We start from the raw sequence: 55,976 nt of genomic DNA, 5'->3' as shown, positions 1-55,976 counted from the left end.
GGGCGACTTGCTGGCCAAAGATATCATCAGCGGCGTAGGGACCCACGTTGGGCGTATTCTCGCCATTATGGTGAATTTATTTAACCCGCAAAAAATTCTGATTGGCTCGCCGTTTAATCAGGCGGCTGACATTCTGTTTCCTGCCATTAGCGCCTGTATTCGCCAGCAAGCTTTACCGGCGTACAGCAAGCACATCGCCGTCGAAAGCACCCAATTCCTCAATCGTGGCACTATGACCGGTGCCGCGCTGGTCAAAGACGCGCTCTATAACGGATCGCTGCTGATCAGACTGTTACAGGGTTAACAATTTCACACTGTTAAGCCAAAAATTGCGCTAACGCAAGCCGCCTTTTCGGGCTATCACGTACACTTCTACGGCTCTGAATTATCACCCCGATGTCCAAATTCACGACAAAGCTGTGGAGTCATCATGCTTAAGCGTTTCTTTATAACCGGTACGGATACAGCGGTAGGTAAAACCGTGGTGTCGCGCGCGCTGCTGCAAGCGCTTGCCGCTCAAGGCAAAAGCGTGGCGGGCTACAAACCTGTCGCCAAAGGCAGCAAGGAAACGCCAGAAGGACTGCGCAATAAAGATGCGCTGGTACTGCAAAGTGTTTCTACCCCTGAATTGCCATACAGCGCTATTAATCCTATCGCCCTGAGCGAAGAGGAAAGTAGCGTCGCACACAGTTGCCCGATTAATTACACGCTGCTGTCAAAAGGCCTGGCTTCGCTCAGCGACAGTGTGGATCACGTCGTTGTCGAAGGCACGGGTGGCTGGCGTAACCTGATGAACGATTTACGTCCACTCTCTGAATGGGTCGTGCAGGAACAGCTGCCGGTGGTGATGGTGGTGGGCATCCAGGAAGGCTGCATTAACCACGCCTTGCTGACAGCACAGGCTATCGCCAACGATGGCTTGCCGTTGATTGGCTGGGTGGCGAATCGCATTAACCCAGGCCTGGCGCACTATGCTGAAATCATTGATGTGTTGAGCAAAAAAATCCCTGCGCCCTTAGTGGGCGAGCTGCCTTATCTGCCGCGCGCAGAACAGCGAGAATTGGGCCAGTATGTCGATTTAACCCTGTTCGGCAACATGCTGACGGTAGATGGAGTCCTGGCGTAAGGTTCGCGACAGCACCGACGCCACCACGCAGGAAATCAGCAAACCGGGCAATAAGGCATATTGCCCGGTCATTTCACAAATCATCAGTGTCGACATAATGGGCGCATGCGTCGTGGCGGCCAGCAGTGTCGCCATACCAGTTAACCCCAGTAAGATGGCCATTTCATTGCCGTCCGGCAGCCATATTCCCCACATTCTGGCGAACAGCATGCCCACCGCCATTCCGACGAACAACGTAGGGGTGAACACCCCACCCGGTGCGCCAGAACCGCTACTTGCCAGCACGGCCAGCAATTTGCAGATAAAGACACCGCCAATGAGGGCAAACACCGGCGGTGCGAGAAGATAGTTTTGCACCACGCTGTAGCCATTTCCCCACACAGCAGGCGTGAGGAGGGAAAGCAGGCCGACAATCAACCCGCCCAACGCGAGTTGTAAGGGCGGCGTGAGTTTCAGGCGTAAAAAAAGTTGATGGGTGAACCCCATCAGCCAGACAAACAGCGGGCCGCAAAGCCCGGCAACCAGACCGGTGGCTAACATTAATCCATACGTTGCTGCACCGTGTGGCGCGGCGACGTGAACGGTATAAAGCAGCGCAGGGCCACCGCTGAGCAGGTTCGTCATCAGCAATGCAATCACCGCAGAAACCACAACCGGGCCGAGTGAGGCCAGCATCAGCGTGCCAAAGAGAATTTCAGCGATGAATAAGCTGCCCGCCAGTGGTGCATGATACGCGCTCGCCATCCCGGCAGCGGCCCCGCAGGCAATCCACAATTTCCATTCAGCTTTTGGTGTGAAACGCTGCGCAAAGAAAGAAGCTGCCAGCGTTGCCAGTAAAATCATGGCACCTTCACGCCCAATCGCGCTGCCGCTGACGACCACTAACAGCGAGGCCAGCGACTTGATAAGACTTGCGCCGTAATCGAACTTGCCGTCCTCCGTTTCCAGCGCTTCCATATAGTCAGTGGGCGCGTGAGGGCGCTGACGAGTGTATCGCTGCCATCCCCACAACAATAATCCGGCCGCTAAACCGCCTAATGCAGGTGTCAGCAAACGCCGCCACGCAGGCAAATTCGCCGCGGCATTCACCAGGCTGCCGCTGTCATTGCTGAGCAAAACCCATTCCAGTAAGTACATGGTGTGACGAAACAGCGCCACAGCGAGCGAGGCGAGGATGCCGACTAGCGTCGCAATCAGTAAACGGCGGAACATCGCCTGAATATCAGGGTAAGCGTGAAGACGGTGCATTAGATTCACACGATGGATATAAGATACTGAATTATACACAACTCATTGAGTTTGATTGTGAAAACTCAGTAGCTCCTTATCAATTGGAGGTGTTGTGCGCCAAGATCCCATAGTTATTTTTGGTGAACGTCGACCTGAATTTTACCTGCATTATCGAGACGTTTTTTAATGTAAGTGCTCACAGGGCTTTGATTGGCCTGAACTTCGTGAACATACTCAGCATTAAGTTGACTGTACTTTTCTTCCAAAGCCAATGTAGCTTCGTCATCGTACATTTCGCCACGACGGACTTTTCCTGCCAGATTAGTCGCGGTAGCAACATAAAGACGAGCCTGTGAGCTGCTGTAGAGGAAATCATCAGCACGCACATTTTTGGTCAGACACGATGCCATTTCTGGAAATTTTGAAAACTGCGATTCACACGATTGCTGAATGCTTGCAATTGATGAGGCAAAGCTAGTAAGAGGCAATAAAATCAGAGGGATAGTTAAAAGGCGCATTATGGACTCCAGTATTTTTAACAAGTTTAATGGAGCCGCGTGGAGAATAAAAGTGAGGTAGGGGTAATCAATTTTTATAAAAAATCCCCCAGATGGTAACACCGTTAGTTTAAGACCGAGATATCCGGGGCGACCACCGGGTTTGGCGTCCCTCCGGGAACCAAATCCCGGTGTTTCCCCTAATTCATTGGCTTAAGTGAACGGCGTTACCCCAGATGGGGGATTCGTTCGTCAATCCGCAGAATAAATATTCAACGCCCGACGCGTACGGCCGGAGCTGAGATAATCCGCGATATAGTCCTGTGAAATTTCACCGTTGTAGCGCCCATCCTCATCGACAATCGGCATCCAGCTGGTGTTGCTTTCATACAGTTTGGACAAGACCACGCGCAGGTTATCTTCCGCTTTACCGGTGACACGGAACGGGTGAAGCAAGTCGGCACAGCTTCCGCTGGCATTTCGTGCTTCACGGCGCTTAACGAAGCCCAGCGGTTTACCGTCGTTATCGACAACAGTGATGGCGCGAATATCGTTGTCGTCCATGGTGGCGAAAGCTTCCGGCAGGGCGGTGTCTCGCTTCACCGTAATCGTCGGCTGTTGATCGGTGACGTCACCAGCGGAAACCAGCAGCAGGCGTTTCAGGGTTCTGTCCTGGCCCACAAAGGAACCGACAAATTCATTGGCAGGTTTCGCCAGCAGCTCATCCGGGCTGGCGCATTGCACAATTCGGCCCTGGCGGAACACGGCGATACGGTCGCCTAGTTTGAGCGCTTCGTCGATATCGTGGCTGACCAGCATCACCGTTTTTTTCAGTTGACGCTGCATATCGAGAAACTGGTTCTGGATAACTTCACGGTTGATCGGGTCGACCGCACCGAAAGGTTCATCCATCAGCAGAACCGGAGGATCAGCCGCCAGCGCACGGATCACCCCGATACGCTGTTGCTGACCGCCGGACATCTCTTTCGGGTAACGATTGAGGAATTTTTTCGGGTCCATCGCGACCATATCCATCAACTCTTCGGCGCGCGCTTTGTAGCGAGCTTTATCCCAGCCCAACATGCGTGGCACCACGGTGATGTTCTCTTCGATGGTCATATTCGGGAACAGGCCAATCTGCTGGATGACATAACCAATGTTGCGACGCAGAGAGACGGTGTCCATCTCGCTGGTGTCCTGGCCGTTAATCAGGATTTTCCCGCTGCTTGCCGGGATCAGCCGGTTTATCATTTTCAGGGTAGTGGTTTTGCCACAGCCGGAAGGGCCGAGCAGAACGCACATTTCGCCTTCCGGCACGTTCAGGTTCACGTTGTCGACGGCGTTAAAACTCTGGCCGTTCTTCTGGGTAAATTGTTTGGTCAGATTTTCTAACTTTATCATTATCGAATCCCCTTTGGTGTCAGGACAATCTGCAGACGGTGCAGCAACCAGTCGAGCACAATAGCCAGCAGGCAAATCATCAGCGCCCCGGCAATCAACATACGAATATCACTGCCGCCAATCCCGTTGAGCAGCAGTAAGCCAAGCCCACCGGCACCAATCACGGCGGCAATCGCCATTACGCCGATGTTCATGACCACTGCGGTACGAATACCGCCGAAAATCACCGGCAGCGCCATCGGAATTTCCACCCAGCGCAAACGCTGCCAGAAGGTCATGCCAATCCCGCGTCCTGCTTCACGCAGGCCCGGCGGCAGGTTGTCCAGCGCGGTGTGGGTGTTACGCACAATTGGCAGCAGCGAGTAGAGGAATACCGCAGTAATGGCGGGCAGGGCGCCAATACCCTGGCCGATCAGCGAAAACAGCGGGATCATCAGGCCGAATAGCGCAATGGATGGCACGGTCAGCAGGATGGTGGTCAGCCCAAGGATCGGCGTTGCCAGCCATTTGTGGCGCACAATCAAAATGCCAAGTGGCACGCCAATCACAATCGCCAGCCCGACAGCCAGCAGAACCAGCCACAGATGTTGCCAGGTCAGGCTCGCCAGATAGTCCCAGTTATCAATCATGTAATGCAGGGTTTCCATGGTTTCTCCTTAGACCAGACCTTTGCTGCGCAAGAAATCATGCGCCACCTTTTGCGGTGTTTCATGGTCGATATCGACACGTTTATTCAGCTCGGTGATCACCTCGTTATTCAGCAGCCCGGAAAGCGTATTCAGCGCCTCTTCCAGCCCTGGGTGAGCTTCCAGCGTGTCTTTACGCACGACAGGGGTGACGGCATAGCTTGGGAAGAAACCTTTGTCGTCTTTGAGCACTTTCAGATCGAACCCTTTTACGCGCCCGTCGGTGGTGTAAATCAGACCCGCGTCAACGAAGCCATCACGTACGGCGTTGTACACCAGACCCGGGTCCATTTGACGAATCTGCGGGCGGTCAAGCTCCATGTTGTAGGCCTGCTGCAACGGCTTCATGCCGTCACTACGCCCGGCGAACTCCAGATCCAGCCCAAGCAGCCAGTTGTGCTTTGGATCGGTCTGACGGATATGCTCAATCTTCGCCACCATTTCGGACATGGTGTTGATGTTCTCTTCTTCAGCACGTTTACGCTGCATGGCGAAGGCGTAGGTGTTATTCATTTCAGCCGGTTTCAGCCACACCAGGCCATGTCTGGCCTCAAGACGTTTCACCGTGTCGTAGGACTCCTCCGGTGACATACGCTTGTTAATGTGGTTGAAGATAATGAGCGCGGTGCCGGTGTACTCCCACGTCATGTCTATCTGCTTGTTAATCATCGCATTGTGAGAAATCACCGTTGCAATATTGGTTTGCGGCTGCACCTGAAAGCCTTTCTTGCGCAGGTACTGCACGGTCATGGCGGAAAGAATATGCTGTTCGGTAAAACTCTTGGTCGCCAGAATCATCGGTGCCGCTTTGGCCTGAGTGGCCATCAGCGCCAGTGCAGCGGCGGCGACAAACAGACGCGTCAGTCGTCTCATGGGGTGCTCCTTATTGTTGTTATTCAGCGGTGTGCGGGCTGAGTATGCGTCCAAGCCCGGCCAGCAGCGTGTCGAGGATCAGGGCAAACAGGGCCGTGGCTGCGGCGCCAAGGATAAGCGTCGGGAAATCATTGAGGTAAATCCCCGGGAAAATCAGCTCACCGTAGCTGCTGGCACCAATCAAAAACGCGAGTGGCGCGGTCCCGACATTAATGGCGGTCGCGATACGAATCCCCGAAAGCATTACCGGCCAGGCATTAGGCAGTTCAACTTGCCAGAGGCGTTGCCTTTTGGTCATACCGATGCCGTTCGCGGCTTCAATCAGTGAACCGGGAACAGAGCACAATCCTGAATAGGTATTTCGCACGATGGGTAACAGCGAGGCGAGGAACAGCGCCACGATAGCGGGTTTGTCACCAATCCCGACCACCACCATCGCCAGAGCCAGCACCGCCAGCGGCGGCAAGGTATTGCCGATGTTGAAGATTTGCATCACGTATTCCGCCACACCGCGAGCGGCAGGGCGACTGAGTAAAATCCCGCTTGGGATCCCGACCAGTAAGGCAAAAAACATGGATGAGAACACCAGAATCAGGTGCTGTTGGCCGAGATAGAGTAAATCGACCTGGCGGGCTTTAAGGGTCTCAAGGCCAATACCCCACGTGAGCAGTGCGAGGACAGCGACAATCGCTACCACGAACAGCAGCGCGCGCGTCAGTAAAGTGTTGTGCATTGCAGTGTGTCTCCCTGTTTGCATGCGTTATCGCAATCACCTGAAGGCGTTGCTTGTTGTTATGCCATGTTCCGGCAGGGTCACTGAGCTATAGCAAGCGGTTGGGAAGGATTCCAGAAAAGGGCGGAATTAAAGCGGGGCGTCATGAAATGTAAACAAGGTGTTACGCCTTATGACGTAACGGCTTAGCCCGCAAAATCAGGAATAGTCTTAAAACGGAATTGTAAAAGTGACATTGTCACAAAGTGGGGTTTTGCAGGTTATTGAAATTTAAGTTAAGACACCTGCCTTTCGGCAGGTGAGGCTTAGCGGTAGAGTTTCTTTTCGGCAACGGGGATGAGCAACCCGGTTTGCCAGAAGGCCAGCGTTTGTTGGGCTAACTGGCCCAGCGCACGGTAGAAAGGATGGTCGGCGTTATCGATAAACGTTTGCAGAAAACGGCCAGACCACGGCAGCAGATGCCACGCCAGCAGCTGTTGCCATGCTTCATCACGGCCATTTTCTATCAGCCAGGCGCTGAGCATCAGCAACGTGCCAAAGTTGTCTTCCGGTTCATTTTGCTGAGCGTCGAAAGCGATGTTGTTTTCGCGCATCCACTGACGCAGGGCAAGCGTAGAGTCGCCAAACAGGACGCTTTCTTTATCGAGCCACACGGAACCCCATGGCGGCGCTGGCAAAGCATAGGGGCCAACAAACAGACGCTGCCAGGCCTCTGCAAGAGGTTCTTCAGTCTCGCCCTTAAAATCCTCAATCAGTTCTGCGTTGAACGGGACAGATTCCGGCCATTGCTGCGCCCAACTGCCGTCGCGGAAAGCGTTAACCAACGGAGCCGCCTGTTCGCTTTGCGGATCGAAATAAAACAGGGCACCGAGCACGCGGCCGCTCATGGCGATGGCTTCAACGAAACGGGATTGATTCATAACTCTTTTCCTTGCTGCGGCGCGGGAGAGCCCGCGCCGGGGTGATTCACTTCATTAACGATATACGACGATTGAACAAGCGGCGTTACACCTTCTCAATTTCAACCAGATTAGTATGTTGCGGATTGCCTTTTGCCAGCGGCGACGGGCGATGCGTTGTCAGCGTATTGATACAAGAGCCGTGATCAATGCGGTCACCGTTCATATTGGCATCATGCCATGCGCCCTGGCCCATGGCGCTAACGCCGGGCATGATACGCGGCGTCACTTTCGCCTCAATGCGCAGTTCGCCGCGTCCGTTGAAGACGCGAACCATATCGCCGTTGCTGATACCACGTTTTGCCGCATCAAGTGGGTTCAGCCACACTTCCTGACGACAGGCGGCTTGCAGCACATCAATGTTGCCATAGCTGGAATGGGTACGCGCTTTATAGTGGAAGCCGAACATTTGCAACGGGAACTGGCTGCGCTGCGGAGCGTCCCAGCCATCGAATGTCGAAGCGTATACCGGCAGTGGGCTGATGGTGTCGTCTTGTTCAATCTGCCAACTGGCGGCAATGTTTGCGAGCTGCGCTGAATAAATTTCAATTTTGCCGGACGGCGTTTTCAGCGGGTTCGCCTCAGGATCGTTACGGAATGCCTTATAGGCAACAAAATGCCCGTTTGGATCTTTACGCTTGTAAATCCCCATCGCTTTCAGTGCTTCATAAGAAGGAAGCTGGGCGTCTTTCGCCTGCATTTTCGCGTACAGATATTGCAGCCATTCTGCCTGTGTGCGGCCTTCGGTAAACTGCTGGTGCACGCCATCGCCAAGGCGTTTTGCCACTTCACTCAAAATCCAGTAAATAGGTTTGCGCTCGAACTTCGGTGCCGTGGCGGGCTGGCTGAAAATCAGATACCCCATGTTGCCCGCGTAATCGTTCGGGATGATATCTTCCTGCTCAACGGTCATCAGATCCGGCAGCAGAAGGTCGGCATATTTTGCCGAACTGGTCATGAAGTTTTCGATGACCACAATCATTTCGCACTTCGATTCATCCTGCAGAATGTCGTGGGTGCGGTTAATGTCCGAATGCTGGTTGATGATGGTGTTGCCTGCGTAGTTCCAGATGAACTTAACCGGCACCTCCAGCTTATCTTTACCGCGCACGCCGTCGCGGGTGGCTGTCATTTCTGCGCCACGCTCAATGGCATCTGTCCAGGTGAAACAAGAAATGGCTGTTTTGACCGGGTTTTCCAGAATCGGCATGCGCTCGATGGTCATGGTGTAAGTCGATTCACGAGCGCCGCTGTTGCCGCCATTAATGCCGACGTTGCCGGTTAAAATAGGCAGCATCGCGATAGCGCGGGAAGTCAGCTCACCGTTGGCCTGACGCTGCGGTCCCCAGCCCTGGCAAATATAAGCCGGTTTCGCGGTACCGATTTCACGCGCCAGCTTGATGATTTTTTCAGCCGGAATGCCGGTAATACGTGATGCCCATTCCGGAGTTTTTGCCGTAGCATCGTCACCCTGGCCCAGAATATAGGCTTTATAGTGACCATTGGCTGGCGCGCCTTCCGGCAGCGTTTTCTCGTCGTAGCCTATGCAGTATTTATCGAGGAAGGGCTGATCGACCAGGTTTTCGTTGATCAGCACCCAGGCAATACCCGCCACCAACGCAGCATCTGTGCCCGGGCGAATCGGTACCCATTCATCTTCGCGGCCAGCTGCGGTATCGGTGTATCGAGGGTCAATCACAATCATGCGGGCATTAGAACGCTCGCGTGCCTGCTCAAGATAATAGGTGATACCGCCGCCACTCATGCGAGTTTCCGCCGGGTTGTTGCCGAACATCACCACCAGCTTGCTGTTTTCAATGTCAGAGGTGCTGTTACCGTCGTTCGAGCCATAGGTATACGGCATGGCGCAGGAAATTTGCGCCGTACTGTAGGTGCCGTACTGCTGGAGGGAACCGCCGTAGCAGTTCATCAGACGAGCGACCAAAGAGGCATAAGGAGAAGAGCGGGTGATATTGCCGCCGACAATTCCGGAGGTGTAATGGATATAAACCGCTTCGTTACCGTATTCACTGACCACTTTTTTCAGACTGGCGGTCAGAATATCCAGCGCTTCAGGCCAACTGATGCGTTCAAATTTCCCTTCGCCGCGTTTGCCCACGCGTTTCATTGGATAATTCAGGCGCTCAGGGTGATTGATTCGGCGGCGGATAGAGCGACCACGTAAACAGGCGCGGACCTGGTGGTTGCCATAAATATCGTCGCCCGTGTTATCGGTTTCAACCCAATACACTTCTTCATCACGGACATGTAAACGCAGGGCACAACGGCTACCACAGTTGACCGAACAGGCACCCCAGACAACTTTATCATCCGGTTGAGTCGCCTGCTGTACGGCGGCGGCAGCGCTTTTCAGGGTAAAAGGTAAAGAAAGACTGCTGGCGGCAACAGCTAAGGAACCGATAGCAGAAGATTTAATCAGGGTACGGCGGCTGATCCCGCCGGGGTGTTCATGCTGCTGATGCTCAGACATTGTTCACTCCATCGTGTTGTAATTATCGGCCAGAAACATCAGCCTGAATGATGATGGGTGAATGTTACTTACTTGGGGGTAGGAAGATATTATCCCTGGTCAAGCCAGAGAGAATATCTTCCTTACGTCACTTACTCGGCAGGTGCGTCGTTGCCGTTGCGGGTGTAGAGAATTTTAAACGTGTCGTTGGCGCAGTGGCCCACAACCTGAGCATCAGGTTTATCAGCCTGATCGTTTGGCACGATATCCAGCGTGAATCCGGATTCCGGCACGCCGTTATTCACAATCTTCTGCTGTATGTCATCTTTCACGCGCTCGCAGGACTCCGGCGCGGCAAGGGCAGGCATCGCACTTGCAAACAAAATGGCAACCAGCCAGTGAGTCTTTTTCATCTGCATCTCCTTATCGCTATCGTGAGATAAAAGCATAGCACTCGTAGTGTCAGTCTTTGTTGATGAGGCTAACTTTCTGAAAGTTCTCATTACTTTGGTGGACAAAAAAACGAAAAGCCCTGGCTATGACTGCTTCGGGCAACGTTGATGAGAAAGGTTAATAAGGTGATGCGTCAAGATGAATCTGGGCCAGATAACCTGTGTTTCTGTACGAAAATACTTCCCCGTGAACGCTTAAATAGACCTGGCCGTCCTTCACGGTAACTTTCGCATTCTCATCTGAGGTAATCATGAACGGTGTTTCATCATCAATATGATCCATAAAATCTTGCTCACTTTTTTTTGCATCATGCAAATAATACCGATAGGAAAACGATGTCATCGCACCAGCACTGGCTTCTGTAATGTACAAGACGGCCAAATTATTCACCTTTTCCTTCTTGTATAGTGATTGCTCTATAGGAAAGTTAAGAGAATGAAAAATCCACCCGAACATCATTAACGCAAAAAACATTGGCACTAGAGCATAGCGCTTCTTAAAAACCCGCTCTTTTTGCATAATTGATCCCGCATTTAATCCAGAATTGATCGTTGGGGTCGTCACCGTAAGGGGGCGGTCCATACCACATTCCGCCGATTCCCCTGAGATTTCCCGATCTGGATTGAGCCCATCCGGCAGCGCGCAATAAAACAGGTTCAGTAATGCCAGCCGCTGTACCGACTGCGCCATAGTGAAAATTGCCAAAATTTTCATATTGCCGGCCAACCCGTGTTTTATAGTCCCAAGGACCATGCAATCTTACCTGCTGATAAAACCACTCATATGTTAGAGCTGATGGCCCATGATGGAATTTAGACATCATCATATTACTGACGATGTTTACGCCTGGCGGGGCGAAAGAGGAAATATCAAACGGCGGGTGAGGTGAAGCCGCTAACGTTGGGTATCTCACGCCTGCGCTCTCTCTTTCCAGCTATCGGTAAACATGATGTTTCCGTCGCAGTGCTTCCAGGTAATTCGCTCATAGCGAAGTTCTATGCACTCAAGGTGGTTATGCTTCTCTTTTGTTGAATCTTTGGTGTCATGCATTACGGGTGAAACGCCCACAATCTTCACACCTTCAAGCAACATGTTGAAGTATTCCGCTTCCTGACCAGCGTCATTGATACGATACCATTTAAATTCGGCTGTTTTGAGAGTCTGGCCTGTGGCAACAGCTTTGTAGAGGTATGGGCTAGAGCTATCAAATTCTTTCTGAATAAGTACGGCAGAGTGTTTTCGCGTTCCGGTAAGTTTCCCGGTCATTCCATCTGTAGGAATACTCAAGTTATGGGAAAAACCGGTGACTTCAATACTGCCTTCGCGATCCTGAACATCCACAGATCCTTTGATGTCCGCGCCGCCATCGTCCTTTAACCACAGATAAGCTGGAATAGCCATTTCATTTGATCCTTCAAGTTTGAGATGTGCGAAAAAGCACTGGCACTATAAGCGTAAGAATGTTTCGATACCATAAAAATACATATATATCATGGTGATAAGTTTGTATGTTCTATTTTTCTGGCAAATGAAGTACGAGCGGGGAAAATTGATGTTGTTAGGTAAATCGCTGTATTTGCTAATATGATTGAGAAAATTCTCCCTACAAGGATTCGGTGTGAAGAAACTGCTGTTCGTGATGCCGCTGCTCAGCGTGCTTACAGCCTGCGATAACGCGTCAGTGCCGGTGGCGTTTACCCCGGAAATGGCCAGTTTTTCGAATGAGTTCGATTTCGATCCGCTGCGCGGTCCGGTGAAAGATTTCAGCCAGACGTTGATGAACGAAAAAGGCGAAGTGACCAAACGCGTGAGCGCGAAGCTCTCTACGGAAGGGTGTTTTGATCTCATCGAACTGCACGACCTGGAGAACAACTCCGGGGCGACGCTGGTGCTGGATGCCAACTATTATCTGGATGGCATGACTCAGGAAAAACGCATTTTGCTGCAAGGCAAATGCCAGCTGGCAGGCATGCCAGCAGCGGGGTTGACCTGGGACACGGATGATAACGGGTTTGTGGTGGCGGCTCATGGCAAAGCGCTAACGGTAGATTATCACTACGACAAAGACGGGTATCCGCTGGGCAAAACGTCGAAGGGCGATAATGAGACGCTGAAAATCATCTCGACCCCCTCAAAGGATGAACGTAAAAAGCTCGATTACACCGCGATAAGTACGCTGAATGACAAAACCATCGGCAACGTGGCGCAAACCTGCGATTACGACAGGCATGATAACCCGGTGAGTTGCAGTCTGGAGATTGTGGATGACAGTGCAACGCCGCCGGTGAAGCAGCATTACACCATCAAAAACACGATTGAGTATTACTGAGCCGTCGGCTTCAGCAGGTTCTGCGCGCCCGCTTTATGTTTGGGCAGATATTGATGCTGGAACAGGCACATGCGAATGGTGTTGCGGTATTCACCATTAATGAAAAACTCATGGATGAGTTCCCCTTCGACCTGAAAACCGAGCTTGCGATAAATATGAATCGCTTTCTCGTTTTCCTTATCCACAATCAGATACAGCTTGTACAGGTTCAGCACCGTAAAGCCGTAATCCATCGCCAGCAGCGCGGCTCTTGAGGCCAGACCTTTACCCTGATATTCCGGGGAAATAATTATCTGAAATTCTGCGCGACGATGTACATGGTTAATTTCAACCAGTTCGACCAGGCCCGCTTTTTCACCATCGCATTCAATCACAAAGCGGCGTTCGCTCTGGTCGTGGATGTGTTTGTCGTAGAGGTCAGACAGCTCAACAAACGCTTCATACGGCTCTTCGAACCAGTAGCGCATGACGCTGGCGTTATTGTCGAGTTGGTGAACAAAGCGCAGATCTTCGCGTTCGAGCGGGCGCAGCTTAATGGCATAAGCATCGGCCATGTGATTTCCTTTTGTGAGCTTCAGTGCTGATTAGTGCAGAAAAGAAAGGCGCCAGAGAGGGCGCCGTTCAGCATTACGGGGCAATAGGTCGACCGGTGTTGCGATCGAGACAGCGCAGGGTGTTGGGTTCCCAGTACGCATTCAGATTGGCGCTTTGCTCGCACTTGTCGCGCGTATCAAAAGCGACGTCTGTTTTGTCCCATTCTTTCTCTGCACGGGTGTTCACTTTCTGACGCAGGGAACGGGTATCGTTCCACTGTTCCTTGTCCATCGCAGCATTCTGTTTGCTCTGTGCGCTGTCACCAGACTCAATAACCAGTTTGCTGGTCTCGGCCGATGCGCTGGCGGTGTACACGACGGCACTCAACGCCAGCAGCGCCGTCAGACACAGGCGTTTGCTTAAAGTCACTTTCATGGCTGTTTCCTTACGGGATAAAAACGGTAAACCCACAGGAGAAGTTTACTACAACTCCTGTACAGGGAATACCCACGCAGCGGCGTAAAAACGTAACGAGGAAGCAACCAGAACGAAAAATGAAGGGCGCTCAGCTGACGTCGCCAAGCGAAGATTTGTACAAACGAACCGCTTCGTTAACATCTTTGGTTTTCACGAAGGTAATTTTCGCCCCGTTACTGTAGATGTCGTAGCCGTCCTGATTAAAACGGAACACGAGGGTATGTCCGCGAAAGCGGATCACCTTATCTTTCACGCCGATCCCCTGGCGGCGCAACACAACCGTTGCCATTCTGTCGATACCCATAATCCTGCACCTCAATGGCCGTGAGTCTGTGAGAGAAAGCGATTCTCCCTTTATTCAGATTAATTTATCCTTAAGAACTTTGCAGACACTCAGCTGAAAAAAACGTTCATGTTAAAAACAAGTTTGCTGTTCTTCGCGACCGCGCTTTGCGAAATCATCGGCTGTTATCTGCCGTGGCTGTGGCTTAAACGCGGAGCAACAGCGTGGCTATTACTGCCCGCGGGGCTTTCGCTGGCCTTATTTGTCTGGCTGTTAACGCTGCATCCCGCAGCCAGTGGGCGAGTTTATGCTGCCTATGGTGGGGTTTATGTGTTTACCGCGCTGCTATGGCTGAGATTTGTCGATGGCGTTCGATTGAGCCATTACGACTGGGCCGGAGCCGCTATCGCCCTGTGCGGCATGATGATTATTGTGGCGGGATGGGGACGTGCCTGACGTTTGTCTTCAGTACGAAGCCTGATCATCAAGTGAGAAAAATGTTTCTAAATTGTGATCGTTAAGCGCTTTCTTGTCTGGTCTCCTTGTATGGTAGTCGTCCGGGTTTATAGAGTGTGCCTCAGCGCTGCGACTGACGGCGCATTTCTCTAATAATCTGACCCGGAGTGTTTATGGCAACGAATGTGGTGGAAGAGGCGGCGTCCAGCAAACCCGCCAGAATAAAAACGATTCAGACGGTCACGCTAAGCTTGTTGTTTATTGCCGGGATCGTAAATTTTCTTGATAGATCGTCACTGAGTGTCGCCGGAGAAGCCATCCGCGGCGAGCTTGGCCTTTCGGCCACTGAGTTTGGTGTCTTACTTTCCGCGTTTTCTCTCTCTTACGGATTATCACAATTGCCTGCGGGGATTTTACTCGACCGCTTTGGCCCGCGAGTGGTGCTGGGCGCGGGGCTGATATTCTGGTCTGCGATGCAGGCGTTGACCGGCGTGGTGAACTCTTTCTCTCATTTCATTTTGTTGCGAATCGGCCTTGGGATCGGTGAGGCGCCGTTTATGCCTGCCGGTGTGAAATCGATTACCGACTGGTATGTGCAGAAAGAGCGAGGGACAGCGTTAGGTATCTTCAACTCTTCAACGGTGATTGGTCAGGCGATAGCGCCACCCGCGCTGGTGGTGATGCAGTTGGCCTGGGGCTGGCGCACCATGTTTGTGGTGATTGGCCTGGCGGGGATTCTGGTCGGCATTTGCTGGTATGTCTGGTATCGCAACCGGGCGCAATTTAGCCTCAACGAAACGGAGCGTCAGTATCTCTCCGCGCCAGTTGCCGCAAAGCCAAAACTGGCTTTCAGCGAGTGGGCGGCATTATTTAAGAAGCGCACCACCTGGGGCATGATCCTGGGTTTCTCTGGCGTGAACTATACCGGCTGGCTTTACATCGCCTGGCTGCCGGGCTACTTGCAGGCTGAGCAGGGCTTCAGCCTGGCGAAAACGGGCTGGGTGGCAGCGATTCCTTTCCTGGCGGCTGCGGTGGGCATGTGGACCAACGGTTTTATCGTCGATGCGCTAGCCCGTCGCGGGTACGATCTGGCGAAAACTCGCAAGACGGCGATTGTGCTGGGTCTGACGCTTTCGGCACTTGGCACATTGTTGGTGGTGCAATCGTCCACGCCGACACAAGCCGTGGCGTTCATTTCGATGGCGCTGTTCTGCGTGCATTTCGCCGGAACCTCGGCCTGGGGGCTGGTGCAGGTCATGGTGTCAGAAACCAAAGTGGCTTCCGTGGCGGCCATTCAGAACTTCGGCAGCTTTGTGTTTGCCTCGTTTGCGCCGATCGTGACGGGCTGGGTGGTTGATACCACGCATTCCTTCAATCTTGCGCTGATCATTGCTGCGTGCGTCACCTTTGCTGGCGCGTTGAGCTACTTCTTCATCGTTAAAGACCGCATCAACTAATTCCTTTCTCGCTTCTCCTTCGCCTGGCAGTGTTGCTGCCAGGTTATCTACGCATTTTGTGATCCACTGTGACTTTTTTGATCAATATACTTGTATGGTAGTTGCTGCTTTGCGTATATATCGCCATCAACACCAATAAGCGGGAACGAAAATGAAGATTGTTGCAGCAGAAGTGTTTGTCACCTGTCCGGGGCGTAACTTTGTCACCCTGAAAATTACGACCGATGACGGGATCGTCGGGCTTGGCGATGCCACCCTGAATGGCCGCGAGCTTTCCGTTGCGTCCTATTTGAAAGACCACCTGTGCCCACAGCTGATTGGCCGTGACGCCCATCGAATCGAAGATATCTGGCAGTTCTTCTACAAAGGCGCGTACTGGCGTCGTGGGCCGGTGACGATGTCTGCCATTTCAGCGGTCGATATGGCGTTATGGGATATCAAAGCGAAAGCCGCCGGAATGCCGCTTTATCAGTTGCTCGGCGGCGCTTCCCGTGAAGGCGTGATGGTGTACTGCCACACCACCGGCCATTCCATTGATGAAGTGCTCGACGATTACGCGCGTCACAAAGAGATGGGCTTTAAAGCGATTCGCGTGCAGTGCGGTGTGCCGGGCATGAAAACCACTTATGGCATGGCGAAAGGCAAAGGCCAGGCGTATGAACCCGCGACCAAAGGCCAGTGGCCGGAAGAGCAGTTTTGGTCCACGGAAAAATACCTCGACTTTACGCCGAAGCTGTTCGACGCGGTGCGCAATAAATTCGGTTTCAACGAGCATCTGCTGCACGACATGCACCACCGCCTGACGCCGATCGAAGCTGCGCGTTTCGGCAAAAGCATTGAGCAATACCGCATGTTCTGGATGGAAGATCCGACGCCTGCGGAAAACCAGGAATGCTTCCGCCTGATTCGCCAGCACACCGTCACGCCAATTGCGGTAGGTGAAGTCTTCAACAGCATCTGGGACTGTAAACAGCTTATCGAAGAACAGCTCATCGATTATATCCGCACCACCATTACGCACGCGGGCGGCATCACCGGCATGCGTCGTATCGCCGATTTTGCCTCACTTTATCAGGTGCGTACGGGCTCTCATGGGCCGTCTGACTTGTCACCTATTTGTCACGCCGCTGCGCTTCATTTTGACCTGTGGGTGCCGAACTTTGGCGTGCAGGAATACATGGGGTACTCCGAACAAATGCTCGAAGTCTTCCCGCACAGCTGGACGTTCGATAACGGCTACATGCATCCGGGCGATAAACCGGGGCTGGGCATCGAGTTCGACGAAAAACTGGCGGCGAAATATCCCTACGATCCGGCCTATCTTCCGGTCGCTCGCCTCGAAGACGGCACACTGTGGAACTGGTAAGGAGCGTTGAAATGAAAAGTATCGTTATTCGTCAACCGAACGAATTAGTGATTGAAGAACGCGAAGTGCCTAATCCCGCTGTGGGCGAGGTGAGAGTCAAAGTGAAGCTGGCGGGAATTTGCGGTTCCGACAGCCATATTTATCGCGGTCACAATCCGTTTGCGAAATACCCGCGTGTGATTGGTCACGAGTTTTTTGGCCTGATTGATGCCGTGGGCGAGGGTGTCAGCGCAGAGCGAATCGGCCAGCGTGTCAGCGTGGACCCGGTAATCAGCTGCGGACATTGCTATCCGTGCTCCATCGGGAAGCCGAACGTTTGTACTTCACTGGTGGTGCTGGGCGTGCATCGTGATGGCGGCTTCAGTGAATACGCCATTGTGCCTGAACGAAATGCGTGGGCCATCCCGGACAGCATTCAGGACAAACACGCGGTGATGATTGAACCCTTCACGATCGCGGCGAATGTCACCGGCCAGGTGAATCCAACAGAACAAGATGTGGCGCTGGTGTATGGCGCAGGCCCGATGGGGCTCGTCACCGTTCAGGCCCTGAAAGGGGTTTATAACGTGAAGCAGGTCATCGTGGTGGATCGCATTCCAGAGCGCCTGATGATGGCAGAACGCAGCGGTGCAGACTGGACAATCAATAACAGTGACCTCTCGCTGCCAGATGTGCTGGCGGAAAAGGGCATTAAACCCACGCTCATTGTCGACGCCGCTTGTCACCCCAGCATTTTGCAGGAAGCCATCACCCTGGCTTCACCGGCAGCTCGAATTGTGCTGATGGGCTTCTCCAGCGATGCCTCTTCAGTCGTTCAGCAGGGCATTACCGGCAAAGAGCTGAGTATTTTCTCTTCACGCCTGAATGCCCACAAGTTCCCGGTGGTGATCGACTGGCTGAAAAACGGGCTTATCAACCCAGAAAAGCTGGTCACGCACGAGTTCGATTGTCAGGACGTGACCGATGCCATAACGCTTTTTGAGAAAGATCAGAAGCGCTGCTGCAAGGTTCTGCTGACCTTTGCAAAATAAAACAGACGCGAGTTGAGTTGTCCGCACCTTATTCAGAGACAAGATTATGACGCAACATCAACCTGTACGAAGCACTAAAGACCTGGTTCGGGCAGCGGTATCCGGCTGGCTGGGCACCGCGCTGGAATTTATGGATTTCCAGCTTTATTCCCTCGGCGCGGCGCTGGTTTTCCATGAAATTTTCTTCCCGGAACAGTCTGCGGCGATGGCACTGATTCTGGCGATGGGCACTTACGGCGCAGGCTACATCGCGCGAATCGTCGGTGCGTTTATCTTTGGCAAGATGGGCGACCGCATCGGGCGTAAACGGGTGCTGTTTATCACCATCACCATGATGGGCATCTGTACGACGCTGATTGGTGTGCTTCCGACCTATGCGCAAATCGGGATTTTCGCGCCGGTGTTGCTGGTCACGTTGCGAATCATTCAAGGGCTCGGCGCGGGGGCGGAAATATCCGGTGCGGGCACCATGCTCGCGGAGTATGCGCCAAAAGGAAAGCGCGGGATTATCTCTTCGCTGGTCGCGATGGGCACCAACTGTGGGACGCTCAGTGCCACCGCTATCTGGGCCTTTATGTTCTTCGCCCTTGATCGCGAAGAGCTGATTGCCTGGGGCTGGCGTGTGCCGTTCCTCGCCAGTGTCGTGGTGATGATTTTTGCTATCTGGTTACGTCTGAACCTGAAAGAAAGCCCGGTGTTCGAAAAAGTCAGCGATGGCGAAGGGGTTGTCCCGGCATCGCAAGAGGCTTCACTTGGCGCGATGTTCAGTAGCAAATCGTTCTGGCTGGCAACCGGGCTGCGCTTTGGTCAGGCGGGCAACTCTGGCTTAATCCAGACCTTCCTCGCCGGTTACCTTGTACAGACATTGCTGTTCGACAAAGCCATTCCGACGGATGCGCTGATGATAAGCTCAATAATCGGCTTTGCGACCATCCCGCTCCTGGGCTGGCTGTCGGATAAAGTCGGGCGTCGTCTGCCGTACATCATCCTGAATATTTCGGCCATCATTCTGGCTTATCCGATGCTGGCCTTGATCGTCGATAAGAGTTACAGCGCCAGCACGATTATGCTGTGCCTGATTGTTATCCATAACGTGGCGGTGCTCGGGCTGTTTGCTCTGGAGAACATCACCATGGCGGAGATGTTCGGCTCGCGTAATCGCTTTACCCGAATGGCGATTGCCAAAGAAGCGGGTGGCCTGGTGGCGGTAGGATTTGGGCCGCTGCTGGCGGGGATTTTCTGCAACATGACCGGTAGCTGGTGGCCGATGGCGGTGATGATGATTTGTTACTCGCTGATCGGTTTGCTCGCAGCGGTCCTGATGCCAGAAGTGTGCGATCGTGACCTGAGCCTGGCACAGGATGCGGCGGAACTTGCACCGGGTAAAGCCGAGGCAAGAGTAGGGCAATACAGCTAACTTCCCTTCTGTCAGGCGACACAGTTCACGCTTTGCCGCCTGACATTCTCTTCTTGTATGGTAGTTGACTGAAATCAAAGATGTCATACCAATTGCGTGAGATGGTCTACATCCTCCGATTCGACAACCTCACACGACAATGAGCAACCTCATGAAAAATACCTTGTTGAATGCCAAAGCGTCCCTTCCGGCCTACGATCGTCACAAGCTGGTACCTCGCATCGTCCATCTCGGGTTTGGTGCTTTCCATCGCGCGCACCAGGCTGTTTACACCGATATTCTGGCTCAGGAGCACAACAGCGACTGGGGCTACACCGAAGTGAACCTGATTGGCGGTGAACAGCAAATTGCCGACCTGAAACAACAGGATAATCTCTACACCGTGGCGGAAATGTCGGCCAACGCGTGGACAGCCCGAGTGGTCGGCGTGGTGAAAGAAGCGCTGCACGCCCAGGTTGATGGGCTTGAAACGGTGCTGGCCAAAATGTGTGAGCCGCAGGTGGCGATTGTTTCGCTCACCATCACTGAAAAAGGCTACTGCCATTTACCGGCGACCGGTGAACTGAATGTCGATCACCCGATGATCGTCGCCGATCTGCAAAACCCACATCAGCCCACCTCTGCCATTGGTGTGGTAGTCGAAGCGTTAGCCCGTCGTAAAGCGGCTGGCCTGGCACCTTTCAGCGTGATGTCCTGCGATAACATGCCAGAAAACGGCCATGTCTTAGGCAAAGTGGTACGCGCTTATGCACGAGCGCTGAACAGCGAGCTGGCGGCGTGGATTGAGCAAAACGTGACGTTCCCGTCCACCATGGTCGACCGCATTGTGCCAGCGGTTACCGCAGAAACGCTGGATAAAATCAAAGCGATTACCGGCGTGCGCGATCCAGCGGGCGTGGCCTGTGAGCCGTTCCGTCAGTGGGTTATCGAAGATAAATTTGTGGCGGGTCGTCCTGAGTGGGAAAAAGCTGGCGCTGAACTGGTGTCCGATGTGATCCCGTTTGAAGAAATGAAGCTGCGCATGCTGAACGGCAGCCACTCATTCCTCGCTTATTTGGGGTATCTGGCCGGTTACCAGCACATTAACGACTGCATGGAAGATGCTAACTACCGTAAAGCTGCCCATGCGCTGATGCTGAAAGAGCAAGCGCCAACGCTGAAAGTGAAAGGCGTGGATCTGGCCCGTTACGCCGACCTGCTGATTGATCGCTACAGCAACCCGGCGCTGCGCCACCGCACCTGGCAAATCGCGATGGATGGCAGCCAGAAATTGCCCCAGCGCATGTTGGATTCCGTGCGCTGGCACCTTGCTCACAAAAGCGATTTCTCGCTGCTGGCGCTAGGCGTGGCGGGCTGGATGCGTTATGTCGATGGTAAAGATGAACAGGGCAATGAGATCGAAGTCTGCGATCCGCTGCTGAGCACGATTCAAAGCGTGGTGAAGAACAGCGAACAAGGCGAAGCGCGTGTGAAAGCACTGTTCGGCATCGAAGCCATCTTCGGCAAAGAATTGCCGCTGGAAGGGAAATTTGTCGAGCAAGTAACGCAAGCGTACCTGTCGCTGCTGGCGAAAGGCGCGAAAGCGACCGTCGCAGAATTTGCCGCAAAACTGTAATGAAAAAAGCCGTCTCGTTCTGAGGCGGCTTCCTGTCTTAATCTTCTTATCTCACTCTTCGCTAAACCAGTCGCTGTTTTCCTGACGAATCAACAACACCGATTCACTGATTTCCTGCAGATGCTGGGTCATCGCTTTATCGACGGCTTCGACGTCGCGTTTTTCCAGCGCGCTGAAAATCACCTGATGCTGACGTAACAACATTTCCGGCGAAGAGACGTGGTCGAGGCTCATGTAGCGCACGCGGTCGATGGCGGCCTTAATATTCTCGATGGTGTCCCAGGCGAGTTGGCAGTCTGCAATTTGCGAAAGCAGGGCATGGAATTCATCGTCGAGCTGGAAGAAATCAGTCAACTGATGACGATCAATCGCGATGCGCTGCTGATTAAGATTCTGTTCGAGCTGATAGCTCTGCGCATCGGTGATTAACGTTGCGGCGCGGCGGACCACGGCGCATTCAATTGCCTGGCGAACGAAACAGCCGTTACGCACCTGCGAGAGCGAAATTTTGTTCACATAGCTGCCGCGCTGTGGGCGAATCTGAATCAGGCCATTTTCGGCCAGTTTGATAAACGCTTCACGCACCGGCTGGCGAGAAACATCAAACCGAACCGACACTTCTTTCTCAGACAGCGGCGTACCGGGGGCTATCAGACAATGCACGATGTCCCGACGTAAAATACGATAAATCTGCTGATTCACGGGTTGTGTCGGATTGAGTTGCGATTCTGCGGCCATTGCGTTTTCTTGGTGACGGGTTAAGTGCGTTATTTTACGCTGATTTTGTTGTCAGGCACATACCCGGCCAGCAGGCCGGGCGAGTTTATTGCACAAATGTGCGCTTATCCCTGACGATGGATACTCAAACCGGCATAAGTCTGACTGACCGGCATCATTTCCAGGGTGTTGATGTTGACGTGTTTCGGTAACGTTGCCACCCACCAGACCGCTTCAGAGATATCTTCTGCCGACAAGGCATTCGCATTTTCGTAGGTTTTATCGGCTTTGGCGTCGTCGCCTTTAAAGCGCACATTGGAAAACTCAGTGCCGCCGACCAGACCTGGCTCGATATCTGTTACGCGAACGGCGGTGCCGTGCAAATCGGTACGCAGATTCAGGCTGAACTGACGTACGAACGCTTTGGTCGCGCCATACACGTTCCCGCCTGCATAAGGCCAGCTGCCTGCGGTGGAGCCAATGTTGATGACGTGTCCGCAGTTGCGCTCGACCATCCCCGGCAGCACAGCACGGGTCATGTAGATCAGGCCTTTGTTGTTGGTGTCGATCATCGTTTCCCAGTCATCGACGTTGGCTTTTTGCGCGGGTTCCATCCCCAGCGCCAGCCCGGCGTTGTTGACCAGAATATCGATATTGCGCCATTCGGCGGGGAGGTTGGCGAGCGTCTCTTCGATGGCTGCACGATTACGAACATCCAGCTGCGCAGTCAAAATGTTGTCACCAAACTCTTCTTTCAGCTCTTGCAGACGCTCATGACGGCGTCCGGTGGCGATGACTTTGTGTCCATTGGCGATAAAACGACGGGTAATACTCTCACCAAATCCGGCGGTTGCGCCAGTAACCAGTACAATCATTCTTCCTGTTCCTCAAGGCTTTAACTGTCGTAATACCATAGCATGCAGCGCGAAAGAGCGTGACAGGAACTTTGTTGCCCGATGTGGCACCAGCAGGGTGCAGCGCAACGCGAAAAACGCACAAACAACGTGCAATAGTGCGCTGTTCCAGGACGGACCGTGATGAAGGGTAAAAACACTTTTATGCAATGCAACCGTTTGCTGAAATAAGCAACCGGTTGCGAAGTGAATAATATTCAGTTTGTTGCGCAAATGAATGAATAATACGTAACACATTGAATATCCATGACAATGCTAAAAACCGAATCTGGCACTATCTTTGCAAAATCCCTCTGACAATTTACCTGCAGCAATAAGCCGGATGTTCAGCGGCAAAGAAGAGGTCGGAAATGATCAACTATCGCCACGCGCTGCGTGCCAGCTTTTTTGATGTTACCGCAACAGCGGATACGCCACAGGAGATAGCTGAAAAAGTTCGCTATCTGGAGGACGGATTGCTGTTTATCGGCGAAGGCGTGGTTCGAGCGTTACTGCCGTGGGAAGAAGGGCGCTTACACCTGCGCCACTCTGATGAATGGATTGACCTGCGCGGCAAACTTATCGTGCCGGGTTTTGTCGATACTCACCTGCATTACCCGCAAACCGAAATGATCGGCGCTTATGGCGAACAACTGCTTGAATGGCTCACCACGTATACGTTCCCGGTCGAAAGTCAGTACAGCAACAGCGGGCACGCAGCGCAGATGTCTGCTTTTTTCCTCAACCAACTGCTTTCGAATGGTACCACCACGGCACTGGTTTTTGGCACTGTGCACCCGGAGTCTGTTGATGCGTTGTTTGCCGCTGCGGCAGAGCAAAACATGCGGCTGATTGCAGGCAAAGTGATGATGGACAGAAACGCGCCGGACTACCTGACCGAAACGGCTGAACAAAGCTATCAGCAGACGCGGGAACTGATTCAGCGCTGGCATCATCATGACCGTCTGGGATATGCCATCACGCCTCGTTTCGCGCCTACGTCTTCGCCCGATTTGCTGGAGGCAGTACAGCGGCTGCGCGAAGAATTTCCAGATACCTGGCTTCACACTCATCTGAGTGAAAACCCACAGGAAATCGAGTGGGTTAAAACGCTGTGGCCAGAGCACGAAACCTACCTTGATGTTTACGACCACTACGGTCTGACGGGCAAACGCAGCGTCTTCGCCCACGCCATTCATTTGCAGGAGGCCGAATGGGATTGTCTGCACCGGAGCGATTCCGCAGTGGCGTTTTGTCCTACCTCAAATCTGTTTTTAGGCAGCGGCCTGTTCCGGCTGCAAACCTGCTGGCAGAAAAAAGTCAAAATGGGGATCGGCACCGATGTGGGCGCGGGCACCACGTTCAATATGCTGCGTACACTCGGTGAGGCTTACAAAATCGGGCAATTACAAAGTTATCGACTGTGTGCCAGCGAAGCGTTTTATCACGCTACGCTCGGCGGGGCGCGGGCGCTCTGTCTGAATCAACACATCGGTAATTTTAACGTCGGCAAAGAGGCAGATTTTGTGGTGCTGGATGTGGCAGTCACACCGCTTCAGAAGCTCCGCGCCAGCCGCTGCCACGATATCTATGAACAGCTTTTCATGCTGATGACCCTGGGTGATGACCGCAACATTGCGCAGACGTGGATCAATGGCGAATGCGCCTGGCGTCGCGATGGGCTGGAGGAGGCCGCATGATTCAGTTTTTACTCAACCAACAGCCCATCCGGCTGGAAAAAATCGACCCTAATCAGACCGTCCTGAACTGGTTACGGCGAGATATCCGACGCTGCGGCACCAAAGAAGGGTGTGCTTCTGGCGACTGCGGGGCGTGTACGGTCGTCGTGGCCAGCGCTCAGGACGGAAAAATGCACTATCAGAGCACCAACAGCTGCTTATTGTTGGTCGGTCAGCTTCATGGCAAACAGCTCATCACCGTGGAAGGTTTGGCTGATGACGGCCAGCTTCACCCGGTGCAGCAGGCCATGGCCTGCGGACACGCTTCGCAATGTGGTTTCTGCACGCCCGGCATTGTGATGTCGACCTTCGCGATGCAAAAAAATGGTGCAGAGGCAACGACTGACACGGTAGCGCATCACCTTGGCGGCAATTTATGCCGCTGCACAGGCTATCGGCCTGTCGTCGATGCCGCTTTGCAGGCTCTCGCTTCACCTGATGAAGACAGCTTCCGCTTGCAGGAAGCCGACACTGTTCAGGCGTTGCAGGCCATCAACACCAGTCATGCAGAAGAGAGCAATTGGTTTGCCCCTGAAACGCTGGATGAACTGGCTGAAATCTATGCACGTCACCCACAGGCACGTCTGCTTGCCGGTGGAACAGATCTGAATTTGCTGATTACTCAGGCTCACCAACGCTTTGAGCAGGTGATTTCCTTGCAGCAAGTTTCTGACTTGCAGGGAATTAATAGCGACGGAACTCGGCTTGAAATAGGGGCGGCAACCAGTCTCACGCAGTGCCAACAGCAACTTCACCACGTACTGCCGGTGTTTAGCGAAATGCTTGACCGTTTTGCCTCGCGGCAAATTCGCAACCAGGGCACGCTGGGCGGCAATCTGGCGAATGCTTCCCCGATTGGTGATTGCGCCCCGGCTTTACTGGCGATGGATGCCCGTCTGAGATTGCGCTGCGGCAGCGTGACTCGTGAAGTAGCACTAAGCGAATTTTTTACCGGCTATCGGCAAACCGTGCTCACCAGCGGGGAGTTTATCACTCACATTTTAATTGATGACGTGACGTTGTCACGAAACCTGCGTCTGTGGAAAGTCTCTAAGCGGCGCGAGGACGATATTTCTACCGTGTTTGGGGCTATCAATCTGGAGCTTAGTGACGAAACCGTGACGCGAGCGAGAGTGGCATTTGGCGGCATGGCGGCCGTTCCTGCGCGGGCGTCAATGTGCGAGGCTGCGCTGAAAGGTAAGCCGTTTAACACTGAAACGCTGAAACTGGCCTGTGAGGCTTTGGCAAAGGATTTCGCCCCGCTTAGCGACGCGCGAGCCAGCTCGGATTATCGGCTTCAGGTGGCGCAAAACCTGCTTAAGCGCTACTTCCTGCAACATCAGACGGTCAGTGCCGTGGAGGTGAGTGAGTATGTCGGGTAAATCACCAGCCGTATCAGAAGCGCTGTTGAAAGCGCAATTTCTTGAACAACTTCAGGGCCGTGTGGGGAAATCACGGTCACACGAAAGCGCAGAACGCCATGTCAGCGGTGAAGCGGAATATATCGATGATAAGGCGGAGCTGGCCGGAACGCTGCATCTATGCCCGGTGCTGAGCGACTGCGCCCATGGGCGTATTCTTTCAATAGACACCGCGGCTTGTCTCAACACAGCAGGCGTGGTGCGAGTGCTCGACTGGCGTGATATTCCCGGCGAACTCGACATCGGCCCGCTGGCACCTGGCGATCCGCTGTTTGCCAAAGAGCTGGTTGAGTATCACGGGCAGGTTATTGCGATGGTCGTCGCGGAGTCCCCGGAAGCAGCCCGGGCGGGAGCGAATTCAGTCAAACCTGAGATTGAACCGCTTCCGGCGATCCTTGATGTGGAAGAGGCGCTCGCAAAACAGCATTTTGTGGAGCAGCCTCACGTTCAGCAGCGTGGTGATGTGGACGCAGCCTTAAACGCGGCGGCACATCGCCTGAACGGACAGTTTCATATTGGCGGACAGGAGCATTTTTATCTGGAAGGCCAGGTCGCCGTCGCCATGCCTGGTGAAGACGGCGCGATGCAAGTCTGGTCTTCTACGCAGCACCCGACAGAAGTGCAAAAACTGGTGGCCTCTGTTCTGGGCGTGAATCAAAGCAAAGTGACCGTAGATGTACGACGGATGGGCGGGGGCTTTGGAGGGAAAGAGACTCAGGCTGCGGGCATTGCGTGCCACGCAGCACTCGCTGCGCGTATAACAGGTCGCCCGGCAAAGCTGCGGCTTTCACGGCGGGATGACATGCGCATCACCGGCAAACGCCACCCGTTTTTTGTGCGTTACGACGTTGGGTTTACTGCTGATGGCTTGCTGAGCGGGGTTGTTATCGATTTGGCGGCGAACTGCGGTTATTCGCTGGATTTATCGGGGTCTATCTGTGACCGGGCGATGTTCCACGCCGACAATGCTTATTATCTCGGTGATGCCCGAATTACAGGCTATCGCTGCCGCACGCATCTGGCTTCCAACACCGCATTTCGCGGCTTTGGTGGCCCGCAAGGGATGGTGGCAATCGAACAAATCATGGATGCGATAGCGCGTCATCTGGAGATTGATCCGTTGCTGGTGCGCCAGCGTAATTTTTACGGCGGTGAGGGGCGAAACGTCACCCATTATCACCAGACGGTGAAACAGAATCTGGCAGAAACGGTCGTCGGGCAGTTAGCCGATAGCGCAGATTATCAAACGCGGCGGGCTGAAATCACAGCGTTCAACGCGCAAAGCCCAGTTCTGAAACGCGGGCTGGCGCTGACGCCCGTCAAATTCGGTATCTCATTTACCTCAAGTTTCCTCAATCAGGCCGGTGCGCTGATCCTGATTTACAGCGACGGCACGGTGCAGCTCAATCACGGCGGCACCGAGATGGGACAAGGTCTGAACACCAAAGTGGCGCAGATTGTTGCGGATGTGCTGCAAATTCCGTTAAGCACCATTCAGGTCACTTCGACCAGCACCGGAAAGGTGCCAAACACGTCACCGACGGCGGCATCCTCCGGAGCCGATCTCAACGGCAAAGCAGCAGAAATTGCCGCGCAGACTCTTAAACAACGGCTCATCGCGATGCTCAGCGAGCTGCACCATTGCCCTGAAGAACAGGTGACGTTTTCGAACGGTGTGGTTTGTGCCGCGGACAAGTATTTCAGCTTTGCCCAGGTGGCCATGCTGGCCTGGCTGAATCAGGTTCCACTTTCAGCGACAGGTTTCTACAAAGTGCCCGGTATTCACTACGACCGGCAGGCTGGTCGTGGCGAACCCTTCTACTATTTTGCCTGGGGCGCAGCCTGTTCAGAAGTGATCATCGATACGCTAACCGGTGAATATCGGCTACTGAGAACCGATATTCTGCATGATGTGGGCGCGTCGCTGAACCCGGCACTGGATATCGGCCAGATTGAAGGCGGGTTTATCCAGGGCGCAGGCTGGCTGACCACCGAAGAGCTGAAATGGGACACTCGCGGGCGGCTGCTGACCGATGGGCCGATGAGTTACAAAATTCCGGCGATTACCGACAGGCCGGAGGTGTTCAATGTCGCTTTATTGCAGGCGCACGCCAACAGCGCAGAAACGGTGTATCGCTCAAAAGCTGTTGGTGAACCGCCCTTTATGCTGGGGATTTCCGTCTGGTGCGCCTTGCAGGATGCGGTTTCTGCCGTTTCCGGTTATCGACACCACCCACATCTGGATGCACCCGCCACGCCAGAGCAAGTTTTGCTTGGCGTAATGAGGCTGGAGGCGAGTGATGATCAAAGCTGACGAATGGCTCGACGTGTTGCTCCGTCTACGGGAAAAACGCATTCCCGCGGTTATCCTGACGCTGCTCATGGATAAAGGCTCCGTGCCACGTGGGGCAGGCACCAAAATGATCGTCAGCCGTGATGAGAACTGGCTGACGATTGGCGGCGGCAATCTGGAATACCAGTGCCTGGCCATCGCCAGGGAAATGCTGCAATCCGGTAGCCAAACACCGCGTCAGGAGACGTTTGCGCTTGGTGCGCGTGCGGGTCAATGCTGCGGCGGCATGACGCAGGTGTTGTTCGAACCCTGGGGACTCCCGCAGCCGGAGGTTTACGTTTTTGGTGCCGGGCACGTCGGACAGGCTTTGGTGGCTATTCTGGCGACGTTGCCGTGTCGGGTGAACTGGGTTGATGAGCGGGAGAATCAGTTTATTAACCCACCAGCAGGTATCCATTGCCTTCATACCGACGATCCTTGCGAAATCGCGAGAGAGGCTCCGGATGACAGTCTCTTTGTGGTGATGACCCATCATCATCCGCTGGATTTGGCGCTGGCCGAAACGCTATTGAGGCGAGGGCGTTACCGCTATCTGGGCGTTATCGGTTCGCAGACCAAGCGCCAGCGCTTTGATTATCTTCTGGAAGGAAAGGGCATCAGCGAAGAAAAACGTGCCTCGATGCGTTGTCCTATCGGGTTACCCGATGTGAAAGGAAAGCTTCCCGCCGAAATCGCCGTGGCAGTAGCGGGAGAAATCATTGCGGTTTATCAGGGGGTTGCCTACTCTAAGGACGTTACCGAAATCAGGAGTAAATGATGGCCAGTGTGAACCCGTTTTTAACCGTCAGCCTGCTGCCTTATCAGGCTCCGCACTTCGATTTGATTGAAGATGCCCATTATCGGCCAGCCTTTGATGAAGGCGTCAAACGTAAGCGTGAAGAGATTGCCGCCATTGCTGAAAACCCTCAGCCTGCCCATTTTGAAAACACCTTCGTGGCGCTGGAAAAAAGCGGTGAGTTGCTTGGACGAGTGACTTCAGTTTTCTTCGCCATGGCGGCGGCGCATACCAACGACACCTTGCAGAAACTGGATGAAGAATTCTCTTCCGAGCTTGCGGCGCTCGCCAACGATATTTATCTCAACGACAAACTGTTCGCGCGTGTCGATAAAATCTGGCAGGAACGCGAATCCGCCGGGCTGGATGCTGAGTCACTTCGTTTGGTTGAACTCACTCATCAGCACTTTATTCTGGCCGGTGCGAAGCTGGCACCGTCGCAGAAAGAAGCGCTGCGGGCGCTCAATACGGAAGCGGCAACCCTGAGCAGCCAGTTCCAGCAGCGTTTATTGGGCGCGGCGAAGAACGGCGGGTTGGTGCTGGATTATCGCCATCAGCTCGATGGGTTGTCTGAAGACGAGATTGAAAACGCGGTCGCAGCGGCAAGGGAGAAAGGCCTGAACGATCGCTGGCTTATTCCTCTGCTGAACAACACACAGCAACCCGCGCTGGCTCAACTGCGTGACAGGCAAACCCGGCAGAATCTGTTTACTGCCAGCTGGATGCGTACGCAAAAAGGCGACAATAACGATACCCGGGCGATCATCCTGCGACTGGTGGAAGTGCGAGCGAAGCAGGCAAAACTGCTTGGCTTTAAAGATTATGCGGATTTGAGTACCGCCGACCAGATGGCGAAAACCGCAGAGGCGGCGCTGACCTTTATGCGCAAAATTGCCCCTGCGGCACGCGCCCGCGCAGAGCGTGAACAGCAAGATATTCAGCATGTCATTGACGATCAGCAGGGCGGTTTTCGTGCGGAAGCCTGGGACTGGCCGTTCTACGCCGAACAGGTGCGACTGGCGCGTTATTCCCTTGATGAATCGCAAATTAAACCGTATCTCGAACTGAACTCGGTGCTTACCGAGGGCGTCTTCTGGGCCGCCACTCAGCTGTTTGGCGTGCGTTTTGTCGAGCGCTTCGACATCCCCGTTTATCATCCTGATGTGCGAGTCTGGGAAATTTTCGACACCGACGGGCAAGGCATGGCGCTGTTCTACGGCGATTTCTTTGCCCGCGATTCCAAAGGCGGCGGCGCATGGATGGACAACTTTGTGCAGCAATCGACCCTGCTTGACACGCGTCCGGTAATTTACAACGTCTGCAACTATCAGAAACCCACAGAGGGCAAGCCAGCGCTGCTTTCCTGGGACGATGTGGTGACGCTGTTCCACGAGTTTGGTCACACCCTGCACGGCCTGTTTGCCAGCCAGCGCTATCCGAGCCTGTCGGGTGCGCAGACGCCACGAGATTTTGTCGAATTCCCGTCGCAAATCAATGAGCACTGGGCAAGTCATCCACAGGTGTTTGCGCGTTACGCCCGTCATTATCAAAGCGGCGAGCCGATGCCTGAAGCACTTCGCGCCAATATGCAGCGTGCGGCGACCTTTAATAAAGGGTACGACATGACCGAGTTAATCAGCGCCGCGCTGCTGGACATGAACTGGCACAGCCTGACGGAAGACACCGTGCCAGAAAGTGTTGAAGATTTTGAGACTGAAGCCATCAAACGCGAAGGTCTCGATCTCGCCGCAGTGCCGCCACGTTATCGCAGCAGTTTCTTTGCGCACATTTTTGGCGGTGGCTACGCAGCGGGCTACTACGCTTATTTGTGGACCCAAATGCTGGCGGACGATGGCTTCCAGTGGTTTGTGGAGCAGGGCGGTTTGAATCGGGAGAACGGCCAGCGCTTTCGCGAGGCGATCCTGTCGCGTGGCAATACCAGCGACCTGGAAGCGCTGTATCGTGACTGGCGCGGGCACGATCCTTTGCCGGAGCCGATGCTGAAAAATCGCGGTCTGAGTGAATGACAAAGGAGTGAATGAATGTGTACGAATCTGTTCGATAATGCCCGGCGCTATGCCGACGAAAAAAAGTAATCCTCTAAAGGCTCTTCGGAGCCTTTTTCTTTGGCCTTAACGAGTGAGTACTCTGCCAGTAAATAGCCCGCAATGTATTTCCTTGCTCGGATTACTCTTAATGAACGGAATTTTATATTCTATTTTTTCTGTTTCGTTTTCATTCGAAAGGCAGGCGTAAAGACATTGTTGTGAGAATTGAAGGAATAAATTATGCCGCATACATTTTATTAATGTAAATCACGTAGGCTAGCCTACAGGAATAATACATTAACATAACAAAAAGCAGCGCGGCATAGCAAAACTATTTAAAATCATTGCCTTAAAAAACAATAATTCACTGGATAACTGGTCTGTCCATTGTCGGGAAAACTGAATATGATGCCTTCCGTCCACCGTTAGCCATTAACAAAACGGGTCTGGATAGAAGGATAAGGGCATGCAGTCATTGATAAGGAATAATGGATTGACAGACTCGTTCTTTTAATAAATGACGGGGTTATACAATGAATAAGAAGTTAATGATAATAGCAACGATGGCGTTGGCCGGCGGAATGTTTTCTCAGTCTGCCTCTGCTATCAGTGAAGCCTACCGTGCACAGCTGGAAAAATCGGGCTGCACACAAGTTAGTGAGGCTAACGGAACATGCAATCCAGCACATTCCAGAAAGCAGAATCAACACGCACAATCTGAGGCCGACCGTCGTAGTGGCCCTGCTGAGCCACAAGCCGCTCGTGAAGTGGCCCGTGAGATTGATTCCAATATTGCCGGGAAATATCAGGGGCAGGCGGTCGACTATATGCACGCGACAGGCTGGCAGCCGATGAATGAAGAACAAACACGCTGGAAAAAAGCGGGCTTTATTGCGGAATTTGATATGCAGCCGTCAGGCAAATTGATGGGCGTTATTGTGCGTTAATCATCAGTTGTTTAGTCTTCATTGAAACAAGCCATGATACTTTGTCTGAAGCAAGCCGCTCAGGCAAGGACACGCCAGAGAGGCTGACTAACCAAAACACAAATCTATCCATGCAAGCATTTACCGCCACACAGTTGGCGGTTTTTTTTGTCTTTTTGCCAGACCGCAGACAGTAAAAAGCCCCTTGAGCACTATGCTGCAAGGGGCTGTTAAGGGTGGGGATTGTCACTCTTCATTAGTCATCCCATTTGTGGCTGAAATACGCAGCAAGAAAACCTGAAAATATAATGGTTCCTAAGACTGCGATAAAGACATGCATATTTCCCAGCATGATTAACCTCCGTTAAAGATTCAGACGTACGATAAAAGCCTCACTTACCTTATTTAGCCGCGATGAAGAGAGTCTATCGTCTGGAATCTAAACGAATCGTTAATTGTGTTAATTAAATTACCGGTTCGGTAAATTTTTTGCGCCAGGCCAGTGGGCTCATGCCGGTTTGTTGCCTGAAATGATGGCGCAGAGCATTTGCACTGCCAAACCCGGTTTGTTGCGCGATGTGGTCGATATTCAGACGTGAACTGCTGAGCGCCTGTTGCGCACGCTTCAGTCTTTCATTCAGCAACCAGCGGGCAGGGGTGATGCCAGTGGATTCCTGAAAGCGTCTTAATAACGTGCGTGGGCTCATGCCCACTCGCTGCGCGAGAGAGTCCAGCGTGTGTGGCTGGTCAAGATGCAGATGCAGCCAGTCAAAAAGCTGCCCAAGACGCTGGCTTTCACGGCTGCGTGCGACAGGGCGAACGACATGCTGCGTCTGGCTGCCATCACGGTGGGGCTGAATGACCAATCGCCGGGCAACAGTATTGGCTCGCTCAAGGCCAAAATCCTGACGCACCACATCCAGACACAGGTCGATACCCGCCGCACTGCCTGCCGACGTTAACAGTTGATCGTCACCCACATACAACACGTCTTCCACCACCTTGATGGCCGGGAAGCGCTGGGCCAGCTCATCGGTATAGCGCCAGTGCGTTGTGGCTTGTCGGCCATCAAGCAAACCCGTCGCCGCCAGGACAAATACACCCGAGCAAATCGACATCAGCCGGCAACCGCGCAGGTGGGCAGCACGTAAAGCATCGCAGAGTTGTTCTGGCACCGGGGTTTGCACGCCACGCCAGCCCGGCACCACAATCGTATCGGCTTGCTCCAGCAGTTCAGCGCCGCCATCGCTGATAATGCGAATGCCACCGGTGGCGCGCAGTTCGCCTTCATCCACCGCCGCCACGGCAAAACGATACCAGTTACCCTCAAATTCCGGGCGTGGCAGGCCAAAAATCTCCACCGCAACGCCAAATTCAAACGTGCAAAGCCCGTCATAGGCGAGGACGACAACAAGAGGGGGTTTTTCAGTGGCGAGCTCAGTCATGGCAATTTACGCAATACAAATAACAATGCCTAAGAGGTAACACGACAGGTGCGCTGGCGGCAAGACTAAGAATTTTTTCAGTGATTGCTGGTTTTATCGTCAACGCGTTCATTCGACGAGGAAAAACGTTCCGACAGGCGCAAATTTTGGTTAAAGTAATCGTTTGCGTACTGAAGGATTGGTGAACAATGAACCGTAAAATGTTTTTGCAGACGCTGTCTGCGTGCTGTCTGGCCTTACCCGCGCTGAGCTTCGCTCAACAAGCTGAAAAAGGGCCTATCGTCATTCAGGGCGCCATGCCGATTGAAGCTGAGCACTTTGCACAGCGCCTCGATAACCCGAAAGAAGAGCAAATCGGCGGCTGGCGTTTCTGGCGTGGCACAGTGGATGGCTACCCGGTGATCGTGTCTGAAACACTGAAAGGGATGTCGAACTCCGCTGCTGCAACCGCCATTGCTGCCACGCAGTTTCATCCTGTGGCCATCATCAATCAGGGAACTGCGGGTGGGCACGATCAGGCACTGAAGGTGTATGACATCGTGCTGGGCAAATATTCCGTCAACCTCGGCGCGTTTAAAACGCCTCACAAGCTGAAGGGCGAAGGCAGCGATTCTACCCAGTGGAAACCGATGGATCTGTTGGCTTCCAAAGGCAGCGCGGGTGAAGATAAAAACCCGCACACCATTCGTAAATTCCCGGCAGACGCGCAGCTGCTTGCGGTTGCCGAGAGCGTGAAGGGCACTTATACCAAAGGTAAAGTGGTAGAAGGCGTGATTGGGTCAGCAGATATCTGGGACAGCGAACTGGACCGCATCAGCCACTTCCACACCAGCTACCAAACGTCTGCTGAGGAGATGGAGACGGCCTCGGCAGCCCAGATTGCGGCGACGTTTAACATTCCTTTCGTCGGCATTCGTGTGCTGTCCAACAACATCACCAATGACGGTAAATACGATCCGCAGACGGGCCTGGCGTGCCAGGATTACGTTTATCAGGTTGTAAAAGCGTATATCGCCAAAATGCCTGCCAACTAAGCACAAAACAGGTTTCCGTCAGCTGACGGAAACCTGTTTTTGTCATGATCCTGGTGATTTCTGTCAGAGCCACGAGCTGCAAACATCCCCGATTCCGGGTGAAATAAACGGGAACGCAACCGTTATTCACCTAAACAAGGGAATCATTATGAGCACCGTGACCGCTATTCCTGCTGCCAGCCCCGAAGAAGCCATTGCCCATTTTCAACGTCGACTGAGTGTCGAAACCGACTGCGCCGACGTCTACAGTTCAATGGCATCAGGCGAAACTGACTTCGTGCTTCTTCACGTCGTAGGCAGCTCTGAAGTCTTCAATCGTCGTCATATCCCCGGCGCGATTCATCTTCCGCATCGCTTCATCACTGCTGAGCGAATGGCGGAGTGGCCGCCTGAAACGCTGTTTGTGGTGTACTGTGCAGGCCCGCACTGTAATGGGGCCGATCGCGCAGCGCTCAAATTGGCTCAGTCAGGCAGGCCGGTCAAAATCATGATTGGCGGCATCACTGGCTGGCAAGATGAAGGCTTCGCGTTTGCCACAACATGAATCTTTTTCATCAGTGATGAATTTATCTCGTTTGCCTGCCTCTCTCCGGCATGACACTGTAAATGCATCTGGACGTCCAGATGTCCAAAAATTGGTTTTGTTAATTATCACGCCAGGCAATCAGTTGTTCTGGCGTTGAGGAGAGAGTATGCCGAGCCACCAGACCCCGTATCGTGCCGATATCGTTGGCAGTTTTTTACGTCCAGACAGCATCAAACACGCCCGTCAGCAGTTTGCTGAGGGAGCCATTGACGCACAGACGCTGCGCGCCGTTGAGGACGAAGCCATTCTGCATGTGGTTCAGCAACAGTGTGACTGCGGTCTGCACGTGGTGACTGACGGCGAGTTCCGTCGCGCCTGGTGGCATTTCGATTTCTTTGATGGCTTGCAGGGCGTAGAGCGCTATGACTCTGATAAAGGGATCCAGTTTAACGGCGTGCAAACGAAAGCTCACGGCGTGCGCGTCACCGGGAAACTCGGTTTTGGCGATCACCCGATGCTGGCCGATTTCCGCTATCTGAAAAGCATTAGCGGCAACGCTGAGCCAAAAATGACCATTCCAAGCCCGAGCGTTTTGCATTTCCGTGGCGGACGTAAAGACATTGATGCGACGGTTTACCCTGATTTGGCACAGTATTTTGACGATCTGGCGACCACCTGGCGCGACGCCATTCGTGCCTTTTATGATGCCGGCTGCCGCTATTTGCAGCTTGATGACACCGTCTGGGCTTATTTATGTTCCGACGAACAGCGTCAACAGGTTCGCGAACGCGGTGACGACCCGGATGAACTGGCAAAAACCTATGCCCGCGTATTGAACAAAGCGCTGGAAGGAAAACCGGCCGATTTGACCATTGGCCTGCATGTTTGCCGCGGGAACTTCCGTTCAACGTGGATCTCCTCCGGCGGCTATGAACCGGTTGCCGAAGTGCTGTTTGGCAGCGTGAATGTGGATGCTTTCTTCCTGGAATATGACAATGACCGTTCCGGTGATTTCCAGCCGCTGCGTTTTGTTCGCCCTGGGCATCAGCAAGTTGTCCTTGGCCTGATCACCACCAAAAACGGCGAGTTAGAAAACCCAGAGGGTGTGAAAGCCCGCCTGGCGGAAGCGGCGCAATATGTGGCGCTGGATCAAATTTGTCTCAGCCCGCAGTGTGGCTTTGCTTCCACGGAAGAGGGCAACAGCCTGAATGAAGCTCAGCAATGGCAAAAAGTCCGTCTGGTGACGGAGATTGCCGCTGACGTCTGGTAATTCGTTTCCTCAAGGGCAACCCTGCCTTTGAGGAGAACAAAAATCAGGATATTAAAAAAGACATTTCGGCATATTTTCGGTTGATGCTTTTATAAAAAGAGTTATAACCCCTCCACTTTTTATTTCATGGAGGATGTATGATTCGTCACGTTAAATATGCCGCAGTTCCTTTCTTAATTTATGCTTCTGCCTGCGCTGCACAGGTCAATACTACCCATTGGGGCTACCAGAATGAAAACGGCCCGGATCATTGGGGCAGTATCACTCAGGATTTCCAGCTCTGCGCGACAGGCAAAAATCAGTCACCTATTGATATCAAAAAAGCCTCAAAAACCACGTTGAGTCATTTGGATCTGGCCTTTAAAGCCGGCCCGCAAACCGTCATCAATAATGGCCACACCATTCAGGTCAATGTCAGCGAAGGGAATACCCTGAAGCTGGATGATGAGCTTTACACCCTGAATCAATTCCATTTCCACTCGCCGAGTGAGAACGAAATCAACGGAAAGCATTTCCCATTGGAAATGCACATGGTTTATAAATCGACGACTGGCGATTTGGCTGTGCTGGCCGTGATGTTTGAGCAAGGTGATGAGAATAAAGCGTTAGCGGGACTGTGGGAACATTTGCCCCTTAAAGAAGGTAATCAGTCGACGTTAACAACCCCGGTTCAGGTGAAAGACTTGATTCCATCCCCGCTCAATCATTATCGCTTTAGCGGGTCACTGACCACGCCACCGTGCTCTGAAGGCGTGTCGTGGCTGGTGTTTGAAACACAGCCGCAGGTGTCTGCGCAACAGATCCATAAATTTAAAACCATTATTCACGACAATAACCGTCCGGTTCAGCCGATAAACGGGCGCGTTGTCGTAGAAGAATAAGGTTGATTGAAATAGGGCAGTAACGGATCTTTCCGGCGCTGCCTTTTTATTTTGTCAGCGGGTCCACTCACGTCGATATTTGCACCGTTTTAAAGCAACGTTGCCCCTGAATCTGGCGTTGCACTCTGCAACAAAAGTTCTCTCACTCCTGTTATCTCCGTTATTTCCTGCACATTTACAACCTGGCATTGTTTTTGCCTTACTCCTGATGACTACACCCGGTTAATAACATCCATGTTGCTGTCTCTTTTCAGGAGTGAATCATGCGCCGTCGAACTTTGCTTAAAGCTTTTGCTCTTTCTGCTTCCACGATTGCCCTGGGGTTTAGCGTCAGCGTTTATGCCGCCGAGACCATCAAAGTGGGGATCATGCACTCGTTGTCCGGCACGATGGCGATTTCCGAAACGCCGCTAAAAGATGTGGCGCTGATGACGATTGATGAAATCAATGCCAAAGGCGGGGTACTGGGGAAAAAGCTGGAACCCGTGGTGGTTGACCCGGCTTCCAACTGGCCGCTGTTCGCGGAGAAAGCCCGTCAGTTGTTGACTCAGGATAAAGTGGCGGTGGTGTTTGGCTGCTGGACTTCTGTTTCTCGCAAATCCGTGTTGCCTGTTTTCGAAGAGCTTAATGGCTTGCTGTTTTACCCGGTGCAGTACGAAGGCGAAGAGATGTCGCCAAATGTGTTTTACACCGGTGCCGCGCCGAACCAGCAGGCTATTCCTGCCGTCGAGTACCTGATGAGCGAAGACGGGGGTAGCGCTAAACGCTTCTTCTTGCTCGGAACCGATTACGTTTATCCGCGTACCACCAACAAAATCCTTCGTGCTTATCTGCATTCTAAAGGCGTGCAGGACAAGGATATCGAAGAGGTTTACACGCCGTTTGGTTACAGCGATTACCAGACTATCGTCGCCAATATCAAGAAATTCTCTGCAGGCGGCAAAACCGCGGTGGTGTCGACCATCAACGGTGACTCCAACGTGCCGTTCTACAAAGAGCTGGCAAACCAGGGGGTGAAAGCGACGGATGTGCCGGTCGTGGCGTTCTCGGTCGGTGAAGAAGAACTGCGCGGAATCGACACCAAACCGCTGGTGGGTAACCTGGCCGCCTGGAACTACTTCGAATCCGTGGATAACCCGACCAACCAGACCTTCGTAGCGGATTACCGCGCATACGCCAAAGCCCACAAGTTGCCGAACGCCGATACGGTCGTGACTAACGATCCGATGGAGGCAACCTATGTGGGTCTGCATATGTGGGCGCAGGCAGTGGAAAAAGCAGGCACGACGGATGTGGATAAAGTCCGGGCGGCGATGGCCGGGCAGACCTTCAAAGCGCCGTCAGGCTTCACGTTGACGATGGACGCCACCAATCACCATCTGCACAAGCCGGTGATGATTGGTGAAATCGAGAGTAATGGTCAGTTTAACGTGGTGTGGCAGACCGACAAACCCGTGCGGGCTGAGCCGTGGAGCCCGTACATTCCGGGCAACGATAAGAAATCGGATCAGCCAATGAAAATGGCCAGCAACTGACGGTGACCTTTCCCCCTCTCCCTAACCCTCTCCCTCAGGGAGAGGGGACTGGATGGGCGTTCGCGGCGAGAGCGAGCTGGATTGTCTTTCTCCCTCTCCCTCAGAGAGAGGGGACTGGATGGGCGTTCGCCGCGAGAGCGAGCTGGATTGTCTTTCTCCCTCTCCCTCAGAGAGAGGGGACTGGATGGGCGTTCGCTTCGAGAGCGAGCTGGATTGTCTTTCTCCCTCTCCCTAAGGGAAAGGGGACTGGATGGGCGTTCGCTGCGAGAGCGAGCTGGATTGTCTTTCTCCCTCTCCCTGGGGAGAGGGTCGGGGAGAGGGCGCGTGTCGGGCATTCTGCAACCGCTTCACTCGAATAAAACACTGCCAAAGGAGGCGACCATGACACTGATCCGACGGCTGCTACTGCTCGTCTGGCTATGGCCACTATTCGCCCACGCGGCGAACGATGCAGATGCGTTTGTGGCGGCGAATCGTACTCAGCAGGCAACGCTGTTAGAGCAATGGGCCGCCGATCCTCAGCCGCAGCGTATACCGCTGCTACAGGCGTTATCCGCTGAAAGTTTACGTAGCGATTCCGCTCGACATGCTTTTAGCGTAGCGGGTGGAAATACCGTCGCGTTAGGGGCAGCAGCAAAACCAGAGGGTGACTTAAAACCTGTGCGTCTGACCAACCGGCTGCGCAATCTGGTGTCCGGGGCGCTCGCCACACACCAGTTAGTAAGTGACAGTGTCACTCAGAGGTTGAGCGCAGCAAGAACGCTGCAGCGCGATGCCTCGCCCGATCTGATGCCAATGCTGGAACAACGGCTGAACATTGAGCGTGATGCCGGGGTTAAACAGCAACTGGAAATTGCCCTCGCTAATTTACAGCTGACCAGCCCCAACGCAGCCGTGCGTAAACAGGCGATGGTGATGCTCGGTCACTCAAGCGACCCTGAAACACAGGCTCGTTTGCTGCCCTTTACCGATGCGAGCAAAGAATCTGATGCGGGTGTGAGAGCGGCAGCGGCTGACAGTCTGAAGCATATTCAGCAGCGTTTATTCTGGGGTGATATTCTCGGCCAGGCGTTTATGGGCATTTCCCTCGGATCCATTCTACTGCTGGCCGCGCTAGGGCTGGCAATAACCTACGGGCTGCTGGGCGTGATTAACATGGCCCACGGCGAAATGCTGATGCTTGGCGCTTACAGTACCTGGCTGGTGCAACAGGCGCTGGCCCAGTTTGCGCCGCAATGGCTGGCTTTTTATCCGCTGCTGGCCCTTCCGGTCGCGTTTCTGGTGACGGGTGGGATCGGCATGCTGCTGGAACGCACTGTTATACGCCATCTCTATGGTCGTCCTCTGGAAACCTTACTCGCCACCTGGGGGATCAGCCTGATGCTTATCCAACTGGTTCGCATGTTGTTTGGTGCGCAGAACGTCGAGGTTGCCAATCCGGCGTGGCTTTCTGGCGGGATTCAACTTCTGCCAAATCTGGTTCTGCCGTGGAACCGCATCGTGGTGATTGGTTTTGTCTCACTGGTGTTGTTCTTCACCTGGCTCACGCTTAACAAAACGCGGCTTGGTTTGCGCGTGCGAGCGGTGACGCAAAACCGCGCCATGGCCGCCTGCTGCGGCGTGCCGACAGGCAGAGTTGATATGCTCGCGTTTGGACTGGGTTCAGGCATTGCCGGACTGGGCGGCGTGGCGCTGTCGCAGTTGGGTAATGTCGGGCCGGAACTGGGTCAGGGTTACATCATCGATTCGTTCCTGGTGGTGGTGCTTGGCGGTGTGGGTCAGCTCGCCGGAAGCGTGGTGGCGGCGTTTGGTCTGGGGATTTTCAACAAAATACTCGAACCACAAATGGGGGCAGTACTCGGCAAGATTTTGATTCTGGTGCTGATCATCCTGTTTATCCAGAAACGCCCACAAGGCCTGTTCGCATTGAAAGGGAGGGTCATTGACTGATGAGCCAGCCATTAACGTTAACGCTTGCGCGTAAAACGCCGCGCCCACTTCGCTGGGTCGGTGTCGCGGCTGCCATTGCGCTGCTGATTATGCCCTTATTGGCATTGCTGCCCGCGACGCATCCCTTTGCCGTCTCGACGTGGACATTAACGCTTGTCGGCAAAGTTCTTTGCTATGCCGTTGTGGCGGTCGCGCTGGATTTGGTGTGGGGTTACGCCGGTTTACTGTCTCTCGGGCACGGCTTGTTCTTTGCTCTTGGCGGCTACGCGATGGGGATGTATTTGATGCGTCAGGCTGCGGGCGACGGCCTGCCTGCGTTCATGTCCTTTTTGTCCTGGAGCGAGCTGCCGTGGTACTGGTGGGGCACTCAGCATTTTGCCTGGGCGTTATTGCTGGTGATGCTGGTCCCCGGCGTGCTGGCGCTGATTTTTGGCTGGTTTGCTTTCCGCTCGAAAATCAAAGGCGTCTATTTCTCTATCATGACGCAGGCGCTGACCTACGCCGGCATGCTGCTGTTCTTCCGTAATGAAACGGGATTCGGCGGCAATAACGGTTTTACCGGCTTTACGACCCTTCTTGGTTTCCCTATTACGGCGACGGGCACCCGTGCGGCACTCTTTCTGGCAACCGTGCTGCTGCTTCTGGCAACGCTGGCGATAGGGTTTGCCCTGGCTCGCAGTAAATTTGGCCGCATTCTGACCGCTGTTCGCGATGCGGAAAACCGCCTGATGTTTTGCGGTTACGATCCGCGCGGCTTCAAGCTGCTGGTGTGGACGCTTTCAGCCGTGCTCTGCGGTCTGGCGGGCGCGCTGTACGTGCCGCAAGTGGGGATCATCAACCCGGGCGAAATGTCGCCGACAAATTCCATCGAAGCCGCCATCTGGGTAGCGCTTGGCGGAAGAGGCACGCTAATCGGGCCCATTCTCGGCGCAGGGCTGGTGAACGGCGCGAAAAGCTTCTTCACCGTCGCCATGCCGGAATACTGGCAGCTGTTTCTGGGGCTGATTTTTATCGTCGTAACGTTGTTTTTGCCGCGCGGAGTGATTGGCCTGCTGCGTAAAGGAGACAAATGATGCAACCCGATGAAGGACTCTTTACCCGCCAGTTGCCCGGTGACCGCTATCGTGACCAGACCGATCCGGTCCTGCAACTGGAGAGCATCAACGTTAATTTTGATGGTTTTCAGGCGCTAACCAACCTCACGTTAGAGATTGGCGTTGGCGAACTTCGCTGCGTGATTGGCCCTAACGGCGCGGGTAAAACCACGCTGATGGATGTGATTACTGGCAAGACTCGGCCCCAGAGCGGCAGGGCGATTTACGATCAGTCCGTTGATTTGACTGCGCTCGATCCGGGGGCAATCGCGCGTCAGGGCATTGGGCGTAAATTCCAGAAACCGACGGTGTTTGAAGCGCTAACGGTCGCGGAAAACCTCGAACTAGCGATGAAAGGCGATCGCTCTGTCTGGGCCAGTCTGTGGGCAACACTCAGCGGCGAGCAACAGGACAGGCTTGATGAAACTCTGCAATTGTTGCGCCTGGAAGGCGACCGCGCTCGTCGCGCCGGATTGCTTTCACACGGACAAAAGCAGTTTCTGGAAATCGGCATGTTACTGGTCCAGGAGCCGCATTTGTTGCTGCTCGATGAACCCGCCGCAGGCATGACGGATGCTGAAACTGAATACACCGCTGAACTGTTTCGCACACTATCCGGCAAGCATTCGCTGATGGTGGTTGAGCACGATATGGGGTTTGTCGAAACCATCGCCGACAAGGTGACGGTGCTGCATCAGGGCCAGGTTCTGGCCGAAGGTTCGCTGAAAGAAGTGCAGGCGAATGAGCAAGTGATTGACGTTTACCTTGGGCGCTAAGGAGTCACGATGTTACAGGTTCAGGAACTGCATCAATATTACGGCGGCAGCCATATTCTGCGCGGGGTCAGCTTCACTGCCGAGCCCGGCGAAATCACCTGTCTGCTTGGGCGCAACGGCGTGGGCAAAACCACGCTGCTGAAATGCCTGATGGGCTTAATTCCCGCCCGCAGCGGCAGCGTTAACTGGCGTGACCAGCCCATCACGCACAGAAAACCCCATCAGCGTGTTCAGGCCGGGATAGCGTATGTCCCGCAAGGGCGTGAGATTTTTCCTCGCCTGACCGTTGAAGAAAATCTTCTGCTTGGGATGTCACGATTTTCTGCCCGAGAGGCCACAAAAGTCCCGGAGGAAATCTACCAGCTCTTTCCCGTGTTGAGAGCCATGAAACAGCGGCGAGGCGGTGATTTGTCCGGCGGTCAGCAGCAGCAACTGGCGATTGGCCGCGCGCTGGCAAGTCGCCCACAGTTGCTGATCCTCGATGAGCCGACAGAAGGCATTCAGCCTTCGGTGATTAAAGAGATTGGCGAGGTTATCCGCCAGCTTGCTCGCCGGGGCGATATGGCCATTTTGCTGGTTGAACAGTTCTATGATTTTGCCGCAGAGCTTGCCGATCAGTATCTGGTGATGTCGCGCGGAGCGATTGTTCAGCAAGGGCGGGGTGAAAACATGGCGGCGGAAGGGGTCAAAGGGCTGGTAACGATTTAATGCCTCACTCAGGTTGATGGTTGAAATGTTATATTATAACATTGCATTTTTTTCACATCGACCTGAGGGATCTGTATGGCCGTTTCACGTTTATCTCTGACAATGACTTTTTTGGGGCTGCTGGCGAGCAGCGGAGCTTTCGCCCATTCGCATGGACACGCGATGACCGAAGCTGAACAACAAGCCGCGAAGGGCGTGTTTGATGACAGCAACGTCAAAGACCGTGCGTTGTCTGATTGGGAAGGGATCTGGCAGTCGGTTTACCCTTTGCTGGAGAACGGCAGCCTTGACCCAGTATTCCAGAAAAAGGCGGAGAAAGAGGGCAGCAAGTCTTTCGAACAGATCAAAGCTTATTACCGCACCGGTTACCAAACCACCGTGGGTAAAATTGAAATAGAAAACAATAATATGGCGTTCTTCACAGGCGATAAGTCGGTTTCCTGTGATTACCGTTATGAAGGGTTTAAGATCCTGCATTACGCTTCAGGGAAGAAGGGCGTGCGTTATCTCTTTGCCTGCGAGGACAGCGCCAGCCAGGCGCCGAAATATGTGCAGTTCAGCGACCACCTCATCGGCCCGCGTCACTCTCAGCACTTCCATATTTTCACCGGCAACACGTCACAGGCCGCATTGCTGGAAGAGATGGATAACTGGCCGACCTATTACCCCGAACAGCTTCATAGCCATCAGGTCGTCGATGAAATGCTGCATCATTAAGATGCGGTTTTTGGACGCTTGATTGCCCGGCCTACAGGGCCTCAGCGCGTTGTAGGCCGGTGCAAGCAACGCGCCGCGCCGCATGTTCAACACTCTCCGGCCTGATCTTCAGGCCGTTTAGCGTTAATGGGCAACGTGGGTGTAATCCATCCTGCTCAAATCTTCGATCAGTCCAGGGCCTGTTGGCTGCCAGTTAAGCTGGTTTCGCGTCCATTCGCCACTGGCTCGCAAATCGATGTTTGCGAAAATCGCAAACCAGCCAAAATGCGCTTCGGCCTGATTCGGTTGAAGGGAACGGGCAGGGATGCCGAGTCCCGTAGCCACCACTTCTGCAATCTGGCGTGACGGGATCGCTTCTTCCGCTACCGCATGGTAACGCTTGCCGCGCGCACCCTTCTCCAGCACTTTGACATACAGCTCAGCCACATCATCCACATGCGCGGCAGACCAACAGTTTTGCCCTTCGTTAATGTACGCCGCCACACCTTTTTCCTTTGCCAGGGGAATGTAATAGCTGATGAGCCCCTGACGTTGAGTATCGTGAACTTGCGGCAGACGAACCACTCGTACATCAATCCCCGATTCCAGCAGAGCATTGCCTGCAAGCTCTGAAGCGACACGAGGATTTGGATGCGCAGGATTAAAGTTTTCTTCGCGAGCGGGCTGACCGCTGTCGTCATCACCCATTCCAGTGCCCGAGGTGATAATCAACGGTTTGTCGCTGCCCGCCAGTATTGCGCCGATAGCACGGATCACCTGACGGTCTTTTTCACAATTAGCGACGAAGTGGCTAAAGTCATGATCGAAAGCGGTGTGGATCACTGCGTCACATTGCCCAATCGCGGAAACCCACTCCTGCGGATTTTCAAGCGTACCTCGTTGGGCTTTTGCACCCCTGGCGGTAAGCACGGCAGCCGCCTGCTCTGAACGGACAAGCCCGGTCACCTGATGACCTTGCCTGAGTAAGTTTTTGACGACGCGTGAACCAATAAACCCTGACGCACCGGTGACGAAAACATGCATGACTCACCTCCACAGTAAATTTCAGGGACAGCTTATGCTGCGTTCTATTACTATTAAAGTAGTGACATTATCAGGGTATAAACACTAACAGGCTATTTATGACACTGCTTTCCGAAAACCGGCTGGGCGACTTTTTACGTGCGCGCCGCTTACATCTCGATCCTGTCTCTTTTGGCTTTCCGCAAGGGCGGAGACGCACGGCAGGCCTGCGTCGGGAAGAAGTTGCGCAGCTGGCGAATATCAGCCCGACCTGGTACACCTGGCTTGAACAAGGGCGAGGTGGCGCACCTTCGCGGGAAGTGCTGAACCGCATTGCGGTCGGGTTACGGCTGACATCGCCGGAACGCGATCATTTGTTTATCCTGGCTTTTGGCCATCCGCCTGAAACGCGCTTTACCGGTTCCGATCCCATCACGCCAAGGTTGCAGCGGGTACTCGACAGCTTTTCCATTCCAGCGATTATTAAAACCGCGACCTGGGACGTGATTGCCTGGAACTATCCTGCTGCAGTGGTCATTAAGGATTATGGGCAATTGCCACCAGAACGCCGCAATATTCTGCGTCTGTTGTTTACCGACCCGGAAGCCCGGCAGATGCAGGAAGATTGGGCTGGTGTAGCAAAGCTTATCGTGAGCGCTTTTCGCGCTGATGCGGCGCGTAGTGGCGCTTCACAAGAAATCGACAGGCTGGTGGCTGAACTTTCAGAGCAAAGCCCGGAGTTTGCCGCGTTCTGGCGCAGCAACGACGTTGCCGGGCATGGCGAAGGTGTGAAGCGGTTATATCATCCGCAGATCGGGGCGATCACCCTCGAGTTTTCAACCTTTGCGGTAGAAGGGCGGCCGGATTTGAACATGATGGTGTTCAACCCGGCCAGCGGTGAGAGTGCGGAGAAGGTTGCTGCGTGGATTACCGCTAGCCGTAAGGCTTAGGCGGTTTTCAGCGCGCCATCCCAGGCTTTAACGCTCATTCCACGCAGGATCATCAGCCACGCCAGCACGATCGCCAGCATCATGATGGCAAACAACGTCCACCCCGGGAGATTCGTCAGGATAAGCCCGGTTATCATCGGGTTTGCCGCTGCACCGAGCCAGCCGAGTGCCTGAGCAGAAAAGTAGCTCGCTTTCATTCCCGGCGGGGCGATGTTGTCGATAAGCATATATTCGCCCGGCGCATAGATGATTTCACCAATCGTAAACACCGCTGCGGCAATGCCCCAATAGACCAGATTCTCCCCGGAGAAGATAAATCCGCCCAGGCCAAGCAAGAAGCAAACGGTGCCCACGACCATCAGCGGACGAATGTTGCGAGTGGTAATTTTGCGCCCGACGAAGTATTGCAAACTGACCACCACCACGGCGTTCACCGGTAGCACCACGGAAACCACTTTCTGCGCAAAATCGGCATCGTCGCCCATGCTCAGAACGTATTGTGAAATGCAGGTCGCAAAGGAACCGCCAACGTAAGAGGCCAGCAATCCGGAGAGCGTGAACCAGAACAGTGCCCGGTCTTTTAACAGTACGGAAGGCTGCCAGACCGTCGCGGCTTTCTCTTCAGCAGAGATACTGACGCGCTGGACGAAAAACTGAATAAACACCAACGGGAACGCCGCGCAAACGGCTGCCAACCAAAAGGGCAGTTGCAGGCTGTACATCACAAGCCAGGTGCCAATCGGTGGCCCAATGGTCCAGCCGATATTGAGGAAGCTGTAATTCAGGGAAAAAATGCGCGCTTTTTCGCCGGGCGTTAACACATCGGCAAACCAGGCTTTCAGTACCGTAGAAAAGACCGAATAGGCGCAGTTAATTAGAGAGAAGAAAAAGACCACCAGCGTGACATTATTCACCACAGGAATGGCTGCAAACCCGGCAATAAACGCGAGGATCGCCACAATCATGTAGAGTTTCTTATCAAATTTATCAGCCAGAATGCCAAAACCCAGACTAAAAACCACCCCGATAGTCAGGGCGATGGTGAGCGCATAGCCGATGGCTTCCACGCTCATGCCGTACTGACGTGTCAGATAAATGGTCATAAAAGGCAGCGTTGCACCGCGCCCGATAGTTAACAGCAACGACGACGCCAACAACGCTGAGGTCGAACGTTTAACGGAGGCTTTCATTTTTTCACCGACATCGCCCGTCAGCCATAAGTAGCCAGCACAGGCCGGACGGCTGAGGGGAATTATTATAGTGTGTTGTGTGACAAAAGAATTATCACGGCATAAGGGGATTGTATAGATCCCAATTTATCCATCCGTGCCCCGACTGCCTGCCAGAATTAATGATCTGTTCCTTGTGCGTTTTTTTCGTTACCTTGATTCTGTTTACAAAAATTTAAACATTCAGAGGCAGGGGTATGACGCGGAAAGACGGGTTGTTGGCGCTGTTAGTGGTGGTGGTCTGGGGATTGAACTTTGTGGTCATCAAGCTGGGTCTGCACAACATGCCTCCGCTGATGTTGGCGGGTTTACGCTTCGCGCTCGTCGCCTTTCCGGCCATTTTCTTCGTTGCTCGCCCCAAAATTCCGCTCTCGCTGCTGTTGGGTTATGGTCTGACTATCAGCTTTGGCCAGTTTGCCTTTCTGTTCTGCGCCATTAAATTTGGCATGCCTGCCGGGCTGGCGTCGCTGGTCCTGCAAGCACAGGCCTTCTTCACCATCATTCTTGGCGCATTTGTATTCGGCGAACGGCTTCAGGGCAAGCAACTCGCCGGGATAACGCTTGCGGTATTTGGTGTGCTGGTGCTGATTGAAGCCAGTCTTAACGGGCAACAGGTGGCGATGCTCGGCTTTATGTTGACGCTGGCGGCCGCCTTCAGTTGGGCCTGTGGGAATATCTTCAACAAGAAAATCATGCAGCACCCGGCGCGTCCTGCGGTGATGTCGTTAGTGGTGTGGAGTGCGCTGATCCCGATCCTGCCGTTTATGCTGGCCTCTTATCTGCTCGATGGCCCGACGCTGATGGTGCAAAGCCTGGTGAACATCGACCTCACGACCATTTTGTCGCTGGTGTATCTGGCGTTCGTGGCCACGATTGTCGGGTACGGCATTTGGGGCTCGCTGCTTGGGCGTTATGAAACGTGGCGTGTGGCGCCGCTTTCGCTGCTTGTTCCTGTAGTGGGCATTGCCAGTGCGGCTTTGCTGCTCGGCGAAACGTTGTCCACGCTGCAACTGATGGGGGCGGTGCTGATTATGGCGGGGCTGTATATCAACGTCTTCGGATTGCGCTTTCGGCGGGTAAAAGCGGTGCAGGGGTAAATTGCAGGCATAAAAAAGCCCCGCTTCTGCGGGGCAAAAAAGTTACTGGGAGTGTCCGTTATAGTAAGGTACGCCCAGTTCGTCGGACTTATCACTGCCAGAGCCCATATGGTTAAAGTCGAACGGCGACTTATCCTGAGCTGACGGCATTATCATGGTGTCATGAGCACCACGACTGGCCGGGTGAGTGGATTGCTCCGCAAAACTCTGGCCGGAGACCAGCACCAACAAGGTGAGGGCGGCGGAGGCGAACAGTTTCATTTTTTCCTCGATACGTCTTTAGCAGGCGATTAACAATTACAGTGATTAAGCGGCATCAGATAACGTGATTCACCGGGCATATTGGTAATGCGATATTTATGCGGCGGCACGTCGAAATAGTTCTTAAAAGTCCGCGTCAGGGTTTGCTGTGACTCGAAACCATAACGTTCGGCCAGATACAAAATTGGCTCGTTACTCTCTTTCAGCTTCTGGGCGATTTCAGTGAGCTTACGGCTGCGGATGTATTGACCCAATGAATGCCCGGTCTCTTTCTTAAACATCCGTTGCAGGTGCCATTTGGAGTAACCCGAACGCTCTGACACTTTTTCCAGCGACAGTGGCGATTCCAGATTGCTCTCGATCCAGTCCAAAATGCTATGAATAGTAATAGCGTCAGTATTACGTCTGGACATCGTCTTACCCCTTTGATCTGTTACGGCAGGATTTTCTTGAGCAGAAGCTCAAGGGCTGCGACCTCATCCGCCGTTAAGTTTTTTGTCAATTCCTGATGCAGGTTCTGTCCCACCAACTGGTGGCATTGCTCACATATTGCTGCGCCGTCCGGTGTCAATTGCACCAGCACGCCGCGTTTGTCATTCGGGTTTGGCAGGCGTTCAATCCAGCCTTTACAGACCAGGCGGTCGAGCATGCGGGTGAGTGCACCCAGGTCGACCGATAACGCTTTTTTCAGCTCAACCGGGGTGATGCACACTTCACAACGAATTGAACACAGCGTTTTGAACTGCGAGGCAGTGATATCCATAGGCGACAGATAATCGTTCAACAGACGATCTTTTTTCTGGTTGACCATATGGATCAAGCGACCGAGTGGGATGATTTCGTTAAACAGATCACTGGTGCTTTTCACAAAGGTTGCCCTGGCAAGTAGTTTAGTTGCTGGCGATATTATTGCCCAGGCAACCATAAGTCAACTGAATGAATAAGCTTATGCCACGAATTGCTAAAGTGAGTCGCGTCACACTTTTTAACGCTATCTGCGTTTATTGATAACGGCTCGTTATAGCTTTACGGACGAAAAAATGCGCTAACACTTTGCCGTGGTAATCCTGACGAGAATGCTCTTATACTCTGCCGGCAGTGATCGTTTTCACAGGAGTGTTACCTCATGCTCGATTTGTTTAAAGCCATTGGCCTTGGGCTGGTGGTGATTTTGCCGCTGGCAAACCCGTTAACCACCGTGGCGTTGTTCCTTGGCCTTGCGGGCAACATGAACAGCGCCGAGCGTAACCGCCAGTCGCTGATGGCCTCGGTGTATGTCTTCGCCATCATGATGGTGGCGTATTACGCGGGTCAGGTGGTAATGAATACCTTTGGTATTTCGATTCCCGGGCTACGTATTGCGGGTGGCTTGATTGTGGCCTTCATCGGTTTCCGCATGCTGTTCCCGCAGCAGAAAGCGCATGAGTCGCCGGAAGCTAAACATAAGTCGGAAGAGCTGGAAAATGAGCCCACAGCGAATATCGCCTTTGTGCCACTAGCCATGCCGAGTACCGCAGGGCCGGGGACAATTGCGATGATCATCAGTTCGGCGTCTACCGTGAAACACGGCGTGGACTTTCCCGATTGGGTTGTGTGGGTCGCGCCACCGCTGATTTTCTTCGCCGTCGCGGTGATTTTGTGGGGATGTCTGCGCAGTTCCGGTGCGATTATGCGCCTGGTTGGAAAGGGCGGTATCGAAGCAATTTCCCGCCTGATGGGGTTCCTGCTGGTGTGTATGGGCGTACAGTTTATTATCAACGGCGTGCTGGAGATTATTACGACGTACCACGCATAATGTGTAGGCCCGGTGAGGCGTTGCCGCCACCGGGCGTTCATCCTGCCTATTTAATGCTGTGCCTGCTCCTCCAACGCAACAGGCCAACGGCGGAAAATAACCACCGACCAGATTAACGCGGCTACTGCCGGCACAGCGCCAACATAGCCAATGTCCGCCATATCGAAATGCAAACTCACCTGATTGCCTACCAGCGCGCCCGCGCCGATCCCGATATTGAAGATGCCGGAGAATAAAGCCATGGCGACGTCAGTGGCATCTGGCGCAAGGGCGAGTACTTTTACCTGCATGCCCAGGCCGATAATCATGATCGCAATGCCCCAGACGATGCTCAGAATGACGAGATTGATTTCGCTTTCTGCCGCCAGCAACAGCGCGGCCAGGCAAACTGTCAACAGCGCAATAGCACTGCTCACCAGTGAGGAAGCATGACGATTGCCGAGCTTGCCAAACAGAACCGATCCTATGATCCCCGCGCCACCTAATAATAAAAGCAGCAGTGTTGCGAAGTTGGCATCGAACCCTGCCACGTTCATCACGAACGGTTCGATGTAGCTGTAAGCAGTGTAATGCGCGGTGACCACCACCACGGTGAGCAAGTAAATGCACATCAACGCCGGGCGACGGAACAGCACCGGCAAACTTTTCAGGGAACCCGAATGTTCACTGGGTATCTTCGGCAGCAGCTTGATCAGCGCCACCAGCGTGATTAACGCACCGAGACCGATAATAAAGAAGGTGGTACGCCAGCCGAAATACTGGCCGACGACGCGACCAATCGGTAAGCCCAGCACCATTGCCAGCGCGGTTCCTGTCGCAATCAAACTTAATGCCTGGGCACGCTTACCGGCAGGCGCAAGGCGAATCGCCAGCGACGCTGTAATCGACCAGAACACCGCATGGGCGAAGGCGATACCAATACGGCTAATCACCAGCACGGTGAAATTCCATGCAAGGAACGAAAGCACATGGCTGGCGATAAACAGGACGAACAGGCCAACCAGCAGCTTGCGCCGTTCCATTTGGCTGGTGAGCAGCATAAAGGGCAGCGACATCAGCGCGACCACCCAGGCGTAAATCGTCAACATGATCCCGACTTGCGCGGTTTCCATCGAAAAACTGTGGGCGATATCCGACAACAACCCCACCGGCACGAATTCCGTGGTGTTGAAGATGAAAGCAGCAATGGCAAGTGTGACCACCCGCAGCCACGCGACCTTGCGTGAAACCGTGTTCGTTGTCATAAAAATGTTCTGGGTTGGTGAGTCGTATGAGAAGAGGAGGCGATCTTAAAACCAACGTTGCTCAAAACACAACCGTTTTGTGATGAAGGTCTCATAAAATAGCCTTATGACACGGTGAGGCCAGGGCATCGCTTATTGGCTACGAGTGAAAAAGCAGAGGCAGGAACGGGAAGCTGGCTCGTAATTTATTGGGAAACGAGGTATTAATGTTGCTAAGTCGTTATAAAAACAAAAGGATAAAGGCTATGCAGGAAATCCCGTTTTACATGGTTGATGCCTTCAGTGACCGTACCTTTGGCGGAAATGCAGCCGCGGTTTGCCCGTTATTCGAGTGGCTGCCGGATGAGACGCTACTGAAAATGGCGCAGGAGCATAACCAGTCAGAAACCGCCTACTTCGTGCGCACAGACAGTGGCTTTGAGCTGCGCTGGTTCACGACGCAGGGTGAAATTAATCTCTGCGGACACGCCACGCTTGCCAGTGCGCACGTGATATTCGAATACCTCGATTACCCGGAGACCGAGATCCACTTTTCGACTCGTTTTGTCGGCGAACTGATCGTGAGCCGCAGCGGCGACTGGTTAACGCTGAATTTCCCAGCCTGGGCGACGGAAACAGTAGAGCCGCCAGCGCTGTTGCTGGAAGCATTGGGATTAGACACTTATGAAGAGATTCGCGTCGCGCGTGATTATCTTGTGGTGCTGAAAACTCAACAGCAACTGGAGGCGCTGACCCCGGATATCCACGCTATGTTGCCGCTGGGCAAAATGATTTGTGTCACGGCGCCAGGCGAAAATCATGACTTTGTCAGCCGCTTTTTCTGCCCGGGCGAATCCGTAGCGGAAGACCCGGTAACCGGTTCTGCACACAGCATGCTGATCCCTTACTGGGGCGAAAAACTCGGCAAAACGAAGATGCAGGCAAGGCAAATTTCTGCACGCGGCGGGGATTTACGTTGTGAATGGCAGGGCGATCGCGTGTTGATGTCAGGTCAGGCTACCACCTACATCATCGGTAGCGTTTATCTGCGCGAAGGAGAACTGTCATGAAGACGCTTCCTGTCTGGCTGGTCGATGCTTTCAGTGATGCCAATTTTGCCGGAAATCCGGCGGCGGTTTGTGCGCTAGAACAGTGGCTGCCGGATGCACAACTTCTGCAAATGGCGCAGCAGCATAATCAGTCCGAAACCGCGTTCTTTATCCCGGCGAAAGGCGGCTTTGAGCTGAGATGGTTTACCACGCGTAACGAAGTCAATTTGTGTGGGCACGCGACGCTGGCGACGGCTCATGTGATTTTCACTCATCTGGATTACCCGGACGCTCGCATTCACTTTGATACCGCCTCTGGTCGTTTGACCGTGAGTCGTGAAGGTGACTGGCTGACGCTTGATTTCCCGGTCGGGCAAACGGAAGAACAAACACCGCCACCAGAGATGATGAGCGCGTTAGGCATCACAAGTTTTCGGCATGCCCGTAAAGGCCGCGCCTGGCTGATTGAACTGGAAAGCCGCGAACAGGTGGAAGCGGTGCAGCCGAATATTGATGCGATGATCCCGGGCGAGCACAAAGTCACCATCACCGCGAAAGGAACGGGTGACTATGATTTTGTCAGCCGCTTTTTCTCGCCCGGTGAAGCCGTCTGGGAAGATCCGGTTACCGGGTCGGCGCACACCATGCTGATCCCATACTGGAGCGAAAAGTTGGGGAAAACCCGAATGCTTGCTCGCCAGGTATCATCACGAGGCGGCGATATGCGCTGTGAACTTCAGGGCAACCGTGTGCTGATGAGCGGAAAAGCCACGACCTGGATGCAGGGCAATATTCTGCTGCGATAGTTAAGTGAAGGCCACGGAATGGCCTTCTTTATGTCAAGGCTGTTCCGGGAGTTGCGGGCTTTCATCCAGCAGGGTAATAAACGCTTCCAGTTGACGAGTCATCGCGCCACGACGCCAGACCAGCCAGGTGGTCAGCCAGCGCCATTTTTCGGCCAGTGGCCACGCGTCGACCTGATGATGTCCGGGCATACTTTCCAGCATGCTGCGTGGGATCATCGCCAGCCCCGCACCGGCAATCACGCAGGCCAGCATGCCGTGATAAGACTCCATTTCGTGAATACGCCCCGGTGTGGCTCTGTCAGCATGGAACCAGCTTTCGAAATGGCGGCGATAGGAACAGTTCGCACGAAACGCATAGATACTGGTGCCGTTGACATCGCTGGCCCGGGCGACTTTCGGGTGGCCTTTTGGTGTCACGATCATCATTTCTTCCTGATAGACAGGAACGCCTTCCAGCCCCGGGTGCATCACCGGGCCATCCACAAACGCCGCGCTTAACATCCCTTCCAGGACACCATCAATCATGGTGCCTGACGGCCCGGTCGCCAGATCGAACTGAATCTTTGGATAACGCTGGTTATACAACGCCAGCGTCGGCGGAATACGCACCGCCGCGGTACTTTCCAGTGACCCTAGCGAAAACAGGCCTTGCGGTTCGTCACCGGCGACGACCATTCGGGCTTCATCCACCAGTGCCAGGATTTGCTGACTGTAACGCAGGAAGCTGTGCCCGGCAGGCGACAAACGCAGGCGCTGATTCTCGCGAATAAAGAGTTCCACGCCTAAGTCGGCTTCCAGTTGGCGGATGCGCGTCGTCAGGTTTGACGGTACGCGGTGCACTTTCTGCGCGGCCTGGGTAATGCTGCCCGTCTGGGCGACGGCGTTGAACATCTCAAGCTGAGTTAAGTCCATGCTGTTCTCGTATCGTGAATGGTGTGGTTAATATTATTCATTTTCCATAAATAGCAGAGTGCGGCAATATCCGGCAATAGCCTTCGTGAAGAGAGAGAAAAAATCATGACATCACCTGCAACTCACGCTATTTCCCTGAACCCGGCTACGGGTGAAACCCTGTCTGTGCTGCCATGGGCTACGACAGAAGAAGTCAATCAGGCTGTGGCGCTGGCTGACGAAGGTTTTCGTCAGTGGAAGAAACGCTCTGTGGCTGAGCGCGCCGATGCGCTGCGCAAAGTCGGCAATGTATTACGCCAGCATGCGGAAGAAATGGCGCTGCTGATCAGCCGTGAAATCGGCAAGCCTATCGCGCAGGCTCGCGGTGAAGTGACCAAATCGGCCAATCTTTGCGACTGGTATGCAGAACATGGCCCGGCGATGCTTTCCACTGAAGCCACTCAGGTTGAAAACGACAAAGCGGTTATCGAGTACCGTCCGTTGGGACCAATCATGGCCGTAATGCCATGGAACTTCCCACTGTGGCAGGTCATGCGTGGTGCAGTGCCTATTCTGTTGGCCGGAAACAGCTACCTGCTGAAACATGCGCCAAACGTTATGGGCAGCGCACAGCTTATCGGCAAGATTTTCACCGAGGCGGGTGTACCCGCAGGCGTATTCGGTTGGGTCAATGCCACCAATGACGGCGTTTCACAGATGATCAACGATTCACGCATTGCGGCGGTGACGCTGACAGGCAGCATGCGTGCGGGTAAAGCCATCGGCGCACAGGCAGGCGCGGCGCTGAAAAAATGCGTGCTGGAGCTTGGCGGCTCAGATCCTTTCATCGTGCTGAACGATGCCGACCTGGATGAAGCGGTGAAAGCGGCAGTCATCGGGCGTTACCAGAACACCGGGCAAGTTTGTGCGGCGGCAAAACGCTTTATCGTGGAAGCGGGCATCGCAGACGCCTTTACCGAGAAGTTTGTGGCGGCGGCGGCCAAACTGAAAATGGGCAACCCGGAAGAGGAGCAAAACTACCTCGGCCCAATGGCGCGTTACGATCTGCGTGATGAACTGCACGACCAGGTCACCGCCACGCTCGAAGAGGGCGCAACGTTACTGCTGGGCGGCGAGAAAATTTCCGGCAAAGGCAACTACTACGCTGCCACCGTGCTGGGGAATGTCACCCCGAATATGACCGCCTTCCGTCAGGAAATGTTTGGCCCGGTTGCTGCCATTACCGTGGCCCGTGATGCTGACCATGCCCTGGCACTGGCGAATGACAGCGATTTTGGGTTGTCCGCCACGGTTTATACGGCAGATGAAAAACTTGCCCAGCGTTTTGCCGATGAACTGGAATGCGGCGGGGTGTTTATCAACGGTTACAGCGCCTCCGATGCCCGCGTGGCCTTTGGTGGCGTGAAGAAGAGCGGCTTCGGGCGCGAGCTGTCGCACTTTGGTCTGCAACG

The 55,976-nt window shown here is 53.7% G+C and carries 56 protein-coding genes and 1 pseudogene (1 of these 57 cut by a window edge); 31 read left to right on the top strand and 26 right to left on the bottom strand.

Features of this window, described 5'->3' with window-relative positions:
* Window positions 1-304: the 3' portion of a sugar metabolism global transcriptional regulator Mlc gene (gene mlc / locus ACI2I2_RS01775; protein WP_404656323.1), read on the top strand. 917 nt of this gene lie to the left of the window's left edge; only the last 304 of its 1,221 coding nucleotides appear in the window; its start codon lies off the left edge, out of view; it ends in the stop codon at window positions 302-304.
* 126 nt (window positions 305-430) lie between these two features.
* Window positions 431-1,126 carry a dethiobiotin synthase gene (gene bioD, locus ACI2I2_RS01770; protein WP_404656322.1) on the top strand — a complete coding sequence of 232 codons (696 nt, stop codon included), beginning with the start codon at window positions 431-433 and terminating at the stop codon, window positions 1,124-1,126.
* On the opposite strand, the gene clcB is transcribed toward bioD, so the two are convergent.
* The 12 genes from clcB to ACI2I2_RS01710 form a co-directional block, all read right to left on the bottom strand.
* Window positions 1,079-2,374, bottom strand: coding sequence for a voltage-gated ClC-type chloride channel ClcB (clcB, locus tag ACI2I2_RS01765; protein WP_404656321.1), 1,296 nt, complete (start codon window positions 2,372-2,374; stop codon window positions 1,079-1,081). The two genes, bioD and clcB, sit on opposite strands and share 48 nt — an antisense overlap.
* A 113-nt stretch (window positions 2,375-2,487) precedes the next feature.
* Entirely contained in the window at window positions 2,488-2,874 is a 387-nt protein-coding gene (locus tag ACI2I2_RS01760) for a hypothetical protein (protein ID WP_404656320.1), read from the bottom strand.
* Window positions 2,875-3,105: 231 nt separating this feature from the next.
* Window positions 3,106-4,254: an osmoprotectant ABC transporter ATP-binding protein OsmV gene (gene osmV / locus ACI2I2_RS01755; RefSeq protein WP_404656319.1), complete on the bottom strand. Its 1,149-nt coding sequence runs from the start codon at window positions 4,252-4,254 to the stop codon at window positions 3,106-3,108.
* Entirely contained in the window at window positions 4,254-4,901 is a 648-nt protein-coding gene (gene osmW, locus ACI2I2_RS01750) for an osmoprotectant ABC transporter permease OsmW (RefSeq protein WP_330985301.1), read from the bottom strand. The genes osmV and osmW overlap by 1 nt, the downstream gene beginning before the upstream one ends.
* 9 nt (window positions 4,902-4,910) lie before the next feature.
* Entirely contained in the window at window positions 4,911-5,813 is a 903-nt protein-coding gene (locus tag ACI2I2_RS01745; protein WP_404656318.1) for a glycine betaine ABC transporter substrate-binding protein, read from the bottom strand.
* Window positions 5,814-5,832: 19 nt separating this feature from the next.
* The gene (osmY, locus tag ACI2I2_RS01740) at window positions 5,833-6,546 is read right to left on the bottom strand and encodes an osmoprotectant ABC transporter permease OsmY (protein WP_404656317.1); all 714 of its coding nucleotides are present in this window, start codon (window positions 6,544-6,546) and stop codon (window positions 5,833-5,835) included.
* A gap of 305 nt (window positions 6,547-6,851) precedes the next feature.
* Window positions 6,852-7,466, bottom strand: coding sequence for a Tat proofreading chaperone DmsD (gene dmsD / locus ACI2I2_RS01735; RefSeq protein WP_404656316.1), 615 nt, complete (start codon window positions 7,464-7,466; stop codon window positions 6,852-6,854).
* Between the two features lie 85 nt (window positions 7,467-7,551).
* The gene (ynfE, locus tag ACI2I2_RS01730) at window positions 7,552-9,996 is read right to left on the bottom strand and encodes a selenate/tellurate reductase subunit YnfE (protein ID WP_404656315.1); all 2,445 of its coding nucleotides are present in this window, start codon (window positions 9,994-9,996) and stop codon (window positions 7,552-7,554) included.
* A 131-nt stretch (window positions 9,997-10,127) separates the two neighbouring features.
* Window positions 10,128-10,388: a DUF1161 domain-containing protein gene (locus ACI2I2_RS01725; RefSeq protein WP_404656314.1), complete on the bottom strand. Its 261-nt coding sequence runs from the start codon at window positions 10,386-10,388 to the stop codon at window positions 10,128-10,130.
* Between the two features lie 157 nt (window positions 10,389-10,545).
* Complete coding sequence (locus tag ACI2I2_RS01720; RefSeq protein ID WP_404656313.1) at window positions 10,546-10,947, bottom strand: hypothetical protein; 402 nt, start codon at window positions 10,945-10,947, stop codon at window positions 10,546-10,548.
* A complete protein-coding gene (locus tag ACI2I2_RS01715) occupies window positions 10,925-11,248 on the bottom strand; it encodes a polymorphic toxin type 44 domain-containing protein (protein WP_404656478.1) in 324 nt (107 codons plus the stop codon). Before ACI2I2_RS01715 ends, ACI2I2_RS01720 begins: the two co-directional genes overlap by 23 nt.
* Before the next feature lie 89 nt (window positions 11,249-11,337).
* Complete coding sequence (locus tag ACI2I2_RS01710) at window positions 11,338-11,829, bottom strand: Hcp family type VI secretion system effector (protein ID WP_404656312.1); 492 nt, start codon at window positions 11,827-11,829, stop codon at window positions 11,338-11,340.
* Between the two features lie 217 nt (window positions 11,830-12,046).
* Here ACI2I2_RS01710 and ACI2I2_RS01705 point away from each other — a divergent pair, with 217 nt between their 5' ends.
* Complete coding sequence (locus ACI2I2_RS01705) at window positions 12,047-12,757, top strand: YnfC family lipoprotein (protein WP_330985295.1); 711 nt, start codon at window positions 12,047-12,049, stop codon at window positions 12,755-12,757.
* Here ACI2I2_RS01705 and speG read toward each other — a convergent pair.
* From speG to ACI2I2_RS01690, 3 genes are all read right to left on the bottom strand, one after another.
* Window positions 12,751-13,311, bottom strand: coding sequence for a spermidine N1-acetyltransferase (gene speG / locus ACI2I2_RS01700; RefSeq protein ID WP_330985294.1), 561 nt, complete (start codon window positions 13,309-13,311; stop codon window positions 12,751-12,753). The genes ACI2I2_RS01705 and speG overlap by 7 nt on opposite strands.
* Window positions 13,312-13,384: 73 nt before the next feature.
* A complete protein-coding gene (locus ACI2I2_RS01695) occupies window positions 13,385-13,726 on the bottom strand; it encodes a DUF1283 family protein (protein ID WP_404656311.1) in 342 nt (113 codons plus the stop codon).
* 130 nt (window positions 13,727-13,856) lie between these two features.
* Entirely contained in the window at window positions 13,857-14,072 is a 216-nt protein-coding gene (locus ACI2I2_RS01690) for a hypothetical protein (protein WP_404656310.1), read from the bottom strand.
* 108 nt (window positions 14,073-14,180) lie between these two features.
* Here ACI2I2_RS01690 and ACI2I2_RS01685 point away from each other — a divergent pair, with 108 nt between their 5' ends.
* From ACI2I2_RS01685 to ACI2I2_RS01660, 6 genes are all read left to right on the top strand, one after another.
* Window positions 14,181-14,507, top strand: coding sequence for a YnfA family protein (locus ACI2I2_RS01685; RefSeq protein ID WP_404656309.1), 327 nt, complete (start codon window positions 14,181-14,183; stop codon window positions 14,505-14,507).
* Between the two features lie 173 nt (window positions 14,508-14,680).
* Window positions 14,681-15,964 (top strand): MFS transporter, encoded by a 1,284-nt coding sequence (locus ACI2I2_RS01680; RefSeq protein WP_404656308.1) that lies wholly within the window; start codon window positions 14,681-14,683, stop codon window positions 15,962-15,964.
* 151 nt (window positions 15,965-16,115) lie between these two features.
* Window positions 16,116-17,330, top strand: coding sequence for a starvation-sensing protein RspA (gene rspA, locus ACI2I2_RS01675; protein WP_404656307.1), 1,215 nt, complete (start codon window positions 16,116-16,118; stop codon window positions 17,328-17,330).
* Between the two features lie 11 nt (window positions 17,331-17,341).
* Entirely contained in the window at window positions 17,342-18,361 is a 1,020-nt protein-coding gene (locus tag ACI2I2_RS01670; protein ID WP_404656306.1) for a Zn-dependent oxidoreductase, read from the top strand.
* Between the two features lie 46 nt (window positions 18,362-18,407).
* Window positions 18,408-19,778: an MFS transporter gene (locus ACI2I2_RS01665; RefSeq protein WP_404656305.1), complete on the top strand. Its 1,371-nt coding sequence runs from the start codon at window positions 18,408-18,410 to the stop codon at window positions 19,776-19,778.
* A 151-nt stretch (window positions 19,779-19,929) separates the two neighbouring features.
* On the top strand, window positions 19,930-21,393 hold the full coding sequence (locus tag ACI2I2_RS01660; protein WP_404656304.1) for a mannitol dehydrogenase family protein: 1,464 nt from the start codon (window positions 19,930-19,932) through the stop codon (window positions 21,391-21,393).
* 51 nt (window positions 21,394-21,444) lie between these two features.
* Here ACI2I2_RS01660 and ACI2I2_RS01655 read toward each other — a convergent pair whose 3' ends face one another.
* Window positions 21,445-22,131: a GntR family transcriptional regulator gene (locus ACI2I2_RS01655; RefSeq protein ID WP_404656303.1), complete on the bottom strand. Its 687-nt coding sequence runs from the start codon at window positions 22,129-22,131 to the stop codon at window positions 21,445-21,447.
* 104 nt (window positions 22,132-22,235) lie between these two features.
* Window positions 22,236-22,985, bottom strand: coding sequence for a bifunctional NADP-dependent 3-hydroxy acid dehydrogenase/3-hydroxypropionate dehydrogenase YdfG (gene ydfG, locus ACI2I2_RS01650; RefSeq protein ID WP_404656302.1), 750 nt, complete (start codon window positions 22,983-22,985; stop codon window positions 22,236-22,238).
* A 389-nt stretch (window positions 22,986-23,374) separates the two neighbouring features.
* On the opposite strand from ydfG, the gene guaD reads away from it, so the two are divergent.
* The 6 genes from guaD (at window position 23,375) to ACI2I2_RS01620 (ending at window position 32,286) form a co-directional block, all read left to right on the top strand.
* The gene (gene guaD, locus ACI2I2_RS01645) at window positions 23,375-24,703 is read left to right on the top strand and encodes a guanine deaminase (RefSeq protein WP_404656301.1); all 1,329 of its coding nucleotides are present in this window, start codon (window positions 23,375-23,377) and stop codon (window positions 24,701-24,703) included.
* Window positions 24,700-26,124, top strand: a complete 1,425-nt coding sequence (gene xdhA / locus ACI2I2_RS01640) for a xanthine dehydrogenase small subunit (protein WP_404656300.1) — start codon at window positions 24,700-24,702, stop codon at window positions 26,122-26,124. Before guaD ends, xdhA begins: the two co-directional genes overlap by 4 nt.
* Window positions 26,114-28,477: a xanthine dehydrogenase molybdopterin binding subunit gene (xdhB, locus tag ACI2I2_RS01635; RefSeq protein ID WP_404656299.1), complete on the top strand. Its 2,364-nt coding sequence runs from the start codon at window positions 26,114-26,116 to the stop codon at window positions 28,475-28,477. The genes xdhA and xdhB overlap by 11 nt, the downstream gene beginning before the upstream one ends.
* Window positions 28,464-29,273 carry a xanthine dehydrogenase accessory protein XdhC gene (xdhC, locus tag ACI2I2_RS01630; RefSeq protein ID WP_404656298.1) on the top strand — a complete coding sequence of 270 codons (810 nt, stop codon included), beginning with the start codon at window positions 28,464-28,466 and terminating at the stop codon, window positions 29,271-29,273. The genes xdhB and xdhC overlap by 14 nt, the downstream gene beginning before the upstream one ends.
* The gene (gene dcp, locus ACI2I2_RS01625) at window positions 29,273-31,318 is read left to right on the top strand and encodes a peptidyl-dipeptidase Dcp (protein ID WP_404656477.1); all 2,046 of its coding nucleotides are present in this window, start codon (window positions 29,273-29,275) and stop codon (window positions 31,316-31,318) included. The genes xdhC and dcp overlap by 1 nt, the downstream gene beginning before the upstream one ends.
* 554 nt (window positions 31,319-31,872) lie before the next feature.
* Complete coding sequence (locus ACI2I2_RS01620) at window positions 31,873-32,286, top strand: hypothetical protein (RefSeq protein WP_404656297.1); 414 nt, start codon at window positions 31,873-31,875, stop codon at window positions 32,284-32,286.
* Between the two features lie 235 nt (window positions 32,287-32,521).
* Here the strand turns inward: ACI2I2_RS01620 and mgtS are convergent, their stop codons facing one another.
* Together mgtS and ftrA are read right to left on the bottom strand one after the other, a co-directional pair.
* Window positions 32,522-32,617 (bottom strand): protein MgtS, encoded by a 96-nt coding sequence (gene mgtS / locus ACI2I2_RS01615; protein WP_404656296.1) that lies wholly within the window; start codon window positions 32,615-32,617, stop codon window positions 32,522-32,524.
* Window positions 32,618-32,729: 112 nt separating this feature from the next.
* A complete protein-coding gene (ftrA, locus tag ACI2I2_RS01610) occupies window positions 32,730-33,710 on the bottom strand; it encodes a transcriptional regulator FtrA (RefSeq protein ID WP_404656295.1) in 981 nt (326 codons plus the stop codon).
* A gap of 188 nt (window positions 33,711-33,898) precedes the next feature.
* Here ftrA and ACI2I2_RS01605 point away from each other — a divergent pair, with 188 nt between their 5' ends.
* The 10 genes from ACI2I2_RS01605 (at window position 33,899) to zinT (ending at window position 44,201) form a co-directional block, all read left to right on the top strand.
* Complete coding sequence (locus ACI2I2_RS01605) at window positions 33,899-34,744, top strand: 5'-methylthioadenosine/S-adenosylhomocysteine nucleosidase (RefSeq protein ID WP_404656294.1); 846 nt, start codon at window positions 33,899-33,901, stop codon at window positions 34,742-34,744.
* Window positions 34,745-34,892: 148 nt separating this feature from the next.
* Window positions 34,893-35,288: a rhodanese-like domain-containing protein gene (locus ACI2I2_RS01600; RefSeq protein ID WP_404656293.1), complete on the top strand. Its 396-nt coding sequence runs from the start codon at window positions 34,893-34,895 to the stop codon at window positions 35,286-35,288.
* Window positions 35,289-35,436: 148 nt separating this feature from the next.
* The gene (locus ACI2I2_RS01595) at window positions 35,437-36,540 is read left to right on the top strand and encodes a cobalamin-independent methionine synthase II family protein (RefSeq protein ID WP_404656292.1); all 1,104 of its coding nucleotides are present in this window, start codon (window positions 35,437-35,439) and stop codon (window positions 36,538-36,540) included.
* Window positions 36,541-36,677: 137 nt separating this feature from the next.
* The gene (locus ACI2I2_RS01590; protein WP_404656291.1) at window positions 36,678-37,421 is read left to right on the top strand and encodes a carbonic anhydrase; all 744 of its coding nucleotides are present in this window, start codon (window positions 36,678-36,680) and stop codon (window positions 37,419-37,421) included.
* A 263-nt stretch (window positions 37,422-37,684) separates the two neighbouring features.
* Complete coding sequence (urtA, locus tag ACI2I2_RS01585) at window positions 37,685-38,956, top strand: urea ABC transporter substrate-binding protein (RefSeq protein WP_330985283.1); 1,272 nt, start codon at window positions 37,685-37,687, stop codon at window positions 38,954-38,956.
* A gap of 381 nt (window positions 38,957-39,337) precedes the next feature.
* Window positions 39,338-40,906 (top strand): urea ABC transporter permease subunit UrtB, encoded by a 1,569-nt coding sequence (urtB, locus tag ACI2I2_RS01580; protein ID WP_404656290.1) that lies wholly within the window; start codon window positions 39,338-39,340, stop codon window positions 40,904-40,906.
* A complete protein-coding gene (gene urtC, locus ACI2I2_RS01575; protein ID WP_404656289.1) occupies window positions 40,906-41,979 on the top strand; it encodes an urea ABC transporter permease subunit UrtC in 1,074 nt (357 codons plus the stop codon). Before urtB ends, urtC begins: the two co-directional genes overlap by 1 nt.
* Window positions 41,979-42,776 carry an urea ABC transporter ATP-binding protein UrtD gene (gene urtD, locus ACI2I2_RS01570; protein WP_404656476.1) on the top strand — a complete coding sequence of 266 codons (798 nt, stop codon included), beginning with the start codon at window positions 41,979-41,981 and terminating at the stop codon, window positions 42,774-42,776. Before urtC ends, urtD begins: the two co-directional genes overlap by 1 nt.
* 9 nt (window positions 42,777-42,785) lie before the next feature.
* On the top strand, window positions 42,786-43,484 hold the full coding sequence (urtE, locus tag ACI2I2_RS01565) for an urea ABC transporter ATP-binding subunit UrtE (protein ID WP_404656288.1): 699 nt from the start codon (window positions 42,786-42,788) through the stop codon (window positions 43,482-43,484).
* Between the two features lie 75 nt (window positions 43,485-43,559).
* Window positions 43,560-44,201 carry a metal-binding protein ZinT gene (zinT, locus tag ACI2I2_RS01560; RefSeq protein ID WP_404656287.1) on the top strand — a complete coding sequence of 214 codons (642 nt, stop codon included), beginning with the start codon at window positions 43,560-43,562 and terminating at the stop codon, window positions 44,199-44,201.
* A gap of 123 nt (window positions 44,202-44,324) precedes the next feature.
* On the opposite strand, the gene ACI2I2_RS01555 is transcribed toward zinT, so the two are convergent.
* Window positions 44,325-45,224 carry an SDR family oxidoreductase gene (locus tag ACI2I2_RS01555; protein ID WP_404656286.1) on the bottom strand — a complete coding sequence of 300 codons (900 nt, stop codon included), beginning with the start codon at window positions 45,222-45,224 and terminating at the stop codon, window positions 44,325-44,327.
* A 98-nt stretch (window positions 45,225-45,322) separates the two neighbouring features.
* On the opposite strand from ACI2I2_RS01555, the gene ACI2I2_RS01550 reads away from it, so the two are divergent.
* Window positions 45,323-46,153, top strand: coding sequence for a helix-turn-helix transcriptional regulator (locus ACI2I2_RS01550; RefSeq protein ID WP_404656285.1), 831 nt, complete (start codon window positions 45,323-45,325; stop codon window positions 46,151-46,153).
* Here ACI2I2_RS01550 and ydeE read toward each other — a convergent pair.
* Window positions 46,150-47,343 carry an efflux MFS transporter YdeE gene (ydeE, locus tag ACI2I2_RS01545; protein ID WP_404656284.1) on the bottom strand — a complete coding sequence of 398 codons (1,194 nt, stop codon included), beginning with the start codon at window positions 47,341-47,343 and terminating at the stop codon, window positions 46,150-46,152. The genes ACI2I2_RS01550 and ydeE overlap by 4 nt on opposite strands.
* A 236-nt stretch (window positions 47,344-47,579) precedes the next feature.
* Between ydeE and eamA the strand changes: the two genes are divergently transcribed.
* Complete coding sequence (gene eamA / locus ACI2I2_RS01540) at window positions 47,580-48,479, top strand: O-acetylserine/cysteine exporter (RefSeq protein ID WP_404656283.1); 900 nt, start codon at window positions 47,580-47,582, stop codon at window positions 48,477-48,479.
* Between the two features lie 42 nt (window positions 48,480-48,521).
* On the opposite strand, the gene marB is transcribed toward eamA, so the two are convergent.
* Genes marB through marR form a run of 3 tightly spaced genes read right to left on the bottom strand, consistent with a single transcriptional unit; the run spans window position 48,522 to window position 49,608 of the window.
* Window positions 48,522-48,740, bottom strand: coding sequence for a multiple antibiotic resistance protein MarB (gene marB, locus ACI2I2_RS01535; RefSeq protein WP_404656282.1), 219 nt, complete (start codon window positions 48,738-48,740; stop codon window positions 48,522-48,524).
* 29 nt (window positions 48,741-48,769) lie between these two features.
* A complete protein-coding gene (gene marA, locus ACI2I2_RS01530) occupies window positions 48,770-49,153 on the bottom strand; it encodes an MDR efflux pump AcrAB transcriptional activator MarA (protein WP_159756530.1) in 384 nt (127 codons plus the stop codon).
* Between the two features lie 20 nt (window positions 49,154-49,173).
* Window positions 49,174-49,608 (bottom strand): multiple antibiotic resistance transcriptional regulator MarR, encoded by a 435-nt coding sequence (gene marR / locus ACI2I2_RS01525; protein ID WP_404656281.1) that lies wholly within the window; start codon window positions 49,606-49,608, stop codon window positions 49,174-49,176.
* A gap of 258 nt (window positions 49,609-49,866) precedes the next feature.
* Here marR and ACI2I2_RS01520 point away from each other — a divergent pair, with 258 nt between their 5' ends.
* Window positions 49,867-50,535, top strand: a complete 669-nt coding sequence (locus ACI2I2_RS01520; protein WP_404656280.1) for a MarC family NAAT transporter — start codon at window positions 49,867-49,869, stop codon at window positions 50,533-50,535.
* Between the two features lie 50 nt (window positions 50,536-50,585).
* Here ACI2I2_RS01520 and ACI2I2_RS01515 read toward each other — a convergent pair.
* Window positions 50,586-51,809: pseudogene (locus ACI2I2_RS01515) on the bottom strand (sugar transporter); the annotation flags it as partial.
* A 215-nt stretch (window positions 51,810-52,024) separates the two neighbouring features.
* On the opposite strand from ACI2I2_RS01515, the gene ACI2I2_RS01510 reads away from it, so the two are divergent.
* Both ACI2I2_RS01510 and ACI2I2_RS01505 read left to right on the top strand, forming a co-directional pair.
* On the top strand, window positions 52,025-52,828 hold the full coding sequence (locus tag ACI2I2_RS01510) for a PhzF family phenazine biosynthesis protein (RefSeq protein ID WP_404656279.1): 804 nt from the start codon (window positions 52,025-52,027) through the stop codon (window positions 52,826-52,828).
* Window positions 52,825-53,613, top strand: coding sequence for a PhzF family phenazine biosynthesis protein (locus ACI2I2_RS01505; protein WP_404656278.1), 789 nt, complete (start codon window positions 52,825-52,827; stop codon window positions 53,611-53,613). The genes ACI2I2_RS01510 and ACI2I2_RS01505 overlap by 4 nt, the downstream gene beginning before the upstream one ends.
* Window positions 53,614-53,646: 33 nt before the next feature.
* Here ACI2I2_RS01505 and ACI2I2_RS01500 read toward each other — a convergent pair whose 3' ends face one another.
* Window positions 53,647-54,525 (bottom strand): LysR substrate-binding domain-containing protein, encoded by an 879-nt coding sequence (locus ACI2I2_RS01500; protein ID WP_404656277.1) that lies wholly within the window; start codon window positions 54,523-54,525, stop codon window positions 53,647-53,649.
* Between the two features lie 105 nt (window positions 54,526-54,630).
* On the opposite strand from ACI2I2_RS01500, the gene sad reads away from it, so the two are divergent.
* The coding region (sad, locus tag ACI2I2_RS01495; protein WP_404656276.1) for a succinate-semialdehyde dehydrogenase at window positions 54,631-55,976 on the top strand (1,346 nt) is incomplete at its 3' end.

It is taken from the genome of Scandinavium sp. NPDC088450, from assembly GCF_044900545.1.
Lineage (GTDB): Bacteria > Pseudomonadota > Gammaproteobacteria > Enterobacterales > Enterobacteriaceae > Scandinavium.
Note: the sequence above shows the minus strand (reverse complement) of the source record. Positions and strands in the feature narration are given on the sequence as shown.

What these genes read in the sequence shown, in the direction of transcription:
- bioD (WP_404656322.1), top strand. Translation starts at nt 431, where the DNA reads ATGCTTAAGCGTTTCTTTATAACCGGTACGGATACAGCGGTAGGTAAA.
- clcB (WP_404656321.1), bottom strand. Translation starts at nt 2,374, where the DNA reads ATGCACCGTCTTCACGCTTACCCTGATATTCAGGCGATGTTCCGCCGT.
- ACI2I2_RS01760 (WP_404656320.1), bottom strand. Translation starts at nt 2,874, where the DNA reads ATGCGCCTTTTAACTATCCCTCTGATTTTATTGCCTCTTACTAGCTTT.
- osmV (WP_404656319.1), bottom strand. Translation starts at nt 4,254, where the DNA reads ATGATAAAGTTAGAAAATCTGACCAAACAATTTACCCAGAAGAACGGC.
- osmW (WP_330985301.1), bottom strand. Translation starts at nt 4,901, where the DNA reads ATGGAAACCCTGCATTACATGATTGATAACTGGGACTATCTGGCGAGC.
- ACI2I2_RS01745 (WP_404656318.1), bottom strand. Translation starts at nt 5,813, where the DNA reads ATGAGACGACTGACGCGTCTGTTTGTCGCCGCCGCTGCACTGGCGCTG.
- osmY (WP_404656317.1), bottom strand. Translation starts at nt 6,546, where the DNA reads ATGCACAACACTTTACTGACGCGCGCGCTGCTGTTCGTGGTAGCGATT.
- dmsD (WP_404656316.1), bottom strand. Translation starts at nt 7,466, where the DNA reads ATGAATCAATCCCGTTTCGTTGAAGCCATCGCCATGAGCGGCCGCGTG.
- ynfE (WP_404656315.1), bottom strand. Translation starts at nt 9,996, where the DNA reads ATGTCTGAGCATCAGCAGCATGAACACCCCGGCGGGATCAGCCGCCGT.
- ACI2I2_RS01725 (WP_404656314.1), bottom strand. Translation starts at nt 10,388, where the DNA reads ATGAAAAAGACTCACTGGCTGGTTGCCATTTTGTTTGCAAGTGCGATG.
- ACI2I2_RS01720 (WP_404656313.1), bottom strand. Translation starts at nt 10,947, where the DNA reads ATGCAAAAAGAGCGGGTTTTTAAGAAGCGCTATGCTCTAGTGCCAATG.
- ACI2I2_RS01715 (WP_404656478.1), bottom strand. Translation starts at nt 11,248, where the DNA reads ATGTCTAAATTCCATCATGGGCCATCAGCTCTAACATATGAGTGGTTT.
- ACI2I2_RS01710 (WP_404656312.1), bottom strand. Translation starts at nt 11,829, where the DNA reads ATGGCTATTCCAGCTTATCTGTGGTTAAAGGACGATGGCGGCGCGGAC.
- speG (WP_330985294.1), bottom strand. Translation starts at nt 13,311, where the DNA reads ATGGCCGATGCTTATGCCATTAAGCTGCGCCCGCTCGAACGCGAAGAT.
- ACI2I2_RS01695 (WP_404656311.1), bottom strand. Translation starts at nt 13,726, where the DNA reads ATGAAAGTGACTTTAAGCAAACGCCTGTGTCTGACGGCGCTGCTGGCG.
- ACI2I2_RS01690 (WP_404656310.1), bottom strand. Translation starts at nt 14,072, where the DNA reads ATGGGTATCGACAGAATGGCAACGGTTGTGTTGCGCCGCCAGGGGATC.
- ACI2I2_RS01685 (WP_404656309.1), top strand. Translation starts at nt 14,181, where the DNA reads ATGTTAAAAACAAGTTTGCTGTTCTTCGCGACCGCGCTTTGCGAAATC.
- ACI2I2_RS01680 (WP_404656308.1), top strand. Translation starts at nt 14,681, where the DNA reads ATGGCAACGAATGTGGTGGAAGAGGCGGCGTCCAGCAAACCCGCCAGA.
- rspA (WP_404656307.1), top strand. Translation starts at nt 16,116, where the DNA reads ATGAAGATTGTTGCAGCAGAAGTGTTTGTCACCTGTCCGGGGCGTAAC.
- ACI2I2_RS01670 (WP_404656306.1), top strand. Translation starts at nt 17,342, where the DNA reads ATGAAAAGTATCGTTATTCGTCAACCGAACGAATTAGTGATTGAAGAA.
- ACI2I2_RS01665 (WP_404656305.1), top strand. Translation starts at nt 18,408, where the DNA reads ATGACGCAACATCAACCTGTACGAAGCACTAAAGACCTGGTTCGGGCA.
- ACI2I2_RS01660 (WP_404656304.1), top strand. Translation starts at nt 19,930, where the DNA reads ATGAAAAATACCTTGTTGAATGCCAAAGCGTCCCTTCCGGCCTACGAT.
- ACI2I2_RS01655 (WP_404656303.1), bottom strand. Translation starts at nt 22,131, where the DNA reads ATGGCCGCAGAATCGCAACTCAATCCGACACAACCCGTGAATCAGCAG.
- ydfG (WP_404656302.1), bottom strand. Translation starts at nt 22,985, where the DNA reads ATGATTGTACTGGTTACTGGCGCAACCGCCGGATTTGGTGAGAGTATT.
- guaD (WP_404656301.1), top strand. Translation starts at nt 23,375, where the DNA reads ATGATCAACTATCGCCACGCGCTGCGTGCCAGCTTTTTTGATGTTACC.
- xdhA (WP_404656300.1), top strand. Translation starts at nt 24,700, where the DNA reads ATGATTCAGTTTTTACTCAACCAACAGCCCATCCGGCTGGAAAAAATC.
- xdhB (WP_404656299.1), top strand. Translation starts at nt 26,114, where the DNA reads ATGTCGGGTAAATCACCAGCCGTATCAGAAGCGCTGTTGAAAGCGCAA.
- xdhC (WP_404656298.1), top strand. Translation starts at nt 28,464, where the DNA reads ATGATCAAAGCTGACGAATGGCTCGACGTGTTGCTCCGTCTACGGGAA.
- dcp (WP_404656477.1), top strand. Translation starts at nt 29,273, where the DNA reads ATGGCCAGTGTGAACCCGTTTTTAACCGTCAGCCTGCTGCCTTATCAG.
- ACI2I2_RS01620 (WP_404656297.1), top strand. Translation starts at nt 31,873, where the DNA reads ATGAATAAGAAGTTAATGATAATAGCAACGATGGCGTTGGCCGGCGGA.
- mgtS (WP_404656296.1), bottom strand. Translation starts at nt 32,617, where the DNA reads ATGCTGGGAAATATGCATGTCTTTATCGCAGTCTTAGGAACCATTATA.
- ftrA (WP_404656295.1), bottom strand. Translation starts at nt 33,710, where the DNA reads ATGACTGAGCTCGCCACTGAAAAACCCCCTCTTGTTGTCGTCCTCGCC.
- ACI2I2_RS01605 (WP_404656294.1), top strand. Translation starts at nt 33,899, where the DNA reads ATGAACCGTAAAATGTTTTTGCAGACGCTGTCTGCGTGCTGTCTGGCC.
- ACI2I2_RS01600 (WP_404656293.1), top strand. Translation starts at nt 34,893, where the DNA reads ATGAGCACCGTGACCGCTATTCCTGCTGCCAGCCCCGAAGAAGCCATT.
- ACI2I2_RS01595 (WP_404656292.1), top strand. Translation starts at nt 35,437, where the DNA reads ATGCCGAGCCACCAGACCCCGTATCGTGCCGATATCGTTGGCAGTTTT.
- ACI2I2_RS01590 (WP_404656291.1), top strand. Translation starts at nt 36,678, where the DNA reads ATGATTCGTCACGTTAAATATGCCGCAGTTCCTTTCTTAATTTATGCT.
- urtA (WP_330985283.1), top strand. Translation starts at nt 37,685, where the DNA reads ATGCGCCGTCGAACTTTGCTTAAAGCTTTTGCTCTTTCTGCTTCCACG.
- urtB (WP_404656290.1), top strand. Translation starts at nt 39,338, where the DNA reads ATGACACTGATCCGACGGCTGCTACTGCTCGTCTGGCTATGGCCACTA.
- urtC (WP_404656289.1), top strand. Translation starts at nt 40,906, where the DNA reads ATGAGCCAGCCATTAACGTTAACGCTTGCGCGTAAAACGCCGCGCCCA.
- urtD (WP_404656476.1), top strand. Translation starts at nt 41,979, where the DNA reads ATGCAACCCGATGAAGGACTCTTTACCCGCCAGTTGCCCGGTGACCGC.
- urtE (WP_404656288.1), top strand. Translation starts at nt 42,786, where the DNA reads ATGTTACAGGTTCAGGAACTGCATCAATATTACGGCGGCAGCCATATT.
- zinT (WP_404656287.1), top strand. Translation starts at nt 43,560, where the DNA reads ATGGCCGTTTCACGTTTATCTCTGACAATGACTTTTTTGGGGCTGCTG.
- ACI2I2_RS01555 (WP_404656286.1), bottom strand. Translation starts at nt 45,224, where the DNA reads ATGCATGTTTTCGTCACCGGTGCGTCAGGGTTTATTGGTTCACGCGTC.
- ACI2I2_RS01550 (WP_404656285.1), top strand. Translation starts at nt 45,323, where the DNA reads ATGACACTGCTTTCCGAAAACCGGCTGGGCGACTTTTTACGTGCGCGC.
- ydeE (WP_404656284.1), bottom strand. Translation starts at nt 47,343, where the DNA reads ATGAAAGCCTCCGTTAAACGTTCGACCTCAGCGTTGTTGGCGTCGTCG.
- eamA (WP_404656283.1), top strand. Translation starts at nt 47,580, where the DNA reads ATGACGCGGAAAGACGGGTTGTTGGCGCTGTTAGTGGTGGTGGTCTGG.
- marB (WP_404656282.1), bottom strand. Translation starts at nt 48,740, where the DNA reads ATGAAACTGTTCGCCTCCGCCGCCCTCACCTTGTTGGTGCTGGTCTCC.
- marA (WP_159756530.1), bottom strand. Translation starts at nt 49,153, where the DNA reads ATGTCCAGACGTAATACTGACGCTATTACTATTCATAGCATTTTGGAC.
- ACI2I2_RS01520 (WP_404656280.1), top strand. Translation starts at nt 49,867, where the DNA reads ATGCTCGATTTGTTTAAAGCCATTGGCCTTGGGCTGGTGGTGATTTTG.
- ACI2I2_RS01510 (WP_404656279.1), top strand. Translation starts at nt 52,025, where the DNA reads ATGCAGGAAATCCCGTTTTACATGGTTGATGCCTTCAGTGACCGTACC.
- ACI2I2_RS01505 (WP_404656278.1), top strand. Translation starts at nt 52,825, where the DNA reads ATGAAGACGCTTCCTGTCTGGCTGGTCGATGCTTTCAGTGATGCCAAT.
- ACI2I2_RS01500 (WP_404656277.1), bottom strand. Translation starts at nt 54,525, where the DNA reads ATGGACTTAACTCAGCTTGAGATGTTCAACGCCGTCGCCCAGACGGGC.